This window comes from Duncaniella muris, assembly GCF_003024805.1.
Classification (GTDB): Bacteria; Bacteroidota; Bacteroidia; order Bacteroidales; family Muribaculaceae; genus Duncaniella; species Duncaniella muris.
Genome location: NZ_PUEC01000001.1, coordinates 57,672 through 115,342 on the forward strand (window position 1 = coordinate 57,672; position 57,671 = coordinate 115,342).

At 51.4% G+C, this 57,671-nt stretch carries 53 protein-coding genes and 1 pseudogene (2 of these 54 cut by a window edge); 25 read left to right on the forward strand and 29 right to left on the reverse strand.

Going from position 1 to position 57,671, the window contains the following annotated elements; genetic code table 11:
* The 9 genes and pseudogenes from C5O23_RS00195 to C5O23_RS00225 form a co-directional block, all read right to left on the reverse strand.
* On the reverse strand, positions 1-790 hold the 5' portion of the coding sequence (locus C5O23_RS00195; protein ID WP_107030935.1) for a hypothetical protein. Its footprint begins 458 nt before the window's first position; the window shows 790 of its 1,248 coding nt (coding positions 1-790); its start codon is at positions 788-790; its stop codon lies off the left edge, out of view.
* 24 nt (positions 791-814) lie between these two features.
* Positions 815-1,834, reverse strand: coding sequence for a recombinase RecT (locus C5O23_RS00200; protein WP_107030936.1), 1,020 nt, complete (start codon positions 1,832-1,834; stop codon positions 815-817).
* A 150-nt stretch (positions 1,835-1,984) separates the two neighbouring features.
* Positions 1,985-2,267: pseudogene (locus C5O23_RS00205) on the reverse strand (hypothetical protein).
* Positions 2,268-2,270: 3 nt separating this feature from the next.
* Positions 2,271-2,549: a hypothetical protein gene (locus tag C5O23_RS00210; RefSeq protein WP_107030937.1), complete on the reverse strand. Its 279-nt coding sequence runs from the start codon at positions 2,547-2,549 to the stop codon at positions 2,271-2,273.
* Between the two features lie 11 nt (positions 2,550-2,560).
* Positions 2,561-2,797, reverse strand: a complete 237-nt coding sequence (locus tag C5O23_RS00215; protein ID WP_107030938.1) for a lipoprotein — start codon at positions 2,795-2,797, stop codon at positions 2,561-2,563.
* Between the two features lie 7 nt (positions 2,798-2,804).
* Positions 2,805-2,948 carry a hypothetical protein gene (locus C5O23_RS14260; protein WP_161553518.1) on the reverse strand — a complete coding sequence of 48 codons (144 nt, stop codon included), beginning with the start codon at positions 2,946-2,948 and terminating at the stop codon, positions 2,805-2,807.
* Entirely contained in the window at positions 2,948-3,148 is a 201-nt protein-coding gene (locus C5O23_RS00220) for a hypothetical protein (RefSeq protein ID WP_107030939.1), read from the reverse strand. Before C5O23_RS00220 ends, C5O23_RS14260 begins: the two co-directional genes overlap by 1 nt.
* A gap of 3 nt (positions 3,149-3,151) precedes the next feature.
* A complete protein-coding gene (locus tag C5O23_RS14265; RefSeq protein WP_161553519.1) occupies positions 3,152-3,319 on the reverse strand; it encodes a hypothetical protein in 168 nt (55 codons plus the stop codon).
* A gap of 10 nt (positions 3,320-3,329) precedes the next feature.
* On the reverse strand, positions 3,330-3,524 hold the full coding sequence (locus tag C5O23_RS00225; protein WP_107030940.1) for a hypothetical protein: 195 nt from the start codon (positions 3,522-3,524) through the stop codon (positions 3,330-3,332).
* A 135-nt stretch (positions 3,525-3,659) separates the two neighbouring features.
* Between C5O23_RS00225 and C5O23_RS00230 the strand changes: the two genes are divergently transcribed.
* From C5O23_RS00230 to C5O23_RS00245, 4 genes are all read left to right on the forward strand, one after another.
* Complete coding sequence (locus C5O23_RS00230) at positions 3,660-4,052, forward strand: helix-turn-helix domain-containing protein (protein ID WP_107030941.1); 393 nt, start codon at positions 3,660-3,662, stop codon at positions 4,050-4,052.
* The gene (locus C5O23_RS00235; protein WP_107030942.1) at positions 4,049-4,414 is read left to right on the forward strand and encodes a hypothetical protein; all 366 of its coding nucleotides are present in this window, start codon (positions 4,049-4,051) and stop codon (positions 4,412-4,414) included. Before C5O23_RS00230 ends, C5O23_RS00235 begins: the two co-directional genes overlap by 4 nt.
* 7 nt (positions 4,415-4,421) lie before the next feature.
* Positions 4,422-4,811: a hypothetical protein gene (locus C5O23_RS00240; protein ID WP_107030943.1), complete on the forward strand. Its 390-nt coding sequence runs from the start codon at positions 4,422-4,424 to the stop codon at positions 4,809-4,811.
* Between the two features lie 211 nt (positions 4,812-5,022).
* Entirely contained in the window at positions 5,023-5,436 is a 414-nt protein-coding gene (locus C5O23_RS00245; protein ID WP_107030944.1) for a hypothetical protein, read from the forward strand.
* 264 nt (positions 5,437-5,700) lie between these two features.
* Here the strand turns inward: C5O23_RS00245 and C5O23_RS00250 are convergent, their stop codons facing one another.
* The 3 genes from C5O23_RS00250 to frc form a co-directional block, all read right to left on the reverse strand.
* Positions 5,701-6,669 (reverse strand): AEC family transporter, encoded by a 969-nt coding sequence (locus C5O23_RS00250; protein ID WP_107030945.1) that lies wholly within the window; start codon positions 6,667-6,669, stop codon positions 5,701-5,703.
* Positions 6,670-6,781: 112 nt separating this feature from the next.
* Complete coding sequence (oxc, locus tag C5O23_RS00255; RefSeq protein WP_170068187.1) at positions 6,782-8,548, reverse strand: oxalyl-CoA decarboxylase; 1,767 nt, start codon at positions 8,546-8,548, stop codon at positions 6,782-6,784.
* 125 nt (positions 8,549-8,673) lie between these two features.
* Positions 8,674-9,981 (reverse strand): formyl-CoA transferase, encoded by a 1,308-nt coding sequence (gene frc / locus C5O23_RS00260; protein WP_107030946.1) that lies wholly within the window; start codon positions 9,979-9,981, stop codon positions 8,674-8,676.
* 221 nt (positions 9,982-10,202) lie between these two features.
* Between frc and C5O23_RS00265 the strand changes: the two genes are divergently transcribed.
* The 5 genes from C5O23_RS00265 to C5O23_RS00285 all read left to right on the forward strand — a co-directional run bounded on the left by C5O23_RS00265 (position 10,203) and on the right by C5O23_RS00285 (position 14,380).
* Positions 10,203-10,805 (forward strand): chromate transporter, encoded by a 603-nt coding sequence (locus C5O23_RS00265; RefSeq protein WP_107030947.1) that lies wholly within the window; start codon positions 10,203-10,205, stop codon positions 10,803-10,805.
* A complete protein-coding gene (locus C5O23_RS00270) occupies positions 10,802-11,371 on the forward strand; it encodes a chromate transporter (RefSeq protein ID WP_107030948.1) in 570 nt (189 codons plus the stop codon). The genes C5O23_RS00265 and C5O23_RS00270 overlap by 4 nt, the downstream gene beginning before the upstream one ends.
* An 85-nt stretch (positions 11,372-11,456) precedes the next feature.
* Positions 11,457-12,752, forward strand: a complete 1,296-nt coding sequence (locus C5O23_RS00275; protein ID WP_107031044.1) for a bifunctional folylpolyglutamate synthase/dihydrofolate synthase — start codon at positions 11,457-11,459, stop codon at positions 12,750-12,752.
* Positions 12,753-12,842: 90 nt separating this feature from the next.
* A complete protein-coding gene (locus C5O23_RS00280) occupies positions 12,843-13,841 on the forward strand; it encodes an ATP-dependent nuclease (RefSeq protein WP_107030949.1) in 999 nt (332 codons plus the stop codon).
* A gap of 116 nt (positions 13,842-13,957) precedes the next feature.
* Positions 13,958-14,380, forward strand: a complete 423-nt coding sequence (locus C5O23_RS00285; protein ID WP_240597531.1) for a hypothetical protein — start codon at positions 13,958-13,960, stop codon at positions 14,378-14,380.
* A 269-nt stretch (positions 14,381-14,649) separates the two neighbouring features.
* On the opposite strand, the gene C5O23_RS00290 is transcribed toward C5O23_RS00285, so the two are convergent.
* A complete protein-coding gene (locus C5O23_RS00290; RefSeq protein WP_107030951.1) occupies positions 14,650-14,844 on the reverse strand; it encodes a hypothetical protein in 195 nt (64 codons plus the stop codon).
* 275 nt (positions 14,845-15,119) lie between these two features.
* On the opposite strand from C5O23_RS00290, the gene C5O23_RS00295 reads away from it, so the two are divergent.
* Both C5O23_RS00295 and C5O23_RS00300 read left to right on the forward strand, forming a co-directional pair.
* A complete protein-coding gene (locus tag C5O23_RS00295) occupies positions 15,120-15,827 on the forward strand; it encodes a hypothetical protein (RefSeq protein WP_153062489.1) in 708 nt (235 codons plus the stop codon).
* A 22-nt stretch (positions 15,828-15,849) separates the two neighbouring features.
* A complete protein-coding gene (locus tag C5O23_RS00300; RefSeq protein ID WP_107030953.1) occupies positions 15,850-16,548 on the forward strand; it encodes an exodeoxyribonuclease X C-terminal domain-containing protein in 699 nt (232 codons plus the stop codon).
* A gap of 150 nt (positions 16,549-16,698) precedes the next feature.
* Here the strand turns inward: C5O23_RS00300 and C5O23_RS00305 are convergent, their stop codons facing one another.
* A complete protein-coding gene (locus tag C5O23_RS00305; protein ID WP_107030954.1) occupies positions 16,699-17,151 on the reverse strand; it encodes a CYTH domain-containing protein in 453 nt (150 codons plus the stop codon).
* Positions 17,152-17,265: 114 nt separating this feature from the next.
* Here C5O23_RS00305 and C5O23_RS00310 point away from each other — a divergent pair, with 114 nt between their 5' ends.
* Positions 17,266-19,824, forward strand: a complete 2,559-nt coding sequence (locus C5O23_RS00310) for a DUF5686 and carboxypeptidase-like regulatory domain-containing protein (protein WP_107030955.1) — start codon at positions 17,266-17,268, stop codon at positions 19,822-19,824.
* A 348-nt stretch (positions 19,825-20,172) separates the two neighbouring features.
* Here C5O23_RS00310 and C5O23_RS00315 read toward each other — a convergent pair whose 3' ends face one another.
* The 8 genes from C5O23_RS00315 to asnA form a co-directional block, all read right to left on the reverse strand.
* Positions 20,173-21,834, reverse strand: coding sequence for a putative transporter (locus C5O23_RS00315; protein WP_107030956.1), 1,662 nt, complete (start codon positions 21,832-21,834; stop codon positions 20,173-20,175).
* 12 nt (positions 21,835-21,846) lie between these two features.
* A complete protein-coding gene (locus C5O23_RS00320; protein ID WP_107030957.1) occupies positions 21,847-23,508 on the reverse strand; it encodes an AMP-binding protein in 1,662 nt (553 codons plus the stop codon).
* 54 nt (positions 23,509-23,562) lie between these two features.
* The gene (gene miaA, locus C5O23_RS00325) at positions 23,563-24,489 is read right to left on the reverse strand and encodes a tRNA (adenosine(37)-N6)-dimethylallyltransferase MiaA (RefSeq protein ID WP_107030958.1); all 927 of its coding nucleotides are present in this window, start codon (positions 24,487-24,489) and stop codon (positions 23,563-23,565) included.
* 8 nt (positions 24,490-24,497) lie between these two features.
* A complete protein-coding gene (gene pepT, locus C5O23_RS00330; protein WP_107030959.1) occupies positions 24,498-25,715 on the reverse strand; it encodes a peptidase T in 1,218 nt (405 codons plus the stop codon).
* Positions 25,716-25,887: 172 nt separating this feature from the next.
* Positions 25,888-26,244, reverse strand: coding sequence for a hypothetical protein (locus C5O23_RS14140; protein WP_133166476.1), 357 nt, complete (start codon positions 26,242-26,244; stop codon positions 25,888-25,890).
* A gap of 135 nt (positions 26,245-26,379) precedes the next feature.
* A complete protein-coding gene (locus tag C5O23_RS14270; RefSeq protein WP_161553520.1) occupies positions 26,380-26,532 on the reverse strand; it encodes a hypothetical protein in 153 nt (50 codons plus the stop codon).
* A gap of 194 nt (positions 26,533-26,726) precedes the next feature.
* Positions 26,727-28,631 (reverse strand): molecular chaperone DnaK, encoded by a 1,905-nt coding sequence (dnaK, locus tag C5O23_RS00340; RefSeq protein WP_107030961.1) that lies wholly within the window; start codon positions 28,629-28,631, stop codon positions 26,727-26,729.
* Between the two features lie 329 nt (positions 28,632-28,960).
* The gene (gene asnA, locus C5O23_RS00345) at positions 28,961-29,995 is read right to left on the reverse strand and encodes an aspartate--ammonia ligase (protein WP_107030962.1); all 1,035 of its coding nucleotides are present in this window, start codon (positions 29,993-29,995) and stop codon (positions 28,961-28,963) included.
* A gap of 276 nt (positions 29,996-30,271) precedes the next feature.
* On the opposite strand from asnA, the gene C5O23_RS00350 reads away from it, so the two are divergent.
* The 3 genes from C5O23_RS00350 (at position 30,272) to C5O23_RS00360 (ending at position 34,063) form a co-directional block, all read left to right on the forward strand.
* Complete coding sequence (locus C5O23_RS00350; protein WP_205743418.1) at positions 30,272-30,835, forward strand: L-threonylcarbamoyladenylate synthase; 564 nt, start codon at positions 30,272-30,274, stop codon at positions 30,833-30,835.
* A gap of 98 nt (positions 30,836-30,933) precedes the next feature.
* Entirely contained in the window at positions 30,934-32,238 is a 1,305-nt protein-coding gene (locus C5O23_RS00355; RefSeq protein WP_133166477.1) for a sugar transferase, read from the forward strand.
* A 22-nt stretch (positions 32,239-32,260) separates the two neighbouring features.
* Positions 32,261-34,063, forward strand: a complete 1,803-nt coding sequence (locus tag C5O23_RS00360) for a chloride channel protein (protein ID WP_107030965.1) — start codon at positions 32,261-32,263, stop codon at positions 34,061-34,063.
* A 130-nt stretch (positions 34,064-34,193) separates the two neighbouring features.
* Here the strand turns inward: C5O23_RS00360 and C5O23_RS00365 are convergent, their stop codons facing one another.
* The gene (locus C5O23_RS00365) at positions 34,194-36,209 is read right to left on the reverse strand and encodes a fructose-1,6-bisphosphatase (protein WP_107030966.1); all 2,016 of its coding nucleotides are present in this window, start codon (positions 36,207-36,209) and stop codon (positions 34,194-34,196) included.
* Between the two features lie 291 nt (positions 36,210-36,500).
* On the opposite strand from C5O23_RS00365, the gene C5O23_RS00370 reads away from it, so the two are divergent.
* The 6 genes from C5O23_RS00370 to C5O23_RS00395 all read left to right on the forward strand — a co-directional run bounded on the left by C5O23_RS00370 (position 36,501) and on the right by C5O23_RS00395 (position 43,272).
* Positions 36,501-37,295: a gluconate 5-dehydrogenase gene (locus tag C5O23_RS00370; protein ID WP_107030967.1), complete on the forward strand. Its 795-nt coding sequence runs from the start codon at positions 36,501-36,503 to the stop codon at positions 37,293-37,295.
* 150 nt (positions 37,296-37,445) lie between these two features.
* The gene (locus C5O23_RS00375) at positions 37,446-38,867 is read left to right on the forward strand and encodes a PTS galactitol transporter subunit IIC (protein WP_107030968.1); all 1,422 of its coding nucleotides are present in this window, start codon (positions 37,446-37,448) and stop codon (positions 38,865-38,867) included.
* Between the two features lie 86 nt (positions 38,868-38,953).
* Entirely contained in the window at positions 38,954-39,874 is a 921-nt protein-coding gene (gene kduI / locus C5O23_RS00380; protein ID WP_107030969.1) for a 5-dehydro-4-deoxy-D-glucuronate isomerase, read from the forward strand.
* A gap of 46 nt (positions 39,875-39,920) precedes the next feature.
* On the forward strand, positions 39,921-40,685 hold the full coding sequence (locus tag C5O23_RS00385) for a sulfide/dihydroorotate dehydrogenase-like FAD/NAD-binding protein (protein WP_107030970.1): 765 nt from the start codon (positions 39,921-39,923) through the stop codon (positions 40,683-40,685).
* Positions 40,682-42,193: an FAD-dependent oxidoreductase gene (locus tag C5O23_RS00390; RefSeq protein WP_107030971.1), complete on the forward strand. Its 1,512-nt coding sequence runs from the start codon at positions 40,682-40,684 to the stop codon at positions 42,191-42,193. Before C5O23_RS00385 ends, C5O23_RS00390 begins: the two co-directional genes overlap by 4 nt.
* Before the next feature lie 59 nt (positions 42,194-42,252).
* Positions 42,253-43,272: a sugar kinase gene (locus tag C5O23_RS00395; RefSeq protein WP_107030972.1), complete on the forward strand. Its 1,020-nt coding sequence runs from the start codon at positions 42,253-42,255 to the stop codon at positions 43,270-43,272.
* Positions 43,273-43,498: 226 nt separating this feature from the next.
* Here the strand turns inward: C5O23_RS00395 and C5O23_RS00400 are convergent, their stop codons facing one another.
* The 6 genes from C5O23_RS00400 to C5O23_RS00425 all read right to left on the reverse strand — a co-directional run bounded on the left by C5O23_RS00400 (position 43,499) and on the right by C5O23_RS00425 (position 53,689).
* Positions 43,499-46,918, reverse strand: a complete 3,420-nt coding sequence (locus C5O23_RS00400) for a DUF4906 domain-containing protein (protein ID WP_107030973.1) — start codon at positions 46,916-46,918, stop codon at positions 43,499-43,501.
* Positions 46,919-46,934: 16 nt separating this feature from the next.
* On the reverse strand, positions 46,935-48,383 hold the full coding sequence (locus C5O23_RS00405; RefSeq protein ID WP_107030974.1) for a hypothetical protein: 1,449 nt from the start codon (positions 48,381-48,383) through the stop codon (positions 46,935-46,937).
* 44 nt (positions 48,384-48,427) lie between these two features.
* A complete protein-coding gene (locus C5O23_RS00410) occupies positions 48,428-49,468 on the reverse strand; it encodes a FimB/Mfa2 family fimbrial subunit (protein WP_240597534.1) in 1,041 nt (346 codons plus the stop codon).
* A gap of 283 nt (positions 49,469-49,751) precedes the next feature.
* Positions 49,752-51,512: a fimbria major subunit gene (locus tag C5O23_RS00415; RefSeq protein WP_107030975.1), complete on the reverse strand. Its 1,761-nt coding sequence runs from the start codon at positions 51,510-51,512 to the stop codon at positions 49,752-49,754.
* Positions 51,513-51,683: 171 nt separating this feature from the next.
* Positions 51,684-53,111, reverse strand: a complete 1,428-nt coding sequence (locus tag C5O23_RS00420; RefSeq protein WP_107030976.1) for a DUF3868 domain-containing protein — start codon at positions 53,109-53,111, stop codon at positions 51,684-51,686.
* A gap of 20 nt (positions 53,112-53,131) precedes the next feature.
* Positions 53,132-53,689 carry a DUF3575 domain-containing protein gene (locus tag C5O23_RS00425; protein ID WP_262497243.1) on the reverse strand — a complete coding sequence of 186 codons (558 nt, stop codon included), beginning with the start codon at positions 53,687-53,689 and terminating at the stop codon, positions 53,132-53,134.
* Between the two features lie 529 nt (positions 53,690-54,218).
* Between C5O23_RS00425 and C5O23_RS00430 the strand changes: the two genes are divergently transcribed.
* The 4 genes from C5O23_RS00430 to nrdG form a co-directional block, all read left to right on the forward strand.
* Entirely contained in the window at positions 54,219-54,515 is a 297-nt protein-coding gene (locus C5O23_RS00430; RefSeq protein ID WP_107030978.1) for a Dabb family protein, read from the forward strand.
* A 46-nt stretch (positions 54,516-54,561) separates the two neighbouring features.
* Positions 54,562-55,209: an HAD family hydrolase gene (locus tag C5O23_RS00435; protein WP_107030979.1), complete on the forward strand. Its 648-nt coding sequence runs from the start codon at positions 54,562-54,564 to the stop codon at positions 55,207-55,209.
* Positions 55,210-55,420: 211 nt separating this feature from the next.
* A complete protein-coding gene (locus C5O23_RS00440; protein WP_107030980.1) occupies positions 55,421-57,628 on the forward strand; it encodes an anaerobic ribonucleoside triphosphate reductase in 2,208 nt (735 codons plus the stop codon).
* 34 nt (positions 57,629-57,662) lie between these two features.
* Positions 57,663-57,671, forward strand: the 5' end (the start) of a protein-coding gene (gene nrdG, locus C5O23_RS00445) for an anaerobic ribonucleoside-triphosphate reductase activating protein (protein WP_107030981.1). The gene runs 468 nt beyond the window's last position; the window shows 9 of its 477 coding nt (coding positions 1-9); it begins with the start codon at positions 57,663-57,665; its stop codon lies beyond the right edge, outside the window.

The following is a 57,671-nucleotide window of genomic DNA, read 5'->3' on the forward strand; positions in this document are numbered from 1 at the left end:
GAGCGTCAACAATGGTGTCGCGGTATTCGCCGACCTCGGAGGCGTATTGCTCTTTGAATTGCTTGGAGAGGCGGTTGAGGATAGACTGGCGAATGTCAATAGCCTCGGCATCGCTGATTTCAAACGGCTTGTGGGCGTAGGACTGGCAATGCTGAAACCACTCGTTGCCGAGGGTGACGTTGAAGTTCTTGATTTTCTCGCTAACCTCATCAAAGTTCTCGATCGTGAGCGACTGGTTGAGGCTTGTAAGGGTGTTTATGTCGGCGGTTATTTTTCCGTCAAACTGACGGCGGTAATCGTCTTCGGCGTTCTGCTGATAGTCCTTGGTCGCTTTCTCGCGCTGTTGACGGCGCAGCTCTTCTTGGCGTGCGCGTTCAGCCTCTTCACGTTTTTTGGCGGCATAAGTGTTACGCGCCTGCTGAATGAGGTAAGGAACAGTGTCCTTTTTGGAGGGGTCAATAGAGTTCTCCATGCCAGTGAACTCGGAACGTATCTGGTCAAAGAGTTTGGTAAAGGGCGCACGGCGTTCGTTCATCTTCGTTATAGTGCGCTTTGCTTTGAAAATGAACTCGGCGCAACGCTTGTCAAGTTCATCGGTCATGCCGTGCTGCTGAATCTCGGCGAGAAGATTCTTGCCATAATCCGCGCAACGCATTGAGGACAGCGAGTTGATGTTGTATGCGTTCGGGGCAGATTGAACTATCATCTGCACATTCTCTTGGCGCAGGATAGGCAGGTTGGGGTTGGTTGTTTCTCCGCTTTGGCAGAGCGGTAAATCGTTTACACTCATTGTACTTTGGTATTGTAATGGTTATTAGAATACATCATCGCCACCGTCTGCGTTGTCGGCAGAGGCTTCGGGATTGATTGTCACACCTGCGGAAGTGTCGGGGCCAGGAGCAAAGCCAGTGTCCTGCTTGGATATTACTTCGCCTGTTGTGGTGTTGACGGTCGAGCCGTCCTCAAGTCCGTAGATGTCATCGTTGATTTCCATGTCATCGACCTGCTGAGACTCCAGTTGCGTTGCACGTCCGACACGCGCTTTGGGGTAGGTCTTGAAAGCGTGCTTGATACACTTGGCAACGAGGAAGCCAGTGTCAATCTTCAGAGAGCCGTCCTGCTGTTGTCCGTAAAGCGCGTTGGGTTTGAGGTTTGTCCACTGACGTTTTTCGTTATCCCATCGGGCATTATTGCGTGCAGAGTATCCTGCAAGGCGGCTCCAGTCCTCGGGAAGCATAACGGAGTAGTCTATCGAACCATCTGCGCGTGTTATTTTCATGTAGCAGGCCACGATGTTGCCTGATGTGTGAGGATGACGACAAGTAAAGTTTACAAACTTGTTGCCGTTACGTTCTCCGTACTCAAACTCATCTTCGGCATAAACGATGATTGGGTTGTCGGCGTGACGTATCTGACCGACACGGGCGCGGTGCAGGAGTTCTCCGTAGCCGGAGATTGTGAGGATGCAGTGCGTCTCGTACTTGCTTTTCTTTTGTCCGTTCTCGTAGTATGAATCAACGGCTATAGAGCGAGATAGCAGATAACACTGTGCGCGTGAGCCGGGTTCAAGTGATAGCCCCGATATAGCCACATCGAGGAACGCGGTGAAGATTGAGAAGCGTGTACATTTTTTGCGAATGTCCTCTTTCTCGCCGAGAATGCGGTTGAAAAATCGGCTTTCACGCTCATAGGCAGCTACGCCCGGAACGCCAGTGGTGGGAGTCCACATCGCTTCGTAGATTTGAATGAACTTGTCGCGCACAAGTTCGTTTGTGGTGATGTCCTGCGGTTGCAGTTCGTTGATTTGCTCAACGGTAAGATTGATTTTACTCATACTTTGTGATACTAAAAATGTTTGTTGTCTATTGGTGGGATAGGCAGGAGTCGAACCTGCCACTGAGTGTCTAATGTCTTTCGCGGTGCGCGCTGTCCGCTACTTGGGCCGCCTCGTAACCTTTAGCGGTCTTTATCTCCCATTGGTGGACTATTTGGTCGGGTCTAAATAGTCCTGTTGAGTTCTTTGTAGCAGTCGCAGGTCTGCCGTGCGTTATTCCAGTTTGCCCGGACGCTTGCAGGGGCTGACCTTGCCCTGCCTGCGCCACCGCTCCACGTTCCTACGTCCGAATATCTCATAGGCTTTCCGTTGGCTAATGTATTCGGGGTCGGCTTCATCTTTCTTGAGAAGGTGGACGACCTCAGCGGCTACATCTTTCACGAATACGCCATACATAGGGTACGCTCTTGTCGGAAAACTGGAGAAACGTCATTGATTAGTCCTCGCTGTCTTTAATGCACATAGGGTTAGGCTTCTCCATGACTTCCTCGCACATCTTGTCGTATGCGATGAGCCAAGGGTCAACCTTGCTCCAACGTTTGTAGAGCCGTGCGATGAGGAACATTGTGCCAAAGCCAACAGCCTTGTCAACGATAAAGCGGAATGTCCATGTAAGCAGGTTCGCGTCCTGCTCCTCGCCGAAGATGAGCAGGAAAGCCACCATGCCAAGGGCGAAGAGGATTGCTATGCGAATGACTGAGATTGTCTTGTTCATGGCTGTATGATTTAATAGGGTTCAACTCCTGCCTCAATGAGGGCTGTTTCCTCCTCCACTGAGCCGCACCAAGTATCAAGGTACTCGTTGACGGCTGTATAGGTGTTGTCGTTGCGGTCGTATCCGCGTGCATCGCAGAAAGCATTCCACGATATTTCGCCACGGAGATTGTCAAGAGCGACCTTGTTGGAGGTGCAACCGGTCAGCAGGGCGGTTGCGAGTGCGAGAGTTATGATGTACTTTTTCATTCTATTGTTATTTGTTGATGATTATCAAATCGGGGTGATATTTGAGGAGGTACTGGGTAAAGCGATATAGGCGATTGACCCAGTCGCCACGGGTGTCAATCAGATTGACAATGCGCTGTGCCTGCGCTCTCTTCTGCTCGGTGGTCTTCATTACTTTGCGTCTTTGAAGTTGTCCACATAGAGGACGTGGGTCTTTTTGTCGGAGTCATATCGCCCGGTGCAGATAACGAACTCGGGGAATGTGTGGCGTGCTGCGTCGATGACCTTGCAGACGATGTCCTTACTTACCACTACCTCGCCCTCGTTGAAGAGGGAGCAAATCGCATAGAAGATTTCGTGATTGCTTGCCATAGGTCAATAGGTGTTTAGGTACTCCATGTGTGAGCAGACGGCATATTGCCCTGCGTGACGTGTGCCTTTCGGCATTTTGAAAATCTCATCGCAACACGATACGTTGTTGCGCTTGCGGTCGCAAAGAGCCTGCTTTGCTTCTGCTTTTGACTTGAAATACTTTCGTGCCATAGTCAATTATTTATTTCAGTCGGGTTATAGTCTGCACTCCTGCGCGGGTTGAGGTCTGAAACAGGTAGCCCTGCTCTTTGAGTTCTACACACGTCTTTGTGACGGTCTTGGGCTGATAGCCGTCGGGGGCTACACATGTTTCGCCGACTGTCATCCCTTTTAAAGCATCGGCGAGTGAGGCTGTTTTGAGTTTTTTTATTTCCATTTCTGAGGTTATTTGGCTACTTTTTAGTAACTTCGAGTGCAAAGATAATCATAATTATGTTTCCAACATCATAATGATGTGTTATTTAACTGTCTTTAACTCTGTTTGATGTTGATTGTTAATATAAGTAAATAAATGAAGCCAATACCCGACATCCACATCGGCGAAGAGATAAAAAGCCGATTTGATAAGTCCGGCCTAACTCAAAAGGAGTTTGGGTCAAGAATTGGAATGCCACAGCAGAACGTGAGCAGAGTGTTCAATGGAGAGAGCATAGACACCAAGAGGCTTGTTGCTGTAAGTCGGGCATTAAACTTTAATTTCTTTGAACTCTACGCAAGCATAGACTATCACGAGGTGCATACCGAGGGTGACTATTCGCCTGCCTCCGATAGTGGAGACATCTCCGTAATCGTTGGAGATGCCGTCCTCGCAGAGCGAGTGAGGTTGTTGCAACAACTAATGGAAGAAAAGGACGAGCGTATAACTGAACTCAAAGAACGGATCGAGGAACTGAAAGCAAAATGAACAACAGAATGATGTTTTACGTGCAAACTGCGTGGATTGGAGTAATAGGTGGTTGTTCGTTATGGTTGAGCAGATTAATTTCTGATAACTATTGGATATCAGTTCCGCTGTTTTTGCTTATGTGGATTGCGCTAAGTTTCATCGGAATGGGATTGATAGGTTTATGCAACCCAGACCATAGGTTATGCGCCAAATACGGGATTAAGATAGAGAATCTTCCGCTTTACCAAAAAGCATTTGAAGAACTTGTAGAGGCGGAAAAACGAGGCGAGGATACGCAATGGATAGGAGACGAATTGCCGGATAAAAATGAATGGCTTAGATACCTCAGCTATGAAATAGAGCAGGGGCTAACGAAATAAAAATTATATGGAACTGAAAGAATTTATAAAAACAGCAATAACTGATATCACTGAAGCAGTCAGCGAGTTGCAATCGGAACTCAACAATGGGGCGATAGTCAATCCGACTTTGCCAAATCCGATTGCGTTGAAAACACTGACGGTTGATAATGAGATTCGCCCGATAGAGCAATTGGCATTTGATGTTGCTGTGACGGCGACGGAAGCATCGGGTATAGATGGCTCTGCGAAAGCAGGAATCAGCATCTTCGGCGCGAAAATCGGAACCGAATCAAGTGCAAAGACCGAAAATGTGTCAAGACTTACGTTTTCAGTCCCAATAGTATTTCCGACAACACACGTTAAGACCCCACAAGAAATCATGAGGGAAAAGAGACCGAAAAGGCCGACTGATTAAATCCAGTCATCCCAATCCTCACCAGTTAGTCGCAGGAATGCCTCATCTGCTTGTGCAGCGGCCTCATATGCATAATTGAATCTGCCAGCGTAATGCTTAAAGAGTTTGCGATAAAGACGTGAGTATAGCAAACGTTTAATTGTTCTGAATATATTTTTCATGCCGCGAATATACGGCGGTTGGCATCATTCTGACTTTTAAGTTTTGAATTATGGACGAAAACAAATACGAAGTATCGGATGAAGAACTGGCTTCCCTCGTGGAGGCTCTTGACAATATGCTCAATGAGGAAGAGCCGGACTTCTTCAGCGAACTGAAAGATTGTGCTTGGAACATCCTACATGAGAATCCCGGCATTGACATGGACGAATGGATTGATTTGCTCATGCGCCAATATCCTGCCGAGGTTGTAGATGCTATCGGCTCTCATCCTGCGGAAGCATACGCCTCTCTCTCCTTGATGTGGAATGACGAATATACCGACAGCGACACTGGAGAATGTGACACCTTCCGAGGTTGGGCAAAGAGGTTTTCTTCGTATGGCGCGATAGACCGCTACGACAAGGCCGCTGAACAAGAAGCCATTTTAAGGTATTTGCAGGCGCAACATTACAAAAAACAATAAAACCCTCAACCGAGGCCATAAAGTCCAGCAGAGGGGCATTTCTGAAAGAAATAGAGGACGATTAACCCTTACATCATAATCTCAAAAATCAAACAAACGAATATGAAATGAAAATGACCAACATATTATCCCCTAAAATGTATGACGCACAAATAGCGTACAGCACACGGGTAAATCTCGAATTACGTTATAGTTTAAACGCTGCTCAGGCACTTATACTCTGATTAGTTTCATTGCAGCTTGACAGACTGCCTGAAATCTTTTTTAGAATGATCCTGCGAGGCAGAGGTCTGTGATCCAGAGCCAGAGCGGGCAGAAACCTATAAAGAGGATGACCGAGAGGGTCAGTGACGAAGTGCCCTCGGCCACATAGGTGTCATATTCGTCGGCGATGATGATGCCTGAAAATGCAGGAGGCAGAGCGCCGGCCACAACGAGCATCTTAAGGTTCAGAGGATCCATATGGAAGATCAAGCCCATGATAAGCAGCACGGCTGGCATCATGATCATCTTGAGGATTGATCCGAGTATTACCTGCCAGTTGATAGAGATCTTGATGGCCGAAAGGGTGATGCCGGCTGAGAATACGGCCATTGAGGCATTGGCGCCCTTGATGAGTGTGAACGAGGGGCTTGCCCAGTCGGGCCAGGGTATTCCGACGAGCACCCAGATGACTGCGAGTATCGGGGCCCATGCCACAGGCTGTTCCAGCGCGTGGATCACAGGAGCCCAGGCGCTTTTGTTTTTCGATGATCCGGGATTTTGCTTTTCAAGAGATGCGTTGAGCAGTGAAAGGCCCACGGGGATGCCGACGGCGTTGACAACAATGCCTACGATAGCCACAACGAGTGCCACAGTAGGGGTGGTGCCGAAGATAGGCTCCAGCACGGCGAATCCGAGGAAGCCGATTGTCGGCGAACCGCTGATAAGCGCCGAGATGGCGGCATCGGCTCCGGTGTTTTTCTTGAACATCAGGAAGACGAAGTAGACAATCATGAAACAGAGCATGATGCCCACAAGTGAGATTATGGACAGTTTCAGATCATGGGCGAGCATTTCGCGCGTGGCCTGGACTATGGAGACGAAAAGGGCGGCTGGAAGGGCGTAGTCAAGCACAACCTTGTTGAACTTCTTGGCATCTTCGCCGGAAAATATTCCCTTCTTTCCCGAAATATAGCCCGCAAGCATCACTACGATGATCGGGACTATGGCGTAGAGAATAATGTGTTCCATAAATAGTTGTTTGAAAGTTGATAATCAGGGGAGAATATCAAAACCGGCCGGATAGGGGTGAGGCTCCATCCGGCGGATTTGAGTCTGAGTGTGAGTAGGTTTCGGGAAAAGACTATACAGTGATGTCCTGAAGGGGTGCGGGGTTCAGATAGCCTATGTGGCCTGATTCCTTGCCTGAGTCGGCGGCAAGCTGCACGTCGATCAGACAGGGTTTCTTGCTTGCGATGCTCTCGGTCAGAGCTGCGCGGAGCTCATCGGGAGTCTGGACGTAGTAGGTCTGTGCGCCGAAGGCTTCGCCGAGCTTGTCGTAGCGGGCGTGGATATCAAGGGTTGTCGGCGCCGGATCGGTGGTTTTGTCCATTGGCACTCCGATGCCGTTGTAGATACCGCCGTTGTTGAAGATGACAACTGTGAGCGGGAGTCCGAAGCGGCAGGCGGTAGAGAAGTCCATGCCTGAGAAGCCGAAAGCCGAGTCACCTTCGATGGCCACAACAGATTTGCCTGTGGCCACGGCGGCACCGATGGCTGATCCCATGCCCATACCCATGATAGCCCAGGTGGCGCAGTCTACGCGGTGACGAGGGATGGTCATGTCAATGGCATCGCGGGTGTCATCAAGAGTGTTGGCGCCCTCGTTGATCAGTATGATGTCAGGGTTGGCCTCGATGATAGGCTTGATGACTCCGAGCGCGGTCCAGTGGTGCATCGGCATCAGGCCCTTCGTGGCATCGAGACGTGCGGCGAACTTAGCGTTTTTCTCCTTGGCCTCTGCCTGTAGGGAGCTGACCCATGCAGGATCGGCTGACATCTTCGCGCCGTCCATTTTTGCAAGAATGGCATCAAGAGCGAGGCCCATGTCACCGACAACCGGCGCTGCGATAGGCACGTTGACATCCATTTCTTCGGGATCGACATCGAGCTGGATGAATTTCATATCGGGGTTCCATTTTCCTCGGCCGAATGAAAGCATCCAGTTGAGACGGGCGCCGATCACTATGACCACATCAGCCTTCTCCATGACGGTCGAACGGCAGGACAGGGCGCTTAGGGGACCCGCATCGGGCATCAGGCCCTTGGCCATCGACATCGGGAGATAGGGGATGTTGTATTTTTCGATCAGAGTCTTGATCTTGTCGTCGACCTGAGCATAGGCGGCGCCTTTGCCGAGAAGGATGGCCGGACGCTTGGCTGAGGTGAGCACCTGGACCGCGCGGTCGACAGATTCGGCATTCGGAGCTACGGGAGAGTACATGTCAACCGACTCATAGAAAAGCTTTTCAGCTTCATCGCGGTCCATGATCTCACCGAGCGCCGGGGTGGTCATGTCGATATACACACCGCCCGGACGGCCTGACACGGCCGCGCGGTATGCGCGGCTGACGGCAGCGGGGATGTCTTTGGCATGGCTGCATCGGAATGCGGCCTTGACCACAGGCTTGGCTGTGTTGAACTGGTCGAGCTGTTCATAGGTGCCCATGTTCATGTCGACCATAGTCGGATCCGATGCGCCTGAGATCTGTATCATAGGATAGCAGTTGACGGTGGCGTTGGCTGTGGCTGTCAGGCCGTTCATGAATCCGAGTGACGATACGGTCATCAGCACGCCGGGTTTCTTGGTGAGAAAACCTTCGGTGGCGGCGGCCATTCCGGCCTGCTGCTCGTGGCGGAATCCTACGAAACGTATGCCCTGTCCCTGGATGAGATAGGCTGCTTCGGTGATAGGAATGCCCACAAGGCCGTAGACATTTTCAATGCCGACATTTTTCAATGCCCTGGCAAGTATATACATGCCGGTCACCTGGTCAGGAAAGTGGGGCGCGGCTTTAGGCTGACATCCGCACCCTGCGGATGTGTTGCTGCTGTTAGTTGTAGTTGCCATATAAAAACAGATTTTGAAGTTGGTTGCAGAATAGTGAAGAGGAGACAATTAGCAATTGGGCTTGCTTTACAAGACAATCGTTAATTGTCCCCTCTTTTCAGTTTCGTTGATTACGTGCGGTAGGTTTACTTGGCCTCAGGCAGGGGTGCGGTTGTACCGTTCTTGGCGAACGATGCGATTTGGTCGTCTGTATAGCCGAGGCTCTTGAGCACTTCATCGGTATTTCCGCCGAGTGACGGGCAGGGGCCGTAGGCCGGCTGATAGTTGCTCATGGTGAACGGACATCCGACGGTTACGAATTCGCCGATCTCACCACCCTGGTTAATCTTGACGAGAGTGTTGCCGTCATAGAGACTCTGGTCAGACATCACTTCCTTGGTCGAAAGGACAGGACCTACAGGCACACCGTATTTCGACAGGATTTCGGTTATCTCAAATTTGGTCTTGTCGGCAGTCCATGCACCGATACGCTGATAGATTTCCTGTTTGTGCTTGTCACGGGCATCGGCTGTGGCGAAGTCGGGGTTGGTGAGCCAGTCCTCGAAGCCGAATCCCTGGCAGGCGAGTTTGAATTCCTTTTCGCCACGCTGGAGGATGATATAGACGTAGTTGTTGGCATCAATGGCCGAGTCGAGATCTCCGGCAGGCTTACACTTGTAGGTCCAGCCAAGCACGCCGCCGCCTTCTATATTGCCTGAACGGGGCACACAGTCACCGAATTTTCCGTCGGGGTACTGCGGGAACTGCGACAGATAGCCGATCTTTTCGAGTGTCAGCTGGTCACGGGTCTTGATGCGGCATAGGTTAAGACATGCGTTGTGCATCGACTGATAGACGAAGCAGCCTTCGCCGGTTTTGTTGCGCTGCTGGAGGGCGGCGAGAAGGCCGATGAGCAGGTGCATGCCGGTGTTGGAGTCGCCGAGAGCCGCGCCGCTCTGGGTAGGGATGTCATATTCGCCTTCATACCAGCCTGTGGTCGAGGCTGCAGCTGCGGTCACCTGGGCGATAGGCTCGTAGGCCTTGAGGTCTTTGTATTTTGATGATACAGGGAAGCCCTTGATTGTACCGTAGATACATTTAGGGTTGAGTTTGTGGACCACATCCCAGCTGAAACCGAGTTTGTCCATAGCACCCGGATGGAGGTTTTCAATAAACATGTCGGCACCCTGGATAAGCTTGGTAAGGATGGCTTTACCATCAGGGGTCTTGGCATCAAGAGAGATTGATTTTTTGTCTGAATTGAGCTGCAGGAAGTAGTAGCTTGGCAGATTAGGGTCGAACTGAAGTTCTTTACGGGTGGCGTCGCCGACTCCGGGACGCTCGATTTTGATTACATCGGCTCCAAGCCAGGCAAGCATCTGGGTGCATGAAGGTCCTGACTGTACTTCGGTGAAGTCAATCACCTTGATTCCTTGTAGTGGGGCAGTGTTCATAATAGTAAATATATTAAGAATAGATGATTTTGGATTTTAACGTGTGTGCGTTAATTTTATGGGTATTTCTCATAAATCTGTACTTATACAACACTATACGGGCTGAAAAGTTGATTTTTGGCTCTTGTTCGGGAATTAATTTGTAATTTTGTCGGCCGGAACCGGCGGGAGGCGCCGCCTCAGGCTACCGTTTGTCCGGCCGAAATCATAACAGAGTCATTATGAACAATATCTGTCTTCAACTGTTTCTGTCTTTCTTCAAGATAGGAGCCTTCACTTTCGGGGGCGGCTGGGCGATGATCTCTATAATCGAGAAGGAGATCGTCGACAAGCACCGCTGGATAGACCGTGACGAGTTTCTTGACCTGCTTGCGGTGGCGCAGTCGCTTCCGGGCATTCTTGCCGTCAATATCTCTGTGGCCGTCGGCGACAAGTTGCGCGGAATGAAAGGTTCGCTTGCGGCCGCTCTGGGCTGCATCCTGCCGTCGTTTCTGATGATACTTTGCATAGCGGTGTTTCTGACGCCTGATCTGATCAAGAACAACCCGACACTGTCAGCAATCTTCAAGGGAATCCGTCCGGCGGTTGTGGCGCTGATCATAGCTCCGGTGATTTCGTCGGCCAAGGCTGCGAAAATCGGTTGGAAGACGGCTGTGATACCTGTCGGAGTGGCACTGCTGATATTTTCGAAACTTCCGGTGGTGTCAAATCCGATCCTTTACATAGTGCTCGGCGGATTTTTCGGCTGGCTCTGGTTTTCGCGCAATGTCAAGGCGCTCCACAAGGTTGAGAATGAAATAAAAAAGGAGGACGAGAAGCTATGATATATCTCAGACTTATATGGGCCTATCTGAAAATCGGACTTTTCGGATTTGGCGGCGGTTATGCCATGCTGGCGCTGATCGAGCGCGAGATAGTAGGGCCGGGGTGGATCAGCGGGCAGATGTTTACCGACATAGTGGCCATTTCGCAGATGACTCCCGGACCGATCGGCATCAACTCGGCCACATATATAGGTTATGTGGCTCCGGCGGAGTATTCCGAGGCTTTCTCCTCGCTGGCTTTCGGTATTTTGGGATCGGTGCTCTGCACGCTGGTGGTCGTGCTGCCGTCATTTGTGCTTGTAGCCTATACAAGCCATCTGATACGCCGCCATAAGGACAGTGTGGTTGTCAAGGGCATCTTCGCCGGGCTGCGTCCGGTGGTTGTAGGGCTTATTGCATCAGCAGCTCTGCTGCTGATGAACGGCGCGAATTTCGGAGAGGAATGTTCGCAGGTAGCATGGAGCATAGCCATCTGTCTGGCGGCTTTTCTGATGGTTTATAAATTCAGATTCCATCCGATTCTGATTATATGTCTCGCCGGCGTGGCGGGGTGGCTTATCTATTGATATGCCGCGAATTAAATTTTAATATTCCCAGCTTTGCTTCAATCAAAGTATTTATGTAAATTTATCGCTTAAACATTTGACAGCCATGACTTATCAGGAGTCTATTGATTTTCTATATAATTCTCTTCCGGTGTTTCAGCGCGAGGGCGCTTCGGCTTATAAACCGGGGCTCGGAACCTCTGTGGCCCTTGACGATCTGTTTGGAAATCCACACCGTGAGTATGCCTGCATCCACATTGCCGGGACCAACGGTAAGGGATCGACAGCCCATACTCTTGCGGCTGTCTTGGCCCGTGCGGGCTACAGGACAGGGCTTTATACATCGCCGCACATTTTTGATTTCCGTGAGCGCATAAGGGTCAACGGTCAGAAGATATCACATGAAGCCGTGGTTGATTTCGTGGAGCGATGGATGGCTGTGGAGTCGGATTTGACACCGAGCTTTTTTGAACTCACCTCAACTATGGCTTTCGAGTATTTTGCCCGCGAGAAGGTTGACGTGGCTGTCATAGAGACCGGTCTCGGCGGCAGGCTCGACAGCACGAACATCATCACTCCGGTTGTCAGTGTGATCACCAATATCTCGCCTGACCATACGGCGCTGCTTGGCGAGAGCCTTGAAAAAATTGCCTTTGAGAAGGCGGGGATCATCAAGACCGGAGTGCCTGCGGTGATCGGAGAGCGTCAGCCAGAGTGCATGGCTGTGTTCGAGGAGCGTGCGGAGGCTGTTGGCGCACCTCTGAAATATGCCGCTTCGCTTGACGGACGGCGCGAGGATGGGATGATGGTCTATGAGCATACTCCTTACGGCAAGATCCGCGGAGAACTTTCCGGTGACTGCCAGATAAGAAATGCGGCTACCGTGATGGAGACTCTTGGTGTTTTGTCAGGCTGTGGTTTCGCAATTCCTGCCGAGTCCGTCAGAGATGGATTCGCACATGTCTGCGAGGACACCGGACTGATGGGGCGCTGGACCACTCTGCGGCGCGATCCGCTGACCATCTGCGACACGGGTCACAATATAGGCGGATGGGAATACATAGCCTCTCAGCTTTCGGCGCGTAAATCCGGGACTCTGCATCTGATTATGGGTTTTGTCAACGATAAGGATATCTCGGCAATCCTGCGTAAAATAGCGGAGATAGGAGGCGATAAGCGACTTTATTTTTCCGCTCCGTCTGTGCCACGCGGGCTGAATGCCGATGCGCTTGCGGCCCAGGCTGCCGAATTCGGACTGAACGGGCCGGCGATAGCTGATGTGAACGAGGCTCTTGCCACGGCTACGGCCGCCGCCACCGGGGCGGATGACATGATTCTCATAGCCGGCAGCAATTTCCTGATCGCGGATCTGAATTTGTCTCTACTCAGTGAAGATAAATGAGATAAAGGTCCCGGCATAAAACCGGCATAAAATAAAAATAACAGTTGCCGACTATAACCACCTCAAAATATTTTCGTAAATTTGCACATTATGGATAAATCCGCACCAAGCAATCTGACGAGCGTATCCATTAAGAACTTCAAGTCTGTAAAATCGGTAACGCTCTCCGACTGTCGGCGCATTAATGTGCTGATAGGCAGACCTAATGTCGGCAAAAGTAATATACTTGAAGCTCTTGCCCTGTTTGATGTGCCATATATGGTAAATTCATCAAACAAATCCCTTAGAAACCTTCTCCGTATTGAGAATACCGCAGACCTGTTTCACAATGGAGTTGCCACTGCTCCTGTGGAAGTATCTGCCGATGGCAATACAATCAATGTTATTCGTGGTGCGAACAATGGGCTGTCTGTTGATATCTCTATACATGGTGAAGTTTCCAAGTATGCTTTCTCTTCTTCTCTTACTCTGTCAACAAAGAAAGACCCCACTGTACTGCCGGGTGTACTTGCGTATTTTTTCCCGAAACACTTTGTACCGGAATCTTCCAACATTGGATTCCTGCTGCCTCCATCCGGTGGAAATCTTATGGAGACGGTTGCGAATTTGCCTGATCTGAAATCCGGCCTTGCGGAACTGTTCCACGGCTACGGGTTAAAGATGATGTTTGATTCAGGCTCTCAGCAGATAAAGGCGATGAGAGAAAACGGTCTTGATATGTTCCTTGTTCCGTTTAGTTCTCTTGCGGATTCATTACAGAGACTGATATTCTATAAGGCTGCGATTGAAAGTAACCGAAACAAGGTTTTATGTTTTGAAGAACCGGAAGCCCATACTTTCCCGCCTTACATATCAAATGTGGTAAACGACATTATTGCCGGAGACAGCAACCAGTTTTTCATAACAACCCACAGTCCGTATGTCATGAGTTCATTACTTGAAAGTGCAGGCAATGATCTGGCTGTGTATGTCGTTGACATGGAAGACAATTCGACCGTAGTCAAACGTCTTACAGACAACCAGCTTCAGGAAGCCTATGACAATGGGATGGATATGTTCTATAACCTTGAAGCGTATCTTGGCAAATGAACCAGCGTGCCGATTTCATAATTCCGGAGTGTTATATTGACACAAATCTTGTAGAGACATTGGTATGCACGGGCGGCTGTAACCATCAGAAAGGCTGTAATCAGGTTGCCAAAGTCATGCAGGAAAAATTTGCCGACCGTTTCGCCGTTGGAATAATTGATGCAGACAAAAGACGTCCGGGATATTTGAACGAGTTTATTGAGATAGCATCCAGCGAGCATATAAAATTGTTCCGTCATCCGGCTCGTTCCCATTTTATAATCCTCGTCCACCCGGCGGCTGATGGGTTTATATTGTCATGTGCTGAGATTGCAAATGTCAATGTGGCTGATTATGGGCTATCTCCCAAATTGAAAGAATTTACGGCTCAGACGAAAAATGTGATGTCAAATAAAGATCCACGATTCAAACGGCTGTTCAGATCAATGAAAGGCATCGGCGAAATAAAGTTGATGGAGTCGCTCATCTCATACCTTGCCGATAATACATATCAGGCATCAAATGACAGGATTTCAGAGATATTTCAAACCAACGAGTAAATCGCCCTCAGGTATCATTGTTTAACCGTGAGTCGGCGGACAGAACCTATGACCCCAAGCATAGCAAGGAAACGGTATATTGAGTATATTCAGAGATTTATCGGCAAGGGGAGGATAATAGTTCTTACCGGGCAGCGTCGTGTTGGCAAGAGTTGTTGATTTTTCCCATTTTTTTGCCTAATATCCTTTCTGCATTGACATGGTATCTGCGGTGACAATCTTTTCCGGATATGTCGATTTTGTCGATTAGTACAGGGACAGCTTTTATCTCATTGCTCTTTTCCAGACATGCCTCCGTTACGATTATGCTGCATGGTGTTGTGCGAATGAGTAGATACGATATCCGGATTGCGCCCGTTTTCCTGAACGGCACCACGCTCTGCCTTGCCGTCCACACAGCCTATCTCTCTGTCTCGGCGAGCATTAAGCAGTTCGTTATGGAAGTTGTCGGCTATTTTGTCCAAGCCTATTGACTTGCAATATAAAAAATCGTAACTTTGCGGTTGAGGGGTGTAGTCCCATCATGACATTCTGAAAATTAGAAGCGTTATGCTCATCTCGAAGTCGGGAACGTAGGAAATTCAAGACTTTTAAGAGAGTGCGCATAGTGGTTCTCACGCTAACGGCGTGGGCTGCTATTACCATATCTCTTAAAAAGGTTCTTCCTACGACCTCCGACTTAGAACGTGGCATTGCAGTTCCACGCTTCGTGTTTATAATCTGCATTTATGGTAACAAAATGCGTTCAATCAATGAAATAATGAAAAGATATATTCTTACCTTTTGTGCGTTTGTTGCGTTATTTTTTGCCTCCGCTCAAAATGATATTACACAATTCCTTGGAATACCGATTGATGGCACTAAATCGGAATTAATGAGCAAGATTAAGAAGAAAGGGTTTAAAAAGACTAAATTTGGAGACCACACTGTGCTCACAGGGCGGTTTAATGATACAGATGTTAATATCGACGTTGTAACCAATGGCGATAGGGCATATCGAGTAATGGTATGGGATTCCCATCCGTCTAATGAGCGAATGATAAAAATTCGATATAACAACCTTTGTTATCAACTGAAAAATAACGATAAATATTTATCTCAAGAAGATTGGTCAATTCCCGATAACGAGGACATATCATATGAGATGAAAGTTAATGGAAAAAGCTATCAAGCTGTATTTTTCCAATGGCCCACTGAAATCGGAGATAGTATAATTCATGACCAAACTTTTGCCAATATAATGTTAAGGACTTTATCCGGGGAGCTAAGTAATCTTTCAGAAGAGGATCGTCATAAGGAAATAGAAAAGGTCTATTTGGAAAAACTGTCGGCCTTAAGTTCGAATAAGCGAGTGTGGTTCAATATATCAGAGCAAGAATTTGATAAATATGTCATTGTTATGTATTATGAGAATGTTTATAATCTCAATAATGGCAGAGACTTGTAAATAAGACTTATATATCCAAACTATGTATCCAAACGATAATATATTCAACATATACTACAACATTGGCAAGCGGACACCATTTCTGGTAAAAAGGTGTGAGCTGGGTTTGGCTCGCTCTTCAAGCGAAAAGAGACGCATGGACCCTAATAAAGATAGGACATTCTTAGTTGAAATAGTAAAGCCTCGTGGCAAATATGGCAAGGCTTATGGGAAGTGTTTTGTGGATGGTAAGCCTGACGATAGTTATAGACAAAGAAGATGTCAAAATATCAAAGATGAAGAAATCCCTTGTGCTGGATGCGGGGAGTGGGTTCTTCTTGATGTTCCTGGAGTCGACATGAATGAAATATTCCAGAATCGTAATCCTGACTATGTGATTCAATTTGGTAAATACAAAGGAAAGACAATAAAGGAGATATATTCACAAGATCCTAAATATATTTTTTGGCTAATGGAGAAAGATCATTATTTTAGGGTCGATTTCGATCAACTATTAAACATCCCGGACAATTCATCGGATAGAGAGCGTATTATTGAGACGGAAATAAATCGAGTTTTCCCAAAAGTAACTCCCGATGATGTGATTTCTTTTGGGAAGTATCAAGGAAAAACTTTCCGAGAAATTTTTGCGACCGATCCAAGTTACATTGATTGGTTCTTGCGAAATAATCAGACATTGGACATAGATATCAATGCTTTTGATTCAATGATGAGAAAGTAAAAGTGCAGATTCAAAAGTCCAACCTTTGGCTCATTTTGGATATTTTTAGCGTTGACTTGTCAATGAGATTTGGAAATTCCTTATGATCAAAAGGAATTTCTGATCATTGTAATATTCTGATGGGCTTGGAGGGGGTGGGGATGACCGCGATTATTTGCGGGAGAGGGTGGAGTTGTAGTAGCGAGGATCGCCGGTGACTTCCGGGCCGATGAAGGGGGGCAGCGGCGGGTTGGAGTCTGCTGAGGGCATTTCGATTTCGGCGAGTATGAGCCCTTCGTGGTGTCCGTGGAATAGATCTACTTCCCATTTCCACCCAAGGTGGTCAACGATGTATCTTGTCTTGTCGATTGCGAAGCCTCCGCAGAGCCGCCGGGCCATTTCTTCGGCGTCAGTTACGGGGACGGGATATTCCCACTCGTCGCGTATGGCTCCTGAGTTTCGTCCCTTGACGGTCAGAAAAGCCTCTTTGCCACGGATGCGGATGCGCACCGTGGCGTCAGGGTCGGCTGATATGTAGGCCTGGCGTATGCTGACAGCCGCTTCTGCCTGAGAGATGAAGTTGAGGTCTTTGACAAGAAATTTCCGTTCTATTTCTTTTGCCATTGTTTTCGGAGTGTTAAAAGAGTGTAAAGAGATTATGCCGATAGCAATTATCTACGCATTTATGCGTAATTTTGCAAAATTAAAAAAGATTGTAACTATTTGCAACAATTTTCCATGACCAAATTGTGTGCGCTCATGCGCATCATCATATTTTGTGTAAGCGTAATCCTGATTTCTTTTTCAGCATTCGGCCGTAATGTGACAGTGCGTGGAGTGGTGCGCGATTCGCTGACCCGCGAGCCGATACCATATGCGTCTGTACTGCTCAAAGGTACTGACCGAGGCGTTCTGACGGATGACAACGGCCGTTACACTATAGTGACCACGCTGCCTTTTGACAGTGTGATGGCTTCATCACTCGGATATACTACAAAAGCTGTCGGCGCAAGGAACAGGGGCGATAATGTGCAGGTTGACATTGATCTGGTGTCGACTGGTGTGCTGCTTGGTGAGGTGATTGCCAAGCCCAGGCGGGAGCATTATTCGAAAAAGAATAATCCGGCTGTGGCTTTCATGGAGAAAATACGCCACACGCAGGATCAGAACGATCCGCGTCGCCACGACAATTACAATTATAATAAGTACGAGCGTATATCGCTGGCTCTGAATGACTATCAGTTCAATGATTCGGCCAAGCGCGGCTTTGACAAGATGTTTTCTTTTGTCAAGGAGTATATCGACACATCAGAGGTTTCGGGCAAACCGATTCTGAATGTGGCTCTGAGAGAAAAACTGTCATCGGTGCATTACCGGAAGGAGCCTAAAGGGGAGAAGGAGTTCGTCACGGGGCTGCGTTCATCGGGTATCGACGAGATGCTTGACAAGCAGAGTATGCAGACGTTTTATGAGGATGTGTTGCGCGAGGTGGATGTCTATGACAATGATATCGTGCTGATGCAGACCCGCTTTGTGTCGCCGCTGTCAAGAATCGCGCCTGATTTCTATAAATTTTATCTTACGGATACGGTTTTTGTCGACACCACGCGCTGTGTGGAGCTTACGTTCGTGCCGCGCAATCCGAGCACGATGGGGTTCACGGGGCGTTTTTATGTGCCTGTTGGCGATACGACCATGTTTATAAAGAGAATTGTGTTGCGTGTGCCTCACGACATAAATCTCAATTTCATCAACGGTCTTGTCATCAGCCAGGATTATGAGAAGGCTCCTGACGGGTCGCGTCTGAAGACCAAGGACGACATGATTCTCGAAGCGAGCGTGGTTCCGGGTTCAGGCGGTCTCTACGGCCGGCGTCAGACGGTCTATGACAGTCATAATTTCGATCCGGCACCTGATGCGTCGATTTTCAAGCGCGGAGTGGCCCAGATCTATGCCCCAGGCGCGGAGTATCGCGGTCAGGATTTCTGGGAGGAGAACCGCAAGGCGGAGATTGCCCAGGGTGTCAACGGAATCGAGAAGATGATGGAACGCATGAGGCAGGTGCCTCTGTTCTACTGGACTGAGAAGGTGGTCAAGGTTCTCGTGTCGGGCTATGTGCCGACGGCCAAGAAGTCATATTTCGATATCGGGCCGATGACTTCGCTCGTGTCCTATAACTCTGTGGAAGGTCTGCGCCTGAGAGCGGGCGGCATGACTACGGCCAATCTTTCGCGCCGGTGGTTTGCCCGCGGCTACGGGGCTTATGGTTTCAGAGACCACAAGTGGAAGTATAAGGCGGAGCTGGAGTATTCGTTCCGTGACAAAAATTATCATTCGCGTGAGTTCCCGATACATTCCCTGAGGGCCACGCAGTTATATGATCTCGACCGCCTGGGCCAGATATCGAGTGTGCACAATGCTGATAATTTCTTCCTTTCGGTGAGCCGTCTGCCTGACCGCCAGATGACCTATCATCGTGTAAGCAAGCTTGAGTATATTCTTGAGACAGAGCAGCATTTCTCGCTTGAGGCGCGGATTCAGCAGGAGCGGCAGTATTCCACTCCGTTTATGACTTTCGTCAACGGCTACGGCGAGAATTTCAGGCATTACACTATGAATTCGTTCCGCCTGCAGTTGCGCTATGCTCCGGGCGAGAAGTTCTATCAGCTGACTACGGGACGCACCCGCATCAATTTCGATGCTCCGGAGATGGTTATTTCACACACCTATGCTCCGAAGGGGTTCATGGGTAATCCGTTTGCTCTGAATGTGACGGAGGCTTCGTTTTTCAAGCGCATATGGCTTTCGGCTTTCGGTTATGTCGACATGACGCTTAAGGGAGGCCATGTGTGGTCGCGCACTCCTTATCCGGGGCTGCTGATTCCGGGGGCCAATCTGTCATATCTGATTATACCTGACCTGTTTTCGTGTATGAATCCGATGGAGTTCATCAATGATTCTTACGCGCAGTGGGATCTGACCTATTGGGCCAACGGGTTGATTCTTAACTATATTCCGATCATCAAACGGCTTAAGTTGCGCGAGGCGTTTATGTTCAAGGGTGTCTGGGGCCATCTGAGTGACCGCAACAAGCCTTGGTTAAATCCGGATCTTTATGGTTTTCCGGAGATCAACAATACGCAGCTGATGTCTGATACTCCTTATATGGAGGTGGGTGTGGGTCTTGACAATCTGTTGAAGGTTTTCCGTGTGGATTATACCTGGCGCCTGACTTACCGCGATAACCCCGGAGCCTGCAAGCAGGGTCTGAGGTTTACTTTCCATTTTTCTTTTTGAGAACCGGGATGAACATAAATCCGCATTTCAAAATCTATATCGGAAAGAAGTTCTGCAATATACAACAGTCTGTCAGTGCACTCCATCCGGAGCGGTAAATCGGTGTCCTCGACCGGACACCAGATGCCGGGGGGATTGCAAACCCGTGACACCTGCGCGCTTTGCGCTGCGGTGTCACGGGCTACGAGTAAATCTGCGTCCTCCGGACGCCCATCCGGCCTCAGCATGCACAGCGTGACCGGGACAGTTGTCTGCATCCTGTCTGAGCGATTCACTGTCCCCTGCCTGATGAGTTTTCTGAATCCGGTGATGCCAAATGCACCGGATTTTCTTTGTTGTTTACTTTCCTCAGATCAGGCAGAGGATTATGAGCTGGGCGATGATGACGCGGCAGAACATTGAGAGGGGGTAGACGGTGGCGTAGCTTACGGTTGCATAGTCGCCTGGGATGATGTCATTGGCGTAGTTGAGGGCCATCGGGTTGGCCATACTTCCGCAGAGCATTCCGCAGGTGAGTCCGAAGTCGAGGCGGCAGAATTTCATGGCTATGGCTCCCATTATGAGTACGGGGATTATGGTTATGAGGAAGCCGAGGAGAATCCAGACGAGGCCTTCGGGGCGCATGATGGTGTCAATGAAGTGTGCTCCGGCTTCGAGTCCGAGGCAGGCGAGGTAGAGCGAGAGGCCGATGCCGCGTAGCATGAGGTTGGCGCTTCGGGTGGTGTAGGTGACGAGGCGGAACTGCGGGCCGAAGCGTCCAATGAGTATGCCTACGATGATGGGGCCTCCGGCGAGTCCGAGTTTTATGGGGGTGGAGATGCCGGGGATCATGATAGGTATGGAGCCGATGACGAGTCCGAGGACTATGCCGATGAAGATGGCTCCGAGGTTGGGGTCTTTGAGTTTGATTTCGGTGTTGCCGAGGATCTGTTCGACTTTTTCGATGTCGGCGGCACTTCCGACTACGTTGAGTATGTCACCGAGCTGGAGGACGAGTTCGGGTGTGGCGAGCAGGTGGAGTCCGCTGCGGCTGATTCGGCTGATGTTGATGTGGTATTGGTTGCGCAGGCGCAGCGAGCCGAGTTTTTTGCCGTTGATAGAGGGTCGGCTGACGATGATGCGGCGCGAGATGAGCTGGTTGTCGATGGAGTTCCAGTCGATGTCTTTCTTGTTCCAGTCACGGGCTTCCTGTTTGCCGAAGAGGACTTTCAGTTTTGCGGCGTCTTCAGGGGTGGTGATGACGAGCAGGTGGTCGTCTTTGAGGAGGATTGTGGCTGAGTCAGGGAGGCTTACGTCATGGTCGCGCCAGAGGCGGGAGATGACGAATCTGGTTTTGGAGACTGCTGAGATTTCGCGGACCGACATACCGTAGATGGCGGGGTTGCAGACCTGGAATTCGGCTATGAATGTGCCGTCAGGTTCTTCCTGCGGAGGGGTGAGCGGGGCACCGGAGCGGCGGAGGAAGCCGCGAAGGGCTATGATGGCGAGGATTACTCCGACTACTCCGAGTGGGTAGGTGACGGCGCAGCTGAGGGCGGCTCCGCTGGCTGAGCGGCCTACCTGTTCGAGGGCCTGCTGGGCGGCGCCGAGTGCGGGGGTGTTGGTGGTGGCTCCGCAGAGGAGTCCGGTGGCTTCTCCGATGGGTATGCCGAGGCAAAGGGTGCAGAGGACGGCCATGAGGGTGCCTATGGCGAGGACTCCGAGGCCGAGCATGTTGAGTTCGAGACCTCCTTTGCGGAATGAGCTGAAGAAGCCCGGACCGACTTTCAGGCCGAGTTCGTAGACGAAGAGCACAAGGCCGAGGTTTTCGGTGTAGTGCAGGATGGTGGGGTCTATTGAGAGCCCGATGTGGCCTGCGAGGATTCCGGCGAAAAATACGAATGTGACACCGAGTGATATGCCCCAGACGCGGATTTTACCTAAGGCAAGGCCAAAGGCGATGATCACTGAGATAATGATCACCGCCTGGAGTGTCGTGTGGCTCATGAAGAGGTCTGAAAACCATTGCATGTGCTGACCAGTTTATTTTGACTGATAGAGGTAGCGTTTGATGGAGCGTTTGGGCGTTTTTTCGAATTCTTCGCTCATGAGTTTGAAGCGCTGTACCTGGGAATAGGCCGGGAGGCTGGAGTTGAGAGTTTTGATGTTTTCCTCCATTATGCCCATGATTCCGTCGTTGTCGAGGCCCTGGGATGTGAGGCTTTCGATGTCGGGGTAGATGAGGGCTACGAGGCGTCCGTCGCCTCCGTCGATGATGAGCGATTCGGCTACGTAGGATAGGTTGTTGAGTTTGTCTTCGATTTCTTCGGGGTAGATGTTCTGGCCGGAGGGTCCGAGGATCATGTTTTTGTCGCGTCCGCGGATGTAGAGGAATCCGTCGCTGTCGAGGTTGCAGATGTCGCCGGTGGAGAGCCATCCGTCTTCGCTCATGCAGGCTTCGGTGGCTTCAGGATTTTTGTAGTAGCCGAGCATTACGTTTTCGCCTTTGACGTGGAGAATGCCTGGTTTGACGGCGCTGTCAGTGGAGTCGATGCGTGCTTCTACGCGGTCTACGATGCGTCCGCATGATGCCATGCGGTTTTCGCTGGAGGGCGAGTAGGAGATGAGGGGCCCGCATTCGGTCATGCCGTAGCCTACGGTGTAGGGGAAGTTTATGCGGCGGAGGAATTTTTCGACGTCGCGGTTGAGGCCGGCACCTCCGATGATGATTTCCTGCACGTTGCCGCCGAAGGTTTCGGTGAGGCGGTCTTTGATTTTGCCGAGGAGCTTTTCATCTACATATGGCACCATGAGCATGAGTTTCATGAGGGGCTTTTCAAGCATCGGGAAGACGCGGGTGCGGATGATCTTCTCGATGATCAGGGGCACGGTGACGATGTAGCGCGGGTGGACCTTGGCGAAGGCTTCCATGATGATGCGCGGCGAGGGTGTGCGGGTGAGGATGTGGATGTGGTTGCCGCAGATGAATGGGCGGAGCATGTCGATTGTGAGACCGTACATGTGGGCCAGGGGGAGCATGCAGACCACTCCGTCGCCAGGACCGGTGGGTATGTTCTCGATGCAGAACTGCACGTTGGACCACAGGCTGCGGTAGGGAAGCATGACTCCTTTTGAGAAGCCGGTGGATCCGGAGGTGTAGCTGATGAGGCAGAGTTCTTCTTTGGTGTCAATGTGGTAGACGACGTCTTCAGGGGTGAAGCGGTCGGGGTAGCGGCGGCCGAAGATTTCGTTGAGGTGCCCGCGGGCGTGGAGGAGTTTTTCGTCGTTGCTGTGGAGCATCGAGAAGTCGCGGACTGAGATTGCGCCGAGGAGGGTGCGCATGCCGTCGGGGTTGAGGTCTTCCCAGATGTTCTCGTCGATTATGGCCAGGCGGGCATCGCTGTGGTTGATAAGATGCTGGATGTTGTCGGCTTTGAAGTCGGCGAGAATGGGAACTATGACGGCGCCGTAGGTGAGGGTGCCGATGAAAGCCACGCACCACATGGAGCTGTTCTTGGCACAAAGTACTACTTTGTCGCCCGGACGGATTCCGCTCTCCTGGTAGAGGAGGTGGAGTTTGGCTATTTTGCGGGCTACGTCCTTGTAGGTCAGGGTGGCACCGCCGAAGTCGGTAAGGGCGGGGAGGTCCCAGTTGTCACGGATTGCGTCCTGGAAATATAGGTTGAGGCTTTCGCGATCTTTCATTATTCTGAAGTATGGGGTGTGATAGATTGAATTTAGGGGAAATTTGGTACAAATTTAGGAATTATCGGCCATTTTGGCAGTGCTATTTTCTTTAATAAATCTTAACGCTTGCGGGCACAGTGGTTTATGCGGGTCGAGAATGCGGACGTCAGGATCTTTCGAGAGCCAGAGGAGCTGTTTTTTTGCGTAAACGCGGGTGTTTTTGGCTATGCGGGCTATTGCTGTCTCGCGGTCCATAGTGCCGTCGAACATGGCGAAGAGTTCTTTGTAGCCTACGGTGTTGAGCGAGTTTAGGTGGCGCTGGGGATAGACGCGGCGGGCTTCCTGCTCGAAGCCTTCGGCTATCATGGCGTCGACGCGCCTGTTGATGCGGTCGAAGAGTTCGGCCCGCTCCCAGCCGACGGCTATCTTGATGATGCGGAACGGGCGCTGCTTGCGGTTGCCGGTGAGCAGGGTGGAGGCGGGGACTCCGGCCTGGAGGGTGATTTCGATGGCGTGGATGAGGCGGCGGTGGTTTGAGGGGTCGGCTTTGTCGAGGTAGGCGGGGTCGAGCCGGCGCAGGTGTTCATGAAGTGCGGGGAGGCCTCCTTTTTCATACAGGTCCATGACTTCGGCGCGGATCTGCGGGGAGATGGTGGGGAGTTGGTCGATTCCGTTGGTGACGGCGTCGATATACATCATTGAGCCTCCGCACATGACGGCGTAGTCGCTGTGGAGCCAGATTTCTGAGAGGATGCGGAGGGCGTCTTCCTCGAAACGGGCGGCCGAGTAGTAGTCGGTGAGATCAAGGGTGCCGACGAGGTGATGGGTCACGGCTGCGAGTTGGGCGGCTGTCGGTGCGGCTGTCCCGATGGGGAGGTCGTGGAAAAGCTGGCGCGAGTCGGCCGACACGATTTCCGTGTCGAGCGCCTGCGCCAGCTCTATTGCGAGTGAGGTCTTTCCGCTTGCGGTCGGGCCTGTGACTATTACGAGTGTTTTCAATCTGCTGCTTATTCGGCTACAAGACGGGCTATCTCGATGATGACCTGAGTGGCTTTTTCCATCGAGGGGATGGGCACGAATTCATAACGTCCGTGGAAGTTGAGGCCTCCGGCGAAGATGTTGGGACAGGGGAGCCCTTTGAATGAAAGCTGTGCGCCGTCTGTGCCGCCGCGGATGGGCTGTACTTTGGGGACTACACCTACGTTTTTCATCGCCTGGATGGCAGTGTCGACGATGTGCATTACGGGTTCGATCTTCTCACGCATGTTGAAGTACTGGTCTTTGATTTCGATAGAGACGCAGTTGGGGAATTCGTTGTTGATTTTGCGTGTGAGGTGTTCGAGCTCTTTTTTGCGACGTTCGAAGCGGTCGCGGTCGTGGTCGCGGATGATGTAGGTGAGGACGGTTTCTTCTACGGTACCTTCAATCGAGATCAGGTGGTAGAAGCCTTCGTAGCCTTCGGTGTGTTCGGGAGTCTCCCAGCGGGGGAGCATGATGGCGAACTGGTTGGCGACGCGGATGGAGTTGAGCATCTTGTGTTTGGCGTAGCCGGGATGCACGTTGCGGCCTTTGAAGGTTACTTTGGCTACGGCTGCGTTGAAGTTTTCGAATTCGAGTTCGCCGATCTCGCCGCCGTCCATAGTGTAGGCCCAGTCGGCGTTGAAGAGGCTGACATCGAATTTATGTGCTCCCTGGCCGATTTCTTCATCGGGGTTGAAGGCTATGCGGATGTCGCCGTGTTTGATTTCAGGGTGTTTGATGAGGTAGTCAACGGCTGTGATTATTTCGGCGATTCCGGCTTTGTCATCGGCTCCGAGGAGGGTGTTGCCGTCGGTCACGATGAGGTCCTGACCTTTGTAGTCGAGCAGTTCGGGGAATTTGGCGGTTTCGAGCACGATTCCTTTGGCGGCGTTGAGTACTATGTCATTGCCGTCGTAGTTTTCGACTATGCGCGGAGCCACGTGTTTTCCGCTCATGTCAGGCGATGTGTCGAGGTGGGCGATGAAGCCGACTGTGGGAACCTGCTTGTCAACGTTGCCTTTGAGCGTTGCCATCAGATAGCCGTTGTCATCAAGAATAATGTCGTCGAGACCCATTGCGCGGAGTTCTTTTTCAAGATGCTGCGCGAAGATCATCTGTCCGGGGGTTGATGGGGTCATGTTGGTCAGTTCGTCACTCTGAGTGTCGAATTTGACGTAGTCCAGAAAACGGTCAACAACTGTCATGGCGTTTTGTGAGATTATTGTGGTAAGATTATAAGCTTGAGTTTTTGCGGTGCAAAGGTACTACAAAAAAATGGAATACGGAAAGTGGTTTTCAGTGTATTTGGTAGGGAAGACGTGACCGGCACCGGCGATGTTCACATTGTCCCGAATTAGATAGGAAGCAAATATATTGTCATTCTGAATATCTGTATAATTCTGCCGTAATGTTATAACAGGTGCTGGAAATATCAGGCTCTTTAACTTTAACAAGATATACAAGTTGCGCTCCCACCTTTCTGCTTTCTTTTTCAATAACTTGCATACAAGCTTCATAGGTGCATTTCCCATCGGGGGTTAAGCCGTTCTCTCCTACTACAATTGACCCTATGCGATAAATGTTCTGAGGCAAAGGCTGATTTGTATGAATAATAGGAATTTGTCCCGTTGTTGGAGGATAATACTCTTTTACTGAAACTTGCTTCTTCAGAGTACACGAAGTTATGGCTAAAGCAAATAGGATTAATGGCAGGAGATATAAGATTTTTTTCATATTAGGTAGTTATGATAAATTGATCTAATTTTTGTGGACAGAGAATATTGTGTTATAGGATGGGTTTATTTGTTTGATTTACAGTCTTTAGATTCTCTGTTAGGGCCGGCAATCACAATCAGGACAGGGCGATGATTACTTGTTGCCATTCTTTATTCTGTTTATGGCATCGCCCCATTTTTCTTGAGCTGTCTGTGTAGCCGCCTCAATCCCGGCAGCCACACGCTCGGCAGCCCGGCGGGTGCTTTCACGGGCGTCTTCGGCGACTTCGCGCATTATCTGAGCCATACGTTCGTCTCCCGGCTTCCTCCATTGATGTAAGCCGATAGTTGTTCATTTGTTTTTCAGACATATCGATAGGGTTGATTGTTTAGCCCAAAGGTACGAAAAAAGTGTGGATGGTTAGCCGATTGGGGTTGAAAAAAAGAGTGCGGTCCGATTTCGGGACCGCACTCTTCGGTTATCAGGGATGGTTGTTGACCTTATTTCACTTCCTCAAATTCTACGTCGTCGACGTGGCCTTCGCCGGGGTTGCCTGCCTGTGAGGCTCCGGGGTTAGGACCTGCCTGTGCGCCTCCGGCTGCCTGCTGGGCATTGAGGATTTCCTGCTGGATGGCTCCGAAGGTGTTCTGGATTTCGGTTATGGCAGAGTCGATGGCTGCGATGTCCTGGGCCTTGTGGGCTTCTTTGAGCTTGTTGAGGGCGTTGTCGATCTGGGCTTTCTTGTCTGCAGGGATCTTGTCGCCGAGTTCCTGAAGCTGCTTTTCGGTCTGGAATATCACGGTGTCGGCGTGGTTGAGCTTGTCGATTTTTTCTTTTTCCTTGGCGTCAGCTGCGGCGTTGGCTTCGGCTTCTTTCTTCATGCGTTCGATTTCTGAGTCGGTCAGGCCGCTTGAGGCTTCGATACGGATGCTCTGTTCTTTGCCGGTTGCTTTATCCTTGGCTGATACGTTGAGGATGCCGTTGGCGTCGACTTCGAAGGTGACTTCGATCTGGGGGATGCCGCGGGGTGCAGGTGCGATTCCGTCGAGGTGGAATTTGCCGAGTGTCTTGTCGTCTTTGGCCATAGGACGTTCGCCCTGAAGGACGTGGATCTCAACCGAGGGCTGGTTGTCAGCGGCGGTGGAGAATGTTTCGCTCTTGCGGGTAGGAATGGTGGTGTTGGCTTCGATCATCTTGGTCATTACGCCGCCGAGGGTCTCGATGCCGATTGACAGAGGCACAACGTCAAGAAGAAGAACGTCTTTTACGTCGCCTGAGAGCACACCGCCCTGGATGGCTGCGCCGACTGCCACTACTTCGTCGGGGTTTACGCCCTTTGAGGGTGCTTTGCCGAAGAATTTCTCTACTACCTGCTGGATTGCGGGGATACGGGTTGAACCGCCTACAAGGATGACTTCGTCGATGTCTTTTGCTGTCATGCCGGCATCCTTAAGGGCCTGTTCGCAAGGCTTGATGGTTGCCTGGATGAGTTTGTCGGCGAGCTGTTCGAACTGCGCGCGGGTGAGGGTCTTGACGAGGTGTTTGGGACCGGTGGCTGTGGCAGTGATATAGGGGAGGTTGATTTCAGTAGAGGTGGTTGACGAAAGTTCGATCTTGGCTTTCTCGGCGGCTTCTTTGAGGCGCTGGAGGGCCATTGCGTCTTTACGCAGGTCGATGCCTTCTTCTTTTTCGAATTCGTTGGCGAGCCAGTCGATGATCACGTGGTCGAAGTCGTCACCGCCGAGGTGGGTGTCACCGTTGGTTGATTTAACTTCAAACACGCCGTCGCCAAGTTCGAGGATCGAGATATCGAATGTACCGCCGCCAAGGTCGAAGACTGCGATCTTCTGGTCTTTGTCTGATTTGTCAAGGCCGTAGGCGAGGGCTGCGGCGGTAGGTTCATTTACGATACGCTTTACAGTGAGGCCTGCGATCTCGCCGGCTTCTTTGGTTGCCTGACGCTGAGAGTCGTTGAAGTAGGCGGGCACTGTGATGACTGCTTCAGTCACTGCCTGTCCGAGGTAGTCTTCAGCGGTTTTCTTCATTTTCTGAAGAATCATTGCCGAGATTTCCTGGGGGGTGTATTCGCGGCCGTCGATGTCGACACGCGGGGTGTTGTTGTCGCTGCGGACCACTTTGTAGGGCACGCGCTCGATTTCTTTTTCAACCTGATCGTAGGTTTCACCCATGAAACGCTTGATGGAGTTGATGGTGCGTTTAGGGTTGGTGATGGCCTGACGTTTTGCGGGGTCACCGACTTTACGTTCGCCACCGTCAACGAATGCTACAATTGAAGGGGTTGTGTTGCGGCCTTCGCTGTTAGGAATAACGACGGGGTCGTTGCCTTCAAGGACTGAAACGCAGGAGTTGGTTGTTCCAAGGTCAATACCGATAATTTTTCCCATAATGATTATAATTTTTTATTTTTTGTTTTTTTTGATTTGTCTGTTGTTTCTGTCGGATTTCGGAATGTGGAGCCTGGGGATGGTTGTATACGGCTTGGTTTTCCGGTTCGACATCCAATAATGTAACAAATTTTGTGCCAAAAAGGTTGTGGCAGGCGTAAGGTACTGACGGATACTGATTTTGGTGTGAGGATTGTTGTGACATGAAAACTGACACGGTCTGCCAATACGACAGACTCGTATAGGCAGACCGCAGAACTATGTGTAAAAAAGGGATGTTGGGGTTAGTTTATAATATATAGGTTGTTATGTGTAAACCGGTGTCTGGGTCAGAGCAGTTCGATGCCTGCATCGGCACATGCTTTGATCTGATCTTCAGGCCATATTGATGCTTGGACTTCACCGATGTGTGCTTTGTGGAGGAGGAACATGCACAGGCGGCTCTGGCCTATGCCGCCTCCGATTGAATATGGGAGCTTTCCTTCGAGGAGAAGTCTGTGGAATGTCAGAGATGAGCGTTCGGGGCATTCGCGGAGTTTGAGCTGTTCGCGCAGTGATTCGGGGCTTACGCGGATGCCCATTGAGGAGATTTCAAAGGGTATGTCAAGCACGGGGTTCCAGAGTATGATGTCACCGTTGAGGCCCTGATAGCCTTCTTCGTTGAGGCTGATCCAGTCATCGTAGTCGGGCGAGCGTCCGTCGTGGGGCTGTCCGTCGCTCAGAGGAGCTCCTATACCTATTATAAATATAGCGCCGTGTTCGCGGGCGAAGATGGTTTCGCGTTCGCGCGGAGTTTTGTCGGGGTAAAGACGGGCCAGCTCTTCGGCATGGACAAAAGTGATGTCCGGCGGGAGGACGGGGGTGATATGCGGAAATTTCTCGTAGACTGTCTGTTCGACTTCAAGAAGGGTTTTGTAGATGGTTCTTACGGTCTTTTTCAGATAGTCAAGTGTGCGGTCTTCCTTGCGGATGGTTTTTTCCCAGTCCCACTGGTCGACGTAGAGCGAGTGGATGTTGTCAAGATCCTCGAATGTGCGGATGGCGTTCATGTCGGTATAGAGGCCGTAGCCGGGGGCTATGTCATAGGCTCCGAGTTTGTAACGTTTCCATTTGGCCAGCGAGTGGACCACTTCGGCTTTGCGGCCTCCCATCGCGTCGATGGTGAATGAGACGGCTTCTTCCACGCCGTTGAGATTGTCGTTGAGGCCTGTGCCTGTCAGAAGGAAGAGCGGGGCGGTCACTCGGCGCAGTCTGAGCTCGCGGGCGAAGATGGTCTGGAAGGTGTCTTTGACCATTTTGATCGCTACTTCGGTTGTTTCCGGAAGCAGTTTGCGATGATATTTCTTGGGGATGATAAGTGGCATGGGGTGAATGTTTTGCTGAGGTTTTATTGATATGTGGCAAAGGTAATGGCAATTTTTTGAATTTGCAAGCAAATTGCAATTAAAATTGTAATTTTATTATCAAAATGATAAAAATGGTCAAATTTAAGCTGCATTTTACCACTGTCGGACTTGTCGTGGCAAAGGTGCTGGCGAAGATATTTTTTGGAATTAGTTTATATATAAGTGGTGTAATAGAAAGAAATAGATTAAATTTGCATACATAAACGTTTCAATCACTCCAGTGCAATGACAGATCTGGCTAAAGATATTTCTTCGGCTGTTGCCGTGCTCCGCAAAGGCGGAATCATTGTCTATCCTACAGACACAGTGTGGGGTATAGGCTGCGATGCCTGTAATTCCGAGGCCGTGCGCAGGGTTTTTGAAATCAAGCGGCGGGCCGATTCCAAGGCTTTGATCACGCTGGTGGCCGATGGAGAGGATGTGGCGCGCTATACATCGTCAGATTTTTCTGCGGCCATGAAGCTGATAGGAGAGAGCCGGCGTCCGACCACCGTTATCTATCCGGGTGCCAAGGGACTTGCTCCGGAATTGATAGCAGATGACGGGAGTGTGGGCATCAGGCTGACTTCCGAGGCTGTCTCGGCTGCGATATGCCGAGGCCTTGGCCGTCCGCTGGTCTCTACATCGGCCAATATCAGCGGTTGCCCGGCGCCGGCTTTGTTTGGCGAGATTTCCGAGGAGATCCTCGATGCTGCTGATTATGTGGTCGAGGCCCGGCGCGATGATGTCAGCGCGGCGTTGCCGTCAAGAATAATGAAAATAGAGCCAGACGGCTCCGTCACAGTAATACGGCCGTGAAATCGAAGAGGAGCCGGATACTGAGGACCTGTTATGTCGGCGCCGATTATTTGTCGACTCTCGCCGGAGTGCTTTTGTTCACTCTGGCCCGATTTGTTATGATCGGTCCTCTGCACAATACCTATTCCGGGTTCTGGGCTTTTGTCAATACTCCCGGCTCGCGGCTGACGCTGGCGCTGTTTCCGGCGTTGATGCTGGGGCTGTATTGTGTGTCGGGATACTATGTCAATGTGGCATACAAGTCGAGAATCAGAGAGTTTCTCAATACGCTCTGCTGTGTGGCCATCGGGTCGGTGATCTTCTTCATGGTTGTGCTGCTCAATGACGTTTTGCCGCGCCGTATCCACAACTATGAACTGCTGCTGATTCTTTTTGGATGCCTGTTTGTGACGGCCTATGGCACACGCCTGCTGCTTACCACTCTCATAAAATCATCGTCTGCCAGTCATCATGACCGTCAGAGATTGCTGATGCTCTGTGACAGAACCGGCGATGAGCGCCTGATACGTGACGCGGACAGCTGCCGCAAGGAGGTTGTCGCCACAATCCCGTTTGATAGCTTCGGTTGCTCCTCCGCCGATAGCCATTGTACTCATGGTTATTTCGGCCGACAGCTGAAGAAACATGACGCAGACGGCTTTCTGCTGTCGCTTTCATCGCTGCCGCAGGACAGGCTGCTGAAGATAATATGTGAGCTCTATCTTCTTGATTGCCCGATAATAGTTTCGGCCGATGATTACCGCCTGCTGACTTCAAAGGTGGTGTATGAAAACCTCATGTCAGAGCCGCTGATGGATATTTCGAGACTTACGCTTCCCGACTCGACTGTAGCAGTCAAGCGCAGTCTTGATGTGGCTTTATCAGTCATCGGGCTGATTGTGTCGCTGCCGGTGATGCTTGTGCTTGCTTTTCTGGTGAAAGTCGGCTCGAAAGGTCCGGCCATATATTCGCAGGAACGTATCGGCTATCACCGCATTCCGTTCAGAATCTACAAGCTGCGTTCGATGAAGGCGGATGCCGAAGTGAACGGTCCGGCATTGTCGGCGGAAGATGATCCGAGAATAACACGCATAGGGCGTTTTATGAGGAAATATCGTCTTGACGAGCTGCCTAACCTCTGGAATGTGCTGCGGGGCGACATGTCGCTTGTCGGGCCGCGCCCTGAGCGGGAGTTTTTTCTAAGCCAGATGCGCGAGGCCGCTCCGTACTGCACTCTTCTCCACCAGGTAAGACCCGGACTGACTTCGCTCGGCATGGTAAAATTCGGCTATGCGTCGACAGTCGAAGAGATGCTTTTACGGCTGAAATATGATCTTCTCTATATCCAGAATCTTTCTCTCTCGCTGGACCTCAAGATACTGTTTTATACATTACGCACAGTCATAAGGGGCGAGGGTCTCTGAGACAAGGTAAAAAAGGAAAGAAATGAAACTGTTTTTCACATCCATAGCAAAAAGCTTTCAGGATGCCTTCATGGTGTTTCTGATGTGGCGCGAGCGTCATATAAAGGAAAAGACGTTTGTCATCATACTGGCGTTGCTGGTCGGCATTCTGGCCGGAGTGGCGGCTCTTGTGCTGAAAACGCTGATCCATCTGATAAGCCACGCGCTGACGTCCAACATCAATATCGACGAAGGCAGTCTGCTGTATCTGATCTATCCGGCAGTCGGAATTCTTCTGACCATGCTGTTTGTCAGATATGTGGTCCGTGACAATATATCCCACGGTGTCACAAGAGTGCTTTATGCCATTTCGCAGAACAAGTCGCGCCTGAAGCGCCACAATATGTATTCATCCGTAATCGCCAGTTCGATCACCATCGGATTCGGCGGATCGGTTGGAGCCGAGGGCCCTATAGTCTATACCGGAGCGGCAATCGGTTCGAATCTCGGACGTGTGTTCCGGCTGTCGCCACGGATTCTGATGATCCTTGTGGGCTGCGGAGCCGCAGCAGGTATCGCCGGCATTTTTAAGGCTCCGATTGCCGGTATGCTTTTCACTCTGGAGGTTCTGATGCTCGATCTGACCACGGTCTCGGTGATGCCTCTGTTGATAGCGTCGATAACGGCCGCAACGGTGGCCTATGTCGCAACTGGCTATGATGCAGAATTCTTCTTTCTTCAGAGCGAGCCGTTTGTGACCGGAAGAATACCCTATGTCATTCTTCTCGGTCTGTTTCTCGGATTTGTGTCGCTCTATTTCACGCGGTCGATGAACATGATGGAGGGGCTGTTCAGAAAACTCGGCACTCCGTGGCGGAAAATGCTGGTGGGAGGCTCTGTAGTGGCGCTCCTCGTCTTTCTGTTTCCGCCGCTCTACGGCGAGGGTTATTCGTCGATCATCGACCTTCTCAGCGGCAACACGGAGTCGATTGTCAACGGCTCGATCTTCTACAAAGACAGAGGGTCTGTCTGGTGGATTCTCGGCTTTATCGCCGCGCTTGTCCTTCTGAAATCATTCGCCACCTCGGCCACAAACGGTGGCGGCGGTGTCGGCGGCACCTTCGCCCCATCGCTCTATGTAGGATGTATGGCAGGATTCTTTTTCGCCTATTTCATCAATACGGTCTTCGGTCTGGATCTGTCGACCAAGAACTTTGCGCTGATGGGTATGGCAGGTGTCATGTCAGGTGTCATGCATGCCCCGCTGATGGGTATCTTCCTTACGGCCGAGCTGACCGGAGGCTATGAACTGTTTCTGCCCCTGCTGATTGTCTCGGCGATTTCCTACGGCACTATCAAGTTTTTCGAGCCTTACAGTATCTACACCATGCGTCTTGCCCATGAAGGCAAACTGATCACTCACCACAAGGACAAGGCTGTGTTGACACTGCTCAAGATCGACAATGTCATAGAGACTGACTTTGTGGCAGTCCGGCCTGACATGAACCTCAAGGAGATGGTTAATGCCATCTCACGCTCATCGCGCAATCTGTTTCCGGTCATTGGCGATGACGGAAAGCTGCTCGGAGTGGTGATCCTTGATGAAATCCGCAACATCATGTTCCGGCCTGATCTCTACAAGCGCATGTATGTCAATCAGTTCATGTCAATCCCTCCGGCCAAGGTCGAAGTTGGGCAGAGCATGGAGACTGTCATGAAGACTTTTGACGCTACCGGCGCATGGAATCTGCCGGTGGTTGAAGAAGGTCGATACGTGGGGTTTGTGTCGAAATCAAAAATTTTCAACTCCTACCGCCGTGTGCTGCGCCACTATTCGGAGGATTGATGAAATTTTGTTGAGAGTTCTAATAATATATGTATATATAAGTCAGGAGCCGGATTGCAGATTAATCCGGCTCCTGTGCTATATATGTGTTGCCGTAATGTCCCGGTCTGAGGTCGGGCGGCCCACGGTGTCAGAGGACTATCTTCCCAGCATTGCTTTCCTTGATGATGCCGTGGCGGAAAGCATAGAGAAGTTCGGTCAGCTCATCGATCTGGCTCTGGAGTATCTTTCCCTTGTCGGTGTCGCGCACACGGATGCGCTGCGAGGTCTGCTCGACCATTTTGGTTGAGCGTACAATGTCTGTGCCGCTCCTGATGGCTTCTTCTTCGGAGATGAACGGTTCGTGCTCTACCAGTTCGAAGTTGCTGCTGTGGTAGATCAGCGTATAGCCGGCTATTCCGGTGGTCTTGTGGTAGGCTTTGGCGAAACCTCCGTCGATCACCATCAGCTTGCCGTTGGCCCTGATGGGACTTTCTCCCTTTTTGGCGCGCACGGGCACGTGGCCGTTGATAATGTGGCGCTGTGAGCCTTCAACCTTGAATTCGTCGAGAATCATGTCACAGACCTCCTCTTTCTGGCGGAGGGTGTAGTAGTGGCCTTTTTCCTCTTTGTGGGCTTCGGGATCTTTGATGAAATACCGTTCGAAGGTGGTCATCTTACTCTTGTCGAAAAGCGGGGAGTCGGGGCCGCACCAGAGATACCAGTAATAGTCGCGCGCATAGTCCTTGTCGGCCGGAGGGGTATCGTCGTTGAAAGCTGAACGCACGAGCATTCCTATCTGATGGAAGAGCTCGCGTCCGCGGTATTTCTGTCTGTTGACCATGACTTCTTTGAGAGAGCCGTCGGCGTTGAGCGGCATGGAGGCATGGAACAGTAGGTTTGAATTATAGATGCCATACATGCAGCCATGACTGAACAGGCATGATATGTGACGTTTCAGTCCGGTGCTAACCGTGAATGAATGGTGCAGTTTGTTGATCAGTTCCTCCTCTTCCTCTGTCAGGCGGTAGGGATTTGCCGGATCGACTGTCGGGAAGTTCATGTCAGACATTTCATAGTCCTTACCATCGATGTTGACAGTGCCTTTTTCGAAATCTATGCGGTGGAGCAGATTGCGGCCTGTCATTTCCCATTCCGGATGTTTCAGCGTCATAGCCCCTTCGAGCTTGAACTGGATTACGGCTATGGCCTTGTGCATCTGGGCCATCAGGCGTAGAGCCTTTTCAGGGTGCTCGGTCTGTTCGGCATCGACTTTCGGAGCGAATTCAATGCATGGATCGTCGGCATAGGTTTCCATAGCCATTGTGGCAAGCGGCAGCAGATTGATTCCGTAGCCGTCTTCAAGAGTGGTGAGGTTGGCATAGCGGAGTGAGACGCGGATCACGTTGGCGATGCAACATTTGTTTCCGGCCGCCGCGCCCATCCAGAGAATGTCATGGTTGCCCCACTGTATGTCCCAGTTGCCGTAGTGGCAGAGAGTGTCCATGATCAGATGAGCGCCCGGACCGCGGTCATAGACATCCCCCAGAATGTGAAGCTGGTCGATGCTGAGTTTCTGGATCACCTTGCACAGGGCCACTATGAATGCGTCGGCCTGACCGGTTGACACGATTGTCTCCAGAATCCGGTTGAAATAGCCTTGCTTGTCATATTCTCCTCTTGATTCGTGGAGAAGCTCTTCGATGATGTAGGCAAATTCCTTCGGAAGGGCTTTCCTGACTTTGGAGCGGGTGTATTTCGACGATACGCTCTGACACACTCTGATGAGCTGATGGAGGGTGATGGTGTAGAAGTCATACATGTTCTCCTCTGTCGAGTGCACAATCTGCATTTTCTCTTCCGGATAGTAGATGAGAGAGCAAAGCTGGCGTATCTCGCTTTCGCGCATTGAGGTTCCGTAGAGGTCGGTGACTTTGCGCTTGATGTTTCCCGAAGCGTTTTTCAGAATGTGGCGGAAAGCTTCGTGCTCTCCGTGGAGGTCGGCTACAAAATGCTCTGTGCCTTTCGGCAGGTTCAGTATGGCTTCAAGATTTATGATTTCGGTGCTGGCGGCGCTGATATTCGGAAATGTCTGCGCGAGCAGTTCGAGTATGCGGCGGTCATTTTCAACTTGCCGTTCGTTGGTTTTGCTGTCAATTGGCGACATAGTCGTGCTGTTGTGGTTTTAGAATCGGTTCTTATCCCTTGTTTGCGTTGAATGGAGAGTGGTGAGTGTCTACAAATGTAACATAAATAAGTTGAAAAAGTCCCATTGGTGTGACAAAAAAGTTCAGCTATTATGACAGGAAGTCCCAATTTTTTGGATTTTAGAAGTTTTAAGTGCTTTAATTTGTGGGATCGTGTTAAAATTGCTAATTTTACGCCGAATTTTCTTCACGGAACCATGTAAAAACTTATAGATACATATCATATAGAACCTTAGATAAACAACGCTAATATGGTAAATTTTTCACTTGAAGGCAAAGTAGCGCTTGTGACCGGCGCAGCCTATGGAATCGGTCTTGCTATCGCTCAGGCATATGCCGAAGCAGGGGCTAAAATCGTTTTTAACTGTTCGCGCCAGGAAACTGTCGACCGCGGTCTCAAAGCATATAAAGAACTTGGAATCGACGCTAAAGGATATCTCTGCGACGTTACTGACGAAGAAGCCGTCAAAGCTATGGTGACTGACATAGAGGCAACCGTCGGCACAATCGACATTCTTGTCAACAACGCCGGTATCATCAAGCGTATTCCGATGGAGGAAATGAACGTAGAAGACTTCCGCCGCGTTGTCGACGTAGACCTCATTGCTCCCTATATCTGCGCCAAGGCTGTTATCCCCGGAATGATCAAGAAAGGCCACGGCAAGATCATCAACATCTGCTCTATGATGAGTGAGCTCGGTCGTGAGACTGTATCGGCCTATGCTGCCGCAAAGGGTGGTCTCAAGATGCTGACCCGCAATATCTGCTCTGAATACGGCGAACACAATATCCAGTGCAACGGCATTGGCCCCGGCTATATTGCCACTGACCAGACTGCACCTCTCCGCGAAATCCAGCCGGACGGATCGCGTCATCCCTTTGACCAGTTCATCATCTCGAAGACTCCGGCTGCCCGCTGGGGTACTCCCGAAGATCTGATGGGCCCTGCCGTGTTCCTCGCTTCAGATGCCAGCAACTTCGTGAACGGCCACGTTCTCTACGTTGACGGCGGTATTCTCGCTTACATCGGCAAGCAGCCTAAATAAGAGTCTGGTGTCTGTCCATCCGCCTGAATATATATAATATATGTGTAGGCGATGGCAACAGCTGATGCAATATTATCAAAGAGGGCAGAGGTGTCTTTATGGCCTCTGCTCTCTGAATAAAAATCCAATCAATATCACACAACTGTTTAAATGGAACAGGTATTCTCTTACATTATAGGACTTGGCGCGGCTGTCATGATGCCTGTGATCTTCACGATTCTCGGCGTCTGCATCGGCATCAGGTTCAGCGATGCTCTTAAATCGGGCCTCAAAGTCGGTGTCGGCTTCATCGGCCTCTCTATTGTCACCGCTCTTCTCACCTCCGCTCTCGGTCCTGCGCTTGACACTGTGGTCAAGATCTATGACCTTCAGCTTAAAGTTTTTGACATGGGCTGGCCCGCCGCTGCCGCAGTGGCTTATAACACTGCCGTCGGCGCGTTCATCATCCCAGTCTGTCTTGGCGTCAATCTGCTTATGCTGCTTACCAAGACTACACGCACTGTCAACATCGACCTCTGGAACTATTGGCACTTCGCCTTCATCGGTGCGGTGATTTATTTTGCAAGTGAATCACTCGTCTGGGGCTTCTTCGGTGCCATCATCTGCTACATCATCACCCTGATCATCGCCGACATGACTGCCAAAAAATTCCAGTCATTCTACAAAGACATGGACGGCATCTCGATCCCACAGCCCTTCTGCGGCGGTTTTGTGCCTTTCGCATGGCTCATAAACAAGGGGCTCGACAAGATTCCGGGCATCGAAAAGCTCGAAATTGATGCCGAAGGCATGAAAAAGAAGTTCGGCCTGCTTGGCGAGCCTCTGTTCCTCGGTGTGGTTGTGGGTGTAGTCATCGGCTGTCTCACATGCAAAACATGGGCCGAGATCGTCGACAAGATTCCTTACATCCTCGGACTCGGAATCAAGATGGGTGCCGTCATGGAACTTATCCCCCGTGTAACTGTCCTCTTCATCGAGGGCCTCAAGCCTATCAGCGATGCTACACGCAGCCTCATTGCCCGCAAATTCAAAGGCGCCGACGGCCTTAACATCGGCATGAGCCCCGCGCTTGTGATTGGCCATCCGACCACACTTGTGGTTTCGCTCCTCCTCATCCCGGTGACCCTCCTTCTTGCCGTCGTTCTTCCCGGCAACCAGTTCCTGCCGCTTGCATCGCTGGCCGGCATGTTCTATGTATTCCCCCTCGTGCTGCCTTTCACCAAGGGCAACGTTGTCAAGACATTTATCATCGGCCTGGTATTGCTGACTATGGGCCTTTATATGGTGACCAATCTCGCGCCGGCATTCACTCTTGCAGCCAAGGACGTATTTGCCGCTACCGGTGATGCCGCTGTGGCTATTCCCGCCGGTTTCGATGGCGGTAGCCTCGACTTCGCCTCAAGCCCGCTTGCATGGGTAATCTACCAGTGTACCGAAAATCTCAAATGGATTGGTGCCGGACTGCTTGTGCTCATGACCTCAGGCCTTATGGTGTGGAACCGAATGCTGATCATCCGCAACCAGCGCGACATGATCGCCAGAAACTCAGACAAGATCCAGACAACTGAATAAAAACATTCAGCACACGCCCGGCATCTGAAATAAGTCTCCGTGGCGCAGGCTGAAATTATCCAAAGAATAAAAAGCAATTAACGAATATGAAAAAATTATTAACTGCATTTGCACTTATGAGCGTATCTCTCAGTGGCTTCGCACAGACCGATTACACAATACTCCGTGCCTGCCATCCCGATGACGTGAAGCACTATGACACCAAGCAGCTCCGTTCTCACTTCATGATGCCGAAAGTCATGGAAGAAGACAAGATAAACCTTACCTACTGCCTATATGACCGTCTGGTCTATGGCGGCGTGATTCCAGTGGCAAAGGAAATGACTCTTGAAACCATCGACCCCCTGAAAGCCGACTACTTTCTTCAGCGTCGCGAACTCGGCGTGATCAACATCGGCGGCGACGGCATAGTGACTGTCGACGGAAAGGAATATGAACTCCACTTTAAGGATGCGCTCTATGTAGGCCGCGGCAAGAAAAACGTGACCTTCCGCAGCAAGGACGCTTCGAAACCCGCTAAATTCTATCTCAACTCAACTCCCGCCCACAAGGAATACAAAACCCAGCTCATCACCATCGACGGCCGCAAGGGTTCTCTCAAAGCCAATTCCTTCGCCGCAGGCAAAATGGAAGAGAGCAACGACCGCGTGATCAATCAGCTCATTGTCAACAATGTGCTTGAAGAAGGTCCCTGCCAGCTTCAGATGGGTCTCACCGAGCTCAAGCCCGGCAGCGTCTGGAACACAATGCCCGCCCACACCCACGACCGCCGTGTGGAGGCCTACTTCTACTTCAACGTGCCCGAAGGCAACGCCATCTGCCACTTCATGGGCGAGCCCCAGGAAAACCGCATCGTATGGCTCCACAACGAACAGGCCATCATCTCTCCCGAATGGTCGATTCACGCCGCCGCAGGCACTTCGAACTACATGTTTATTTGGGGCATGGGCGGCGAAAATCTTGACTATGGTGACATGGACAAGATCACTTACCTTCAGATGGAATAATTCAGAAACTCCGCTGAAGATTTTAACATAAATCTTGACTGAATATATGAATATAATCAGGAAAATAGTCCGGCATTCGGAATACACGGCCGAGATGGTGATAGAAAACCCTTCTATCGCCCGCTCGGCCCGTGCCGGTCATTTCGTGATGGTACGTTTCACTCCTGATTGCCCCCGCATCCCGTTTACTATCGTCGATGCCTCTCCCGCCGACGGCACATTCACCATTATAATCCACAAGGGTGCCCGTCTGGCCGACCTGATCGGTTCGCTCCACGAAGATTACCGGATTGGTGATGTGCTCGGTCCTTTGGGACAGGCGTTCGAGATCAGAAACTACGGTACTGTGGTCTGCTGTGGCGACGGTGTAGGTTTCGTGCCCATCATCCCCGTGATCAAAGCTTTGAAGCAGGCCGGCAACAGAGTGGTGACAATCCTTTCGGAATTTACCTCGGAAACCTCGTGCCTCAGAGCTAATGTCGAGCCTTACAGCGACGTGATTCTCCATTCTTCTGAAGAGATGGCTACTCTGGAACTCATTGACAGGGTGCTCACTGATGAGAAAGTGGATCTGACCGTTATAACCGGGCCGACTCCCATGATGAAAGCTATTGCCGAGTGCACACGTGTCAGACAGATTCCCACCCGCTGCATTCTCAATATGGTGATGCTTGACGGAGTGGGCCTTTGCGGCATCTGCCGCGTCATGGTCGATGGCAAACGTATGCTGACATGCATTGACGGGCCTGTCTTTGACGCGCATCATGTTGATTTTGACCAACTGCAAAACCGCCAGCGCCATTTCGTATGACAACAATCGAAGAAAACAATCTGATTTCCCGCGATTCCGGGTGGCGTGAAGAACTGCGCAAGCGTTTCACGACCAAAGAGCGCACAGCTGTGCCGCGGGTCAAAATGCCTGAGATGGATGCCGCCTATCGCGTCCGTTGCGACGACGAGGTAAACCAGGGCCTTTCTACCGAACAGGCGGTTCTTGAAGCGCGCCGTTGTCTCGACTGCCCGGATCCAGGCTGCATGAAAGAGTGTCCGGTCTCAAACAATATTCCGGCCTTTATAAAGAATGTGGAACGGCGTAACTTCGGCGAGGCCCTGAAAGTGCTCTCGCTGACCACGGTGCTTCCGGCTGTCTGCGGACGTGTCTGCCCGCAGGAAAAGCAGTGTGAGCACGGCTGCATCTACAACAAAATGAAAAAGCCGCCGGTGGCCATCGGCCATCTCGAACGCTTCGTGGCCGACTATAACCGTGAACTTGATGAATCTGTAGCCCGGCAGTCATCGGCTCAGGCAGTGCAGGCCCCTTCTTATTTTGCCGCCATAAAGATCGCGGTTGTCGGCTCCGGCCCATCCGGACTCGCTTTTGCCGGCGATATGGCCAAACGCGGCTACGATGTGACCGTATTCGAAGCGCTTGACTGTTTCGGCGGTGTGCTGAAATATGGAATTCCGCAGTTCTGCCTGCCTAATCATGTGGTTGATGCCGAAATTGAAAAGCTCCGCGCCATTGGTGTGAAATTCGTAAAAGACACCTTTGTCGGGAAGACTCTTTCCTATGACGATCTGCAGGAGCAGGGGTTCAAAGGCATATACGTGGCCACCGGTGCCGGAAAGCCCAGGTTTATGGGCATTCCGGGTGAAAACCTGCCTGGTGTCATGACCGCCAATGAATATCTGATCCGCGTCAATTTCAGCCAGCATGAAATCTACGGTCAGAACGTGGCTACTCTTAAACAGAAACGAGTGGCAGTCATCGGTGCTGGCAACACCGCGATGGATGCCGTGCGCGCAGCCCTGCGTCTGGGAGCCGAGAAGGCCATGATCATCTACCGCCGCGGCGAGTCGGAGATCCCGGCACGCCAGGAAGAGGTGCGTCATGCCAAGGAAGAAGGAGCCGAATTCCTTACGCTTCACAATCCGCTTGAATATATTGCCGATGAAAACGGCCTGCTGAAGGCAGTCAGACTCCAGCGCATGGAGCTTGGCGAGCCTGACGAATCGGGCCGCTGCACTCCGGTGCCGGTCGAAGGCGACATTATTGATGTCGAGGTCGATCTGGCTGTGGTTTGCGTAGGCTTCCTGCCTAACCCGCCTGTCTCACTCCCTGACGTCGATCTCTCGCGTAACGGAAATATCCTTGTCGATGGTTCGTCAATGAAGTCATCGTCACCGGAGATCTATGCCGGAGGCGATATAGTCAGAGGCGCGGCCACCGTGATCCTCGCTATGGGCGACGGCCGCAAGGCTGCAAAGTCGATGGCCGAGGCTTTCGAGCAGATCATCCGCAACACACGTCTCGACTGAATGCAAGAATATAGAAAATCATCAAATTTTACCTAATTAAATACCATACTTATTAAATTATGAAAGTTGTAACTTTAGGCGAGATTATGCTTCGCCTTTCCCCCGAAGGGAACAATCGCTTTGTGCAGGTAGATAACTTTGACGTCATCTGGGGTGGCGGCGAGGCCAACGTGGCTGTAAGCTGTGCCAACTACGGCCATGACGCTTACTTCGTTTCAAAACTCCCCAAGCACGAAATCGGCCAGGCTGCTGTCAACGCACTCCGCCGTTATGGTGTCCACACCGATCACATCGCCCGTGGCGGTGACCGTGTAGGTATCTACTACTGCGAGACCGGTGCCTCGATGCGTCCCTCAAAGGTGATCTATGACCGCGCAAACTCTGCCATCTCAGAAGCTGATCCCGAAGATTTCGACTTCGATGCTATCATGGAAGGTGCTGACTGGTTCCACTGGAGCGGTATCACTCCCGCTATCAGCGACAAGGCTGCCGAACTCACCCGTCTTGCCTGCGAGGCTGCAAAGCGTCACGGCGTGACTGTGTCTGTCGACCTCAACTTCCGCAAGAAACTCTGGACTAAAGAAAAAGCTCAGTCTATCATGCGTCCTCTCATGCAGTACGTTGATGTCTGCATCGGCAACGAGGAAGACGCCGAACTCTGTCTCGGCTTCAAACCTGACGCTGACGTTGAAGGCGGCGAGACCAATGCCGAAGGCTACAAGGGCATCTTCAAGGCTATGGCTAAGGAATTCGGTTTCAAATATGTCATCTCTACCCTCCGCGAATCATTCTCAGCTACTCACAACGGCTGGAAGGCTATGATCTACAACGGTGAGGAATTCTATGAAAGCAAGCGCTACGACATCAACCCGATCATCGACCGCGTAGGTGGTGGTGACTCTTTCTCAGGCGGTGTGATCCACGGTCTGCTCACCATGCCGACCCAGGGCGAGGCTCTCGAATTTGCAGTAGCCGCTTCTGCTCTCAAGCACACTATCCCCGGTGACTTCAACCTCGTTACAGTAGACGAAGTTATGTCACTCGCCGGCGGTAACGCCAACGGCCGCGTTCAGCGCTGATCACTAAGAACTTTTTGATCAAATATACACAAGCGTCCCAGGTCAATCGGAGACCTGGGACGCTTTTTTGTTGCTTTTGTGGTGGGCTATGAAGGAGATTTCACTTTCTTATGATTTTTCTATTGTCTGCCCGGATGGGAGATGATGAAATAGTAACGCCGATGTTGGCTTACATCGGCGTTACAGGCAATATATGAAAAGTAAGTGGCTTTAAGCGGAGAGGAGCTTATTTCTTGACGAGGCGGATAAAGCAGGCATCGGAGGTTTCGGCCTTGGCTGCGGCTCCATTCTGGAAGCCTTCGAAGCCCATCGTGAAGAAGTTCATGTCAAAGGCCGAGGAGTGGTTGAAGCCGGTATTGCCATCTGAATACCATTGGTAAGCCCAGTAGACAGCTCCCGGACGACGGTATAGGTCATAGAACATCGGCTGGTATTTGACATTGTCAACATCACTGAAACCGGCTGTGGTTCTAAAGCCGTAATAAGCGCTTCGGCTACTATATCGCAGAGTTCCGGGATAGTCTCTGTTGGCCGGATTTGGGTCCCATTTCCCTTGCCAGTTTGCGGCACCGTCTGGAGTTCCAGATCCTTTCCGTCGTCCGACTCCTTCGGTGCCGAGGGGGAAGAAGATCTGGGCGGCCGTCTGGTTGTTGTAGACAATCACACCGATCATGCCCTTTTCCGACTTTCCGTCGGCCGTTTTGAGATAGCCGTAGGCATCGGAGCGTTTGGTTTTCACTTCACGGGCTCCATCGCCATAGACAATTCCGTAGGCTTTGCTGATAGGGAAGGAGAGGTCATTTGTCTCATTGCCTTCTGACATAAGCTGGAAATAGTCTTCAATGGTGGCTATCTGGTAGTCAGTGTTTGTGATATCCCAGGTATGATCTGAAGTCCAGTCACCCTTGGTCTGATCCCATGACATGGTGGTAGCCTTGCCGGAAGCGTCAATGACATCAAAATTGCCCGGCGCATAGCGGTTGTCGCCTCGCGGACGCGGATATTTCGCATTGTTAGCCGAGGTTATGGCGATGTTACTTTTGCGGCGGAAGAGAGAGCCTTCGTCAAGCGGCGAGTTGGTCATTATGGCTTTGCCGTTTTCGAAGTGATCGACATTGAACGAGCTCCATTTTGCATATGGTTCCCCGTTCTTGTCATTGCCCTCGCGTAAGGCTATCGGGTCATAGCCCTCGCGGCAGAAGATGTCATGCTCGCAGGTGTAGTTGTGGTAGCGCACACGCACAATCGCACAGCCGTCGGCTCCGGTGAAGTTGATTTTGAAGTCGATAGGCTTTTCGGTGGCTCCCTGAATGCGCTTCACGTGGACTTGCGGGGCGGTGTCGTCACCGCTGCCTTCGCGGGTTGACGAAAGAGTGACCACTCCGTTGCCGGCGATGACCTCCGCGCTCCAGGCGCCTTCAGAGTTGAACGATGAGAAGTCTGAGTCATCCTTGTCTTCGGTCAGACGGAGCAGAGTCACATGAAAGTCCTCGGTGCTACCTGACTTGCGCCAGACACCATTCGGATTGAGGATGCGTCGCACCTGAATTATATCGAGAATGAAAGTGGTGTCGGCATAGGCGTTGATCTCGTCTTTCCAGATTGAGGCCGTGAAGCGTACTTTCTGCTTGCGCGGATAGGAATAGTAGGGGTTGTTGCCGGAGAAACCTGTGCGGGTCACCAGCTCCTTGGCGCGGGTGTAGAGCGGAATCTTGAAGATGCGCTCTGTCGGCTCGCCCCGGAGATTGCGCTTGCTGACAATCACAGTGTGCTGTCCGTTGCCATCGGTTGTATTTGAACCGAATTCCTGAAGGTCATCCGACGAGTCGTTGCCTATCTCATATTCGCGGTCGCCGATGCTGTGTTCTTTGTAGTAATCCTGACTTTTTTTGAGCGCGCTGGCAAACGGCACATTCCATGACGGCTGGCCTTCATATCCGTCAGGGGGCGGAATCTGCGTCAAGCGGGTCTGCTGGAGCGAGAGGAAAGCCTGATGGCGTCCGTCACCATATACGACATTCTCATAATAATATTTGATAGAAGGCCATTCGGCGCTCATAGTGCCTTTTACTTTGGGGAATGCCTTTGAACCGTCGCCCCAGGGTCGCCAGAGTGAGATGCTGTCCGGATTGTATTCCGTATCACCCACATCAATGATATGGGCTTTGAGCTTGGTTCCGGGCTCTATGCGTCCGACAACCTTGATGGTTGTCACCATCTTTTTGTTGTAGAGATAGGAGATATATTGTGGAGAGGTGGCGTAGAGACCGCGCTTTTCCTGATATTCGATGTGCCAGTCGGCATCATTGCCGTAGCCTTTGAAGGCGAGGGTCAGCTGATAGTGGGTGTTGCGGGTGGCGTTATAGTCAGTGGTGACGTTCTGGCCGAGCATGAAGCGATAGGTGATGGGGCCTGAGCTGACATGACCGTCGGCCGTGGTGCAGCGGTAATAGCCTTTCACTTCCACGTAGGTGCCGAAAGGTTTCTCGTCTTTCCAGCCGGAGCCTTCGGTGTCGATGTCGGGATTTGGAAAGTCGATCTTATTGTCGCTTCCCGGTTCTTTGGTGTCATTGTTGATGGCATCCTGCTGCTTTGATTTGCCTGTGCCCTGCATGTTTTCGTAGAAGAAGAGCGATGGAGCGGTGTTGGCGTGGGTAGCGTCAATGACATCGTTCTGATCACTGTTGCCGTAGGCTCCGAGGAAACTGTGGGCGTCATTGCAGACGTGCAGGCAGTTTTCGGGGATGATGGAGTTAGGGTCATCGGGCAGTTTCTGCACAGTGATCCTGCCGCCGTCCTCATAGACACCGTTGGGTATGTCATGACGCTTGTCGGCAGAGACTTCGCTCCCTTCTCCTGCTGTGTTGGACTTGCCGAGCAGGCATGTCTTGGGGATGTCTTTCAGATAGATGTCGGTGACGTAGACCTGCACGTCGTTGTAAAGCTCCGAGCCGTCAAAGGCTACTGTCACTTTTGACGCAAGGCGGCGCACCCAGCAGTGGAGCTGCGTGGTGGTGGCCGAGATGACCAGCGGAGAGCTGTCAGATGCCTCGCGGTCGGGGCTGAGTGAGAAGATGCCGAACATCTCGCTGTTGTTGGCCAGCGAAGTTACGTCCCAGGAGCGGGAAATGCTTTTCAGACCGTCGCGTGTCTGTATGACTGTCTGATATTCATCCTCGCGGAGGGTACCCATGTTGGCCACGGCATAGATGTGGTAATCCTTGCCTGATTCGAGTTTCAGTTTGAAAGTCACTTTGCCGGTGCGGCTGTCAGTGAGGTTACTTTCGTCAGGGTCGAGGCGATTGTCCTGGTCATTGAGGTTGCGGACTTCGGAGATGTCGGAGTGGACAGGTTCGGAGCCGTCGCTGACCACCACATAACGTCCGTAGAGATTATCGCCTTTATAGACGAGCATCACCAGTGATGAGATGTTTTTGATCCGGTCGCCAGCCTCGCCGCCCTCATAGGCGCGGGAGTTGAGCGAACGTGAAGACTCCGCTTCGTATGACAGCTCTACGGCAATGTCAGCCGTGCCCTCGACATACACATCGGCGCGGCGGTCGAAATCATCGATGCATGAAGCCGTCACTCCTGAGAGGAGAAGCAGAAGCCATATGTAATATGTGTTGAAGTGTCTGGATTTCATTGCTGGATTGATAGTCCTAATTGTTGTCTGGATCAGGGATTTCGTTTCTATCGGCATCATAGCACTTGCCGGTGGCCGGATCGCGGAAGTAGCGGAAGGTTCCGTTGTCGTCGCGCACAATGTCCCAGCCTGTGGCAGGATCCTTGGGGTTGCCTTCGATGAGGAATGGGTTTTTGATCACTGTAGTGGCATCGGTGTCGTAATAGTTGCCGTTTTCTGAGTTGAAATAGCAGATCAGGTTGCCGTTGTCATCATAGACGGGCACGAGTTCCTTGGGAATGCCTATGCCGAAGCCGGGTTTCAGGGGCACATGGGAGTAGGGGACCACCTGGACTTCCACATTGATGTGTTCGGCCAGTTTGCGGACTTCAAACTGATACCAGTAGTTGCGCAGCAGGTCGAAATAGTCGCCTGCAGCGGCTCCTTCCGGCGGATCGTTGTAATATTTGAAGTCTATGAAATAGTCACGGGCGTTATATTCCTTGTATCTGATCCTCAGACGGGCGCGGGTGGCGTCAGTCTCCCTCTGAGAGTTAGGGAATTCGGGCACGTAGACCGTGTAGTGGCCGTCAGCCGGATTTTTCACCAGCGGAAGCGGCTCGGAACTTTCATTTGGATAGGGATAGAGTCCGGAGCCTGCGGGAAGCGAGGGGTAGAGCACATAGTCTTTCTGATAGTCGTTTTTGACATAGTGGTTCTGATGTGTGACACCTTTGGGCATCGGCACGGCTCTAGTGATGTGGCGCGTGAGGGCTACAGATTCGATTTCGTCGGCGCTGTCTGAGTTATCCCAGACTTCAATTTTTGCCAAGGCTCTGAGCAGGTGCAGATTACCGAGATAGGCGGCCATGTCGGGACGCAGGCTGACGTTGTCATACTGGCTGATGCCGAACATGGCTATCTTGTCGGCAGCCGTGAGATCCCATGATGGAAGTCCGGCGGAGTAGTCGATCCAGTAGTCGGCGGTGGAGACTATGTCGAACAGAGCCTGGAGCGAGCCTGCCTCTGCGAGATCGGGGTAGCGGTGATGCCAGTTGGCAAGCACCAGCACTTTGAATGAAGAGCCGAGAGCATCGCGGATATCTCCGCTGACCTTGAATTCGAGGAGATATGTCTTGGAACTTAATGTCTCTGAGACGGGAGTGACCACGGGATTTCCCACTGTGGCTATCCAGCGGTCGTCTGTGCCGTAGAGGGCCACGAGCAGGTCGCCGCCCGCTATGTCAATGTAGTTTTCATAGCCGGCGCCACGGTCATAGTCACCCGAAGGAGTGGTGCGTGATGCAAGGTCGGATCCTGTCTGCAGGTAAAGACCTATTTTATGTTCAACCGTGACACCGCCCGTGCCGTCCGTTCCACCTGGATCATCCGATCCTTCGGAACAGGCGGCAAATCCAAAGGCTGCGGCCGACAGCAGCAGGGCGAGGAGTGTCCGGATTGAACTTGCAGTGTATTTGTTAAACATTGTGTGTCGAATTGTCTTGTGTGTGGGATAGAGAATTGGTTCTTTCAGAGGTCGGATGACTGGCGCACCACCATCCAGCTGTTGATGTAGATGTAGGAGTCGGCCCAGCGGTTTCCTTCGTCGATGAAGAACACGAGATCATATTTGTTTTGTCGGTCAAGATATTCCTGCTCGGTCATAGAGTGCTCATAGCGTCCGCGCACAAGCAGGGCATATTGGATAAGTGGAATGTCTACGATTTTTTCGCCGGCCGGATTGTAGATCTTGACGCGCATGTCGTTGCTGCGGTCGGCCATCAGGCGTGAGACTGTGAGATTGGCCACACAGGCGCTCATGGTGGTGATGACGGGCACATCGTCGGCTTCGGGATATTCGATTCCGGCTGTTCCGGCGAGTACCTGCCAGGGCTGATAGGTGATTTCCTCGTCAGGCATGATGGAGTTGTCCCAGTCAAGCGAGCCGTTGGCATCGGTAATGGTGAAGGTGTAGCCTTCCTTTACGATCTCGCCGGAGAGGTGCTGGAGCACAATGTTTACGTCGTTGGTGTTTTTGACGAGTTCAACATTGTAGATGTATGTACCTTCCTCTTCGGGGAAAATCTTGACATCAGTCTTGCCGTGGTAGAGCCTCTTGAGGTCTTTGCGGGAGAGGGCGGTGCCGGTGACAGGGTCATATTCGCGGTTGAGGCGGCAGGTGAGCTGGGTGTGGTGGCTTGCATCGGCCGGAATGGTGAAATGTTCGTCACGTCCTTCTCCGCACCAGGCCAGCAGCTGATAGCTTCCGGGGGCCACGTCGAGATCCATCAGATAGCCGTCCTGACGCAGCCGGTCGCCGCGTTCGCTTTTCTGCCATACGATGTCGCCGGTGGCGGGATCGATAAGGTAGAGGGTTACGGCGTTGACTTCCTTTGAAAAGGCATCGGCATAGAGCATGTTCATGTCAAAGATGAAGCGTGCCTTGTAGTGAGGGTCACAGTCTCCTTCTTCGTCATACATGACTCCGTTGCAACTGGCGAGTGACAGTGCGGAGAGCATGATTGCGGCGATTCGCAGGTTGAGACGGCGGAGTTTTGTATCAGGTTTCATTTTACAATCCGTGAATGGCATTATAAAGCGATTGATTCTTTGAATGAGAGTATGTATAGTGAGGAGGATCGGTGACGGTGAGATCCTCTCGTCAGTGTCGGGTTGAAGAAGAGGTGAGAGGTGGTATGAATGTATTTTGGTTGAGAGAGAGGTAGAGTGGTCAGTGTATGTTGAATTTGTGTGGGGATGGAGAGGGAAAAAGGTGCGGGACTGAGCGGGGCTCCGCACGGCCCCGCACCTTTGAAGGTGGTTGATAATATTCTCTATGTGATGACTGTCAGAATCAGAGGTCTACGCTCTGCTTGACAACCTTCCAGGAGAGGATGCTGATGTTAGCAGCCATGCCGAAGGTTTCTTTCGAGGGATTGTCAGGGATGAGATCTTCAGTGCTGTTGTCGCTGGGATCGAATACGCCCTGGCCGAGACGGAAGACTTTGCCTACCTCGATCTGATACCAGTGGTTGCGGACAACGCCATACTGGCCGTTTTCGCTCACTGTGTAGTCATAGTTTTCACCGGAACCGGCATTTTTGCCGAGGAGGTGTTCAACAGGCACGTAGTAAACGCTTGCACCGCCGGTGTAGGCCATAGGCTTCTCGTTGGTGAAGAATGTGTTGAGCGCGGTTTCGAAAGCTGAAGTCTCTACTGCGGTAGCAGTGTTGCCGTTGATGGCGTAGAGCTGAGTGTCAGCGCCGATGTTGGCCACGAGCTTGAAGATACCGGTGCTTGCGCCGTCTTTGGCGAGCTCGACATTCTCAGCGCTTACCTGAGTGTAGTTGTCGCGGTTGAGAGTGCCGTCGGGGTTTGTTTCGGTCTCGCTGCCGGTCTTGATCCAGTAGTTGAGCTGGTTGGTGGCGTTAAGACGGTTGAGGATGTAGGGAACGAACTGGTCTTTCTTGTAGTAGACACCGCTGAAGAGGATGAGATCAAGGGGAGTGGTGGCTGCTTTGTCGGCATAGATAGTAGCGGTGAAGACGATGTTGGTGACAGCTGCGGGAGTAAGCACGTTGTTCTCGTTGCGGATCAGGGTGAAATCCTTGGTGGTCTCGTTTGAGTAGACGGGCTTGGTGAGGTCGGTGTTGACCTCGCTGAAAGTCGGGCGGTCAAGTACTGCATTGGCATCGTCGTAGCTTACAGACTTGCCCCAGTAGCTGCGGTGGAGCTGGGCGATGTTCCATGTGTTCCAGAGTCCGGTGAGGCCGTCGAGGTTCTTGCCGAGATATGATTCTTTCTCAGTTCCGGTCACGCCGAAGTTCTCGATCTTTACATAAACGCGCTCTGCACCTAACTCGACGTTATTGTTGTTGTCGTTGTCGAGACCGGCGATTGTAACATCAACCGGGAAAGGATTGCCTTCGGGGAGGTCGATGGTGTATTTGGCGGCAAGACGCTCAACGTAGATTTTGACAACGTCAGAGGCGGGAACATTGTTGACGTCAACGGGTTCGGTCTTGAGGTTGCTTTCCTGAATGAGGTTGGCATAGTAGACGGCATTGTCATACTGGCCGGGGAAAGCGCTTGCACCGCCGTTGAAGCTTGAAGTAGACATCACGAATGATTCGCCGTTCTTCCACTGGAGAGTGTAATTGCGCACTTCTTCCATTGTGCGGGGAGTCGCGCGGACGTATGCAAGAAGTTCGGGAGTGGCGTTGAGAACAGTGATGAGATACTTGGGAAGGTTTTTCTGAGTGAGATTCTTGAGAACAAGCACATTGTTGCTTTGGAATTCAACATTGTGGTCCTCGAAGTCACCTGACTGACCGTCTTTCCTCCAGACGCTGGCTTCGGTGACAAACATTTTGTCTTTGTCGAAGAAGAAGAAGTGAGCGGTGTTTACAGCATGTTCTTCGGGAGCGCCGGGAACGAGATCGCCTTCTTCGGCACGGCCTACAGTGTTGGCATCTGTGATGTTGACGGTCAGGTACATGGTTGCGCCTTCGCCGTCGATGTTTCCGTTGCCGCCGTTTTTAGCGGGTTCGTCGCTTGAACAGGCAGCAAACGCCATTGCTGCGGCTGTTGTCAGAAATAAGCTTTTAAACTTCATTGTGATTGATTATTGAATTGGTTTTTAATTTGTTACTAATGAATCTGTGTAGTTTTAAATTGTGTGATGAAATGTATGGCTAAAATTCAGGTTGTTGTGACTATTGTCTGATGTCGGTGGAGAGAAGATAGAGGCGAGCGTGGAGGAGGACCTCAGGCAAGCATATTTTGCCTATCGGGCGTTGAGTTTGTCAAGCTGGCGGATGGCGTCGGCCGCTTCGGGGATCGAGGACGATTTTTCAAAGTATGCACGGGCGGCTGAGTAGTTGCCTTTCAAGGCTTCGCGCACACCTCTGATGTATTCGGCTTCTTCTGAAGTTCCTGCCTTGTCGAGGAAGCGGGCAGCATGGTCGAGATCACCGCGTTCGAGGGCGCAGACTGCCGCGTTGAGGTTGGCTGCGGGGTCTGATGGATACATGCGCACGGCTGTCTCGAAGACATCGTTGAACTCTTCGCTGCCGGGCTGGCAGTCCTGGGCTAAGAGATAGAACTCGTTGAGGCTGAGTTTCTGCGGCTGTTCCTTCATGATGTGGCGTATCTCATTGACATCGCTGTAGGTGCGGATGTTGTATTCAATGCGGTAGTCGGTGTGGCGCAGGGCGGGGTAGTAGGTCTGCAACATGAAGCGGTAGTCCTCAGGATAGAACTTCTTGATGCGGGCCTCTTTTGCGTCAGGCTCCATGTCGGAGTCGATGAGGGCGAGGATTTCGGTGCGGTTGGGGAGGTTTGATCCGTCGACGGCTTTTTTGAGACCGGCCCAGTCTTCAGGCTCGAAATCGGTGGCTATGATGCCGGAGTCGAAGCGGTAGAGTTTCTGGATGTAGTCTTTGAGTGCGGCGGTTCGGCCGATGGCGAGGTCGCGGTTGTGGGAATAGGGACTTTCGGGCGAAGCGAAACCTTTGAGCCACACGCGGGTGATGGTCACGTCGCCGTCACCTCGCACTGAGTCGATTGTGGCCTGGATTTTGGCCAGCTCGGTGGTGTTGCGGCGATATTCGGGGTAGATGACGGTCTGGTCTACAGGGAAGTCGATGAAGGCCGAGCCGGAGAGTTCGCGGTGTTTCTCGCCGTTGCCCTGCGGGCGCACGTAGACCCATTTCGGAGTGAAGTAGCCGAAATAGCCGTAAGGGCCTTCGAAGGGAGCTTCGGCCAGCAGTTTGCGGCAGCAGCCGAAGTCGGAGCGGTCAAGATAGACCGAAGAACCGTTCATCCAGTCGGCATAGGGGATTATCTGTGAGTAGTGCAGGCTGTCGGGGAGCTCTGATGCGCGGATCACGGTCTCGTCTTCGCCTGAGATCATGCCTGGGTTGTTGCGCTGATACTGATAGTAACGCACACGGCCATAGATGCCTACGGCGGGGAGCTTGAGGGTGTCGGAGCCGTTGATAATGCTCGGAGTGAGCAGCACCGCGCGGTTGCTTTCTACCCGGAGTTTGCTGAGATCGAGTGAGAGATCCACGTTCATATAATCGCCGTGGCGCTGGAGTGAGGCGTGGTCCACGCTGACGCCTACCGGAATGGTGCGTGTTTCGGCTGCCGATGTGCCGGCCGAGAGGCCGAGGATGATGGCTGCGGATATGTGAAGGGCGGGAAATTTCATTTCAGTGCGTTTTGACAGGGTTAAAATACGTACACTAAGTTGATTGCGGCTTTTGTCGGGCCAAAGTAGTTGTGAGGGCGGTTTGATTTCAGCTTCTTGCCGCATCCCGCACATTTGAACTGGCTGTAGCGGGTGTAGGAATATCCGAGTCCTATCTCTGCTTCGAGGTTCCAGTGGCGTCCGAGCACCCAGGCATAGCCGTAGGCCACGCCTGCGCCGACAAACCATCCCTGGAAGCGGTAGTCTTTGAGTTTGCCGAAATCGGTGCCGAGCATGGAGAAGCCCATGTCAAGGCCTCCGACATTGTACTGGCCTCCGTGGAGGTGTGCGCCGACAAAGTGACCTGCGAAGCGGTCGCAGAACCAGTAGCGGGCTTCGGGCTGCACGAACCAGTGTTTCCAGCGCTTGTTGTCGCTGAATGTCCAGGCATTGAATTCGCCGGATAGGTCGAGTGTCCATTTGGGAGCGAGGCCAACTTCACCTCCGATGTTTATGTTGGTGAAGATATCAGACGAAAGGTCGGTCTTGACTGCAAGATCCTGAGCTTTCGACATTTCGAACAAGCTCGCAATCATCATGATTGCAAGCAATACTCTTTTGATCGGCAACATAGATAATCTATATAATTGTTACTATTGCTTATGCCGGCGGGGCAGTGTCAGATGTAGGCGCACAAAAATACCTGCGAATGTCTCACTGATGAGTCAAGCGCAGAAATTCAAGGGCATGGGGAATAAACCCCAGCGCTTTTGGCGATACTACTATAAGCCAACTGGTTACGTGGCATAAACGTGTTACTACTATACTAAAATGCGACTATAACTGTGATGTGTGTCATGAAACGGTTTCGTTGGAAACTCATTTTCAACAGCAAAAGTAGTAATTTGCTTTTAAATCTGCAATAAAAAATGAAAAAATAAGTGCGAATTTTCTGCTTTTTTACCAACGAATCACGCAAGTGATTTTTCAGGTGCGTTTTATTTGTCCGGGTCGCGGGAAATGGCTAATTTTGGATGTCGGTTTGCAAACCGGCAAAATAACACTGATACCTATATATTATAATATACATATATATTATACAATCATACTATACAATTTTTATTGGCAATGGTAAAACATATAGTAAGCTTCAAACTTAAGGGCACCGCGGAAGAACGCCGCGAGGTTGCCGAACGTTTCAGAAATGCGCTGATGGAACTCCCGGCGCAGATTGATGTGCTCCGCTCGATGGAGGTCGGCATAAATGAAAATCCGTCGGAAGACTGGGATGTGGTGCTTACTGCTGTGGTTCCGACTATGGATGATGTGATGGTTTATGCCAGGCACCCGGCCCACGTTGCAGCGGCTTCGATAATCGGTGCCCATAAGGAGGCACGGGCCTGTGTGGATTATTATTTCTCATGATAAGTCCGGATTTGGGTAAGGTGCCGGAACTGACAAAGGCAGTGGAATGGTCATAGTCTTCGATCTGGATGATACGCTTTATCCGGAGATGGAGTTCGTGAGATCGGCCTATAGGACGATAGCGCGCCGATATGGCCGCGGGTTGTTGCCGGCCATGCTTGCGGCTGCAGACCCGCGCGAGGCTTTTGACTCTACCGGTCTGCCGGCGTCCGACGTGATCGGTCTCTACAGAAATCATAACCCGGACATCAGATTGCCTTGGATGTCGCTCTATGTGTTGAGTTGTCTTGCTCGCACCGGCCACACTCTGGGGCTGGTGACCGATGGTCGCAGCGTCACTCAGCGCCACAAGATAGAGGCTCTCGGACTTGCCCGTTTCATCAGTCCTGACCTGATCATGATTTCTGAAGAGGTGGGGGAAGAAAAGGTGTCGGGCCGTGCTTTCCGCTCCATTATGAACCGTACAGAAGGCAGGGGGGCTTATGTCTATGTCGGCGACAACCCGGCGAAAGATTTTATTGCGCCTAACCGTCTCGGCTGGACTACGGTAGGTTTCCGGAGGGGCGGCAACGGCGAGAATATCACGCAGGCTGATCCGGCTGATTTTCCGGAAGAAAACCGACCGTCAGTCGAGATAGAAAATTTGGGCGAATTGCTCCGTTTTGTGGATTTTTATGAATTTAAAAATTGGTAAAGTTGTCCAAAATGAATACATAGATTACTGATATACGGTCTATTGTGGATTTTGAAAATACAGAAAGTTATCCAAAACGGCATACAGTGTGATGTAAAAAGTCTAACTTTTATGTTGGACTTTTCTTTTTTTATGCCTATCTTTGCAGTGTCAAAAACGACTAAAAAGAACACCTGCAAAAAACAATATTCCCCCTCAAAACAAAAATCAGATGATACAGACAGTGGTAAAGCGCGACGGTCGCGTCGTGGGCTACAACGAAGAGAAAATAAAGGCTGCAATCCGCAAGGCAATGCTCACCACAGAGATGGGAGAAGACGAAGCCTTGATTTCACGCATCACAGACCGGATCGGAATGATCGGCTGCGAGCAAATGACGGTTGAAGAGATTCAGGACCGTGTGGAACTTGAACTCATGAAATCGCCCCGCAAGGAAGTGGCCAAGCGCTATATCGCTTATCGCGACCAGCGTTCGATAGCCCGCCGCGCAAAGACCCGCGACATGTTTCTGGAAATCATCGAGGCTAAAAACAACGACATCACCCGTGAGAATGCCAACATGAACACGGACTCGCCCGCAGGCATGATGATGAAATTTGCCAGCGAGACAACCAAGCCTTTCGTCGATGACTACCTTCTGTCGCCCGAAGCCCGCGAGGCTGTGCAGAATGGCTATCTTCATATCCATGACAAGGACTATTATCCAACCAAGAGCCTTACTTGCGTACAGCATCCGCTGGACCGCATACTGAAATACGGCTTTGTGGCCGGCCACGGCGAGTCGCGTCCGGCAAAGCGCATCGAGACGGCCAGCATCATAGGCTGCATCTCACTTGAGACAGCCCAGAACGAGATGCACGGCGGTCAGGCCATCCCGGCATTTGATTTCTACCTCGCTCCTTTCGTGAGATATTCATATATAGAAGAAGTCAAGAAACTCGAAGACCTCAGCGGGGAGGATCTGTCGGCGCTCTACGATGTTGAAATAGAGGACTATATCAAGGCTCCGCTTGAAGGTATGACCGGCACCGAGCGCTGGAAACAGCATGCCGTCAACCAGACTGTGAGCCGTGTGCATCAGAGCATGGAGGCTTTCATACATAATATGAACACCATCCATTCGCGTGGCGGAAATCAGGTTGTGTTCAGCTCGATCAATTACGGTACAGATACTTCGGCTGAGGGACGCTGCATCATCCGCGAGCTTCTCAACTCGACTTACGAAGGTGTGGGCAACGGAGCCACAGCCATTTTTCCCATTCAGATCTGGAAAAAGAAAAAGGGAGTCAGCTATCTGCCCGGCGACCGCAACCACGACCTCTATCAGCTTGCCTGCAAGGTGACAGCGCGCCGCTTCTTCCCGAACTTCGTGAACCTCGACGCGACATTCAACCAGCATGAGAAGTGGGATGCCAATGATCCGGAGCGTTATAAGTATGAAGTAGCCACGATGGGCTGCCGCACACGAGTGTTTGAGAACCGCTTCGGCGAAAAGACTTCGATTGGCCGCGGCAACATCAGTTTCTCTACAATCAACATTGTTCGCATTGCAATTGAGTGCATGAATATAGTTGATCAGGATGAACGCATCAGACGCTTCTTCGAAAAACTCGACGATGTTCTTGACATCACCGCCCGTCAGCTCTGTGACCGTTTCAATTTCCAGAAGACGGCTATGGCCAAGCAGTTCCCGCTGCTGATGTCGCGTCTGTGGAACGGAGCTGAGAAACTCAGCCCGACTGACACTATCGAGAGCGTGATCAACCAGGGCACACTCGGCATCGGCTTCATCGGCCTGGCCGAATGTCTGATAGCCCTGACCGGGAAGCACCACGGCGAGAGCGAGGATGCGCAGAAGTTAGGTCTGAAGATCGTGTCACACATGCGCTCGCGCGTCAATGACTACAGCGAACAGTATAAGCATAACTTCTCTGTGCTCGCCACTCCGGCCGAAGGTCTGTCAGGAAAATTCACTTCACGCGACCGCAAATCGTTCGGCGTGATTCCCGGCATCACAGACAAGATCTACTACACCAACTCTAACCACGTGCCTGTCTACTATCACTGCTCGCCGCGCCATAAGGCCAAGGTCGAGGCTCCGTATCACGAACTGACCGGCGGCGGCCACATTTTCTACGTGGAAATTGATGGCGATGCCACCCACAACCCTAAGGCGATCAGCGATATCGTTGATCTGATGGATAAGTACAACATCGGCTACTGCTCGGTAAATCATAACCGCAACCGCTGCATGGACTGCGGATATGAGGATGCCCAGGAGTCGCTTGAAGAATGCCCCTGCTGCCACAGTCACAATATCGACTGCCTGCAGCGCATCACCGGCTATCTTGTCGGCACCACTGACCGCTGGAACAATGCAAAACTGGCGGAACTCAATGACCGCATAGTCCACAAGTGATCACGGTTTTTCATACAGACAGATTTTTTTCAGAATGAGAATT

Coding starts and splice junctions, on each gene's coding strand:
- C5O23_RS00245 (WP_107030944.1), top strand. CDS start 5,023: ATGGACGAAAACAAATACGAAGTATCGGATGAAGAACTGGCTTCCCTC.
- C5O23_RS14265 (WP_161553519.1), bottom strand. CDS start 3,319: ATGGCACGAAAGTATTTCAAGTCAAAAGCAGAAGCAAAGCAGGCTCTT.
- C5O23_RS00210 (WP_107030937.1), bottom strand. CDS start 2,549: ATGAACAAGACAATCTCAGTCATTCGCATAGCAATCCTCTTCGCCCTT.
- C5O23_RS00415 (WP_107030975.1), bottom strand. CDS start 51,512: ATGAAGTTTAAAAGCTTATTTCTGACAACAGCCGCAGCAATGGCGTTT.
- C5O23_RS00320 (WP_107030957.1), bottom strand. CDS start 23,508: ATGAAAGATCGCGAAAGCCTCAACCTATATTTCCAGGACGCAATCCGT.
- C5O23_RS00430 (WP_107030978.1), top strand. CDS start 54,219: ATGGTAAAACATATAGTAAGCTTCAAACTTAAGGGCACCGCGGAAGAA.
- C5O23_RS00410 (WP_240597534.1), bottom strand. CDS start 49,468: ATGAAACCTGATACAAAACTCCGCCGTCTCAACCTGCGAATCGCCGCA.
- frc (WP_107030946.1), bottom strand. CDS start 9,981: ATGAACACTGCCCCACTACAAGGAATCAAGGTGATTGACTTCACCGAA.
- C5O23_RS00425 (WP_262497243.1), bottom strand. CDS start 53,689: ATGATGATTGCGAGCTTGTTCGAAATGTCGAAAGCTCAGGATCTTGCA.
- C5O23_RS00285 (WP_240597531.1), top strand. CDS start 13,958: ATGCAGGAAAAATTTGCCGACCGTTTCGCCGTTGGAATAATTGATGCA.
- C5O23_RS00300 (WP_107030953.1), top strand. CDS start 15,850: ATGTATCCAAACGATAATATATTCAACATATACTACAACATTGGCAAG.
- C5O23_RS00280 (WP_107030949.1), top strand. CDS start 12,843: ATGGATAAATCCGCACCAAGCAATCTGACGAGCGTATCCATTAAGAAC.
- C5O23_RS00235 (WP_107030942.1), top strand. CDS start 4,049: ATGAACAACAGAATGATGTTTTACGTGCAAACTGCGTGGATTGGAGTA.
- C5O23_RS00440 (WP_107030980.1), top strand. CDS start 55,421: ATGATACAGACAGTGGTAAAGCGCGACGGTCGCGTCGTGGGCTACAAC.
- pepT (WP_107030959.1), bottom strand. CDS start 25,715: ATGACAGTTGTTGACCGTTTTCTGGACTACGTCAAATTCGACACTCAG.
- oxc (WP_170068187.1), bottom strand. CDS start 8,548: ATGGCAACTACAACTAACAGCAGCAACACATCCGCAGGGTGCGGATGT.
- C5O23_RS00355 (WP_133166477.1), top strand. CDS start 30,934: ATGATCGGTCCTCTGCACAATACCTATTCCGGGTTCTGGGCTTTTGTC.
- C5O23_RS00395 (WP_107030972.1), top strand. CDS start 42,253: ATGAAAGTTGTAACTTTAGGCGAGATTATGCTTCGCCTTTCCCCCGAA.
- C5O23_RS00370 (WP_107030967.1), top strand. CDS start 36,501: ATGGTAAATTTTTCACTTGAAGGCAAAGTAGCGCTTGTGACCGGCGCA.
- C5O23_RS00215 (WP_107030938.1), bottom strand. CDS start 2,797: ATGAAAAAGTACATCATAACTCTCGCACTCGCAACCGCCCTGCTGACC.
- C5O23_RS00360 (WP_107030965.1), top strand. CDS start 32,261: ATGAAACTGTTTTTCACATCCATAGCAAAAAGCTTTCAGGATGCCTTC.
- C5O23_RS14270 (WP_161553520.1), bottom strand. CDS start 26,532: ATGGCTCAGATAATGCGCGAAGTCGCCGAAGACGCCCGTGAAAGCACC.
- C5O23_RS00265 (WP_107030947.1), top strand. CDS start 10,203: ATGAACAATATCTGTCTTCAACTGTTTCTGTCTTTCTTCAAGATAGGA.
- C5O23_RS00220 (WP_107030939.1), bottom strand. CDS start 3,148: ATGGCAAGCAATCACGAAATCTTCTATGCGATTTGCTCCCTCTTCAAC.
- C5O23_RS00225 (WP_107030940.1), bottom strand. CDS start 3,524: ATGGAAATAAAAAAACTCAAAACAGCCTCACTCGCCGATGCTTTAAAA.
- C5O23_RS14260 (WP_161553518.1), bottom strand. CDS start 2,948: ATGAAGACCACCGAGCAGAAGAGAGCGCAGGCACAGCGCATTGTCAAT.
- kduI (WP_107030969.1), top strand. CDS start 38,954: ATGAAAAAATTATTAACTGCATTTGCACTTATGAGCGTATCTCTCAGT.
- C5O23_RS00400 (WP_107030973.1), bottom strand. CDS start 46,918: ATGAAATCCAGACACTTCAACACATATTACATATGGCTTCTGCTTCTC.
- C5O23_RS00270 (WP_107030948.1), top strand. CDS start 10,802: ATGATATATCTCAGACTTATATGGGCCTATCTGAAAATCGGACTTTTC.
- C5O23_RS00390 (WP_107030971.1), top strand. CDS start 40,682: ATGACAACAATCGAAGAAAACAATCTGATTTCCCGCGATTCCGGGTGG.
- C5O23_RS00365 (WP_107030966.1), bottom strand. CDS start 36,209: ATGTCGCCAATTGACAGCAAAACCAACGAACGGCAAGTTGAAAATGAC.
- C5O23_RS00230 (WP_107030941.1), top strand. CDS start 3,660: ATGAAGCCAATACCCGACATCCACATCGGCGAAGAGATAAAAAGCCGA.
- C5O23_RS00250 (WP_107030945.1), bottom strand. CDS start 6,669: ATGGAACACATTATTCTCTACGCCATAGTCCCGATCATCGTAGTGATG.
- C5O23_RS00420 (WP_107030976.1), bottom strand. CDS start 53,111: ATGAAATTTCCCGCCCTTCACATATCCGCAGCCATCATCCTCGGCCTC.
- C5O23_RS00385 (WP_107030970.1), top strand. CDS start 39,921: ATGAATATAATCAGGAAAATAGTCCGGCATTCGGAATACACGGCCGAG.
- C5O23_RS00375 (WP_107030968.1), top strand. CDS start 37,446: ATGGAACAGGTATTCTCTTACATTATAGGACTTGGCGCGGCTGTCATG.
- C5O23_RS00405 (WP_107030974.1), bottom strand. CDS start 48,383: ATGTTTAACAAATACACTGCAAGTTCAATCCGGACACTCCTCGCCCTG.
- C5O23_RS00240 (WP_107030943.1), top strand. CDS start 4,422: ATGGAACTGAAAGAATTTATAAAAACAGCAATAACTGATATCACTGAA.
- C5O23_RS00275 (WP_107031044.1), top strand. CDS start 11,457: ATGACTTATCAGGAGTCTATTGATTTTCTATATAATTCTCTTCCGGTG.
- C5O23_RS00310 (WP_107030955.1), top strand. CDS start 17,266: ATGACCAAATTGTGTGCGCTCATGCGCATCATCATATTTTGTGTAAGC.
- C5O23_RS00435 (WP_107030979.1), top strand. CDS start 54,562: ATGGTCATAGTCTTCGATCTGGATGATACGCTTTATCCGGAGATGGAG.
- C5O23_RS14140 (WP_133166476.1), bottom strand. CDS start 26,244: ATGAAAAAAATCTTATATCTCCTGCCATTAATCCTATTTGCTTTAGCC.
- C5O23_RS00295 (WP_153062489.1), top strand. CDS start 15,120: ATGCGTTCAATCAATGAAATAATGAAAAGATATATTCTTACCTTTTGT.
- C5O23_RS00305 (WP_107030954.1), bottom strand. CDS start 17,151: ATGGCAAAAGAAATAGAACGGAAATTTCTTGTCAAAGACCTCAACTTC.
- dnaK (WP_107030961.1), bottom strand. CDS start 28,631: ATGGGAAAAATTATCGGTATTGACCTTGGAACAACCAACTCCTGCGTT.
- asnA (WP_107030962.1), bottom strand. CDS start 29,995: ATGCCACTTATCATCCCCAAGAAATATCATCGCAAACTGCTTCCGGAA.
- C5O23_RS00200 (WP_107030936.1), bottom strand. CDS start 1,834: ATGAGTAAAATCAATCTTACCGTTGAGCAAATCAACGAACTGCAACCG.
- C5O23_RS00315 (WP_107030956.1), bottom strand. CDS start 21,834: ATGCAATGGTTTTCAGACCTCTTCATGAGCCACACGACACTCCAGGCG.